This window comes from Burkholderia sp. WP42, from assembly GCF_000745665.1.
In the GTDB taxonomy this organism is placed as follows: domain Bacteria; phylum Pseudomonadota; class Gammaproteobacteria; order Burkholderiales; family Burkholderiaceae; genus Burkholderia; species Burkholderia vietnamiensis.
In genome coordinates this window covers 1-57671 of the sequence record NZ_JQJT01000015.1, presented here as the reverse complement: position 1 = coordinate 57671, position 57671 = coordinate 1, and the positions used below count along the sequence as shown (strand labels likewise).

Genomic DNA, 57671 nt, shown 5'->3' with positions numbered 1-57671 from the left:
CCGCCGCCGCGACCGGCTTCGCGGCCATCGCGCACTAAACACTTCAGCACCCCGACGAAAATCCTTTCAAATACATAACGCACAACATTACCGTGTCGGTATTTTTAAATTGACGCCAAAAACAGCCGTTTAACGTCATTTCGAATCGCAATGCCGCGAAATATACTTCGCGCGCATCCATTCCTCGTGCCAAAGAGAGGATGCCTTTTCGCCCCGGTCACGGTCCCCCTGTGACCGGGGCTTTTTTTGCTCGAGGCCCGCCGACGCGGCCGTCGCAGCGCGCGGGCACGCCGCCCGCCTCACGCATTCTTGACATCGAATCAAGATTATTTCGTGCGCATGCGGCTTTTTTCATCAGAACAATGTGGGCACACTGCAGGCTGTCCGCGACGGCCCGCTGCCGTTGCGCAACGCTGACAGGAAGGCATCGCGTGAACCCCAACTCCACTTCTCCCTCCCGCGCGGCCCACGGCACCGCGCTGCCGCTGCTGGCGCTCGCCGCCGGCGCGTTCGGCATCGGCACGACAGAATTCGCGCCGATGGGCCTGCTGCCGGTGATCGCCGACGGCGTGCACGTGTCGATTCCGCAGGCCGGCATGCTGATCAGCGCGTATGCGATCGGCGTGATGGCCGGCGCACCGCTGATGACGCTGCTGCTCGCGCGCTGGTCGCGCCGGTCGGCGCTGATCGCGCTGATGTCGATCTTCACCGTCGGCAACCTGCTGTCGGCCGTCGCGCCGGGCTATACGACACTGCTGCTCGCGCGGCTCGTCACGAGCCTGAACCACGGCGCGTTCTTCGGACTCGGCTCGGTGGTCGCGGCCAGCCTCGTGCCGCGCGAGCGGCAGGCCAGCGCGGTCGCGACGATGTTCATGGGTCTGACGATCGCCAACGTCGGCGGCGTGCCGGCCGCGACCTGGCTCGGGCAGATGATCGGCTGGCGGATGTCGTTCGCGGCCACCGCGGCGCTCGGCGTGATCGCGATCGCCGGCCTGTTCGCGGCGCTGCCGAAGGGCGACGCCGGCAAGATGCCGGACCTGCGTGCGGAGCTGGCGGTGCTCACGCGTCCCGTCGTGCTCGGTGCGCTCGCGACGACGGTGCTCGGCGCCGGCGCGATGTTCACGCTGTACACGTACGTCGCGCCGACGCTCGCGCACGTGAGCGGCGCAACGCCCGCCTTCGTGACGGCGATGCTGGTGCTGATCGGCGTCGGCTTCTCGATCGGCAACATCGCCGGCGGTCGGCTCGCCGACCGCTCGCTCGACGGCACGTTGATCGGCTTCCTGGTGCTGCTGATCGCGACGATGGCCGCCTTTCCGCTGCTCGCCCGCACGCACGTCGGCGCCGCGCTCACGCTGCTGGTGTGGGGCATCGCGACGTTCGCGGTGGTGCCGCCGCTGCAGATGCGCGTGATGCGCGCGGCCCACGAAGCGCCGGGCCTCGCGTCGGCCGTCAACATCGGCGCGTTCAACCTCGGCAACGCGCTCGGCGCGGCAGCCGGCGGCGCCGCGCTGTCGGCCGGCTTCGGCTACCCGGCCGTGCCGCTCGTCGGCGCGCTGATCGCCGCGGCCGGCCTCGCGCTGGTCGCGCTGCAGCGGGCGCAACGCCGGCGCGCACCGGTTGCCGCGAATTCGTAAACGCCGCGCGATCCGCATTACGCCGGCACGCGGCGCGACAACCGGTTACCGGCGACCGGCAACGGGCGACCGGCCCGCACCGGGATGCCGATGCGCTCTTCATCGTCAGCGGCATGCGCGCGGCGGCCGCGCCCGCGACGCTCAGCGTGCGACGGCGAACCCGCTGAAGAACGCGCGCGCGTTGGCGTCGAGGCTCTCGAGGTGATAGCCGCCTTCCTGCACGATCACCGTCGGTAATGCGAGCGCACCGAGCGCGCCGCCGAGCCGCCCGAACCCGTCGGTCGTGACGGCCACCTGCGACTGCGGGTCGTCCTTGTAGATGTCGAAGCCGAGCGCGAGCACGAGCGCATCGGGCTCGAAACGCGCGAGCGCGCGCAACGCATCGTCGAGCCGCTCGAAGAACGCCGACTCCGGCGCGCCGTGCGGCATCGGCAGGTTCAGGTTGTAGCCGTCGCCGGCCGCCGCGCCCGTCTCGTCCTCGTAACCGGCGACGACCGGGTAGAAGTTGGTCGGGTCGCCGTGGATCGACACGTACAGCACGTCGTCGCGATCGTAGAAGATCTCCTGCACGCCCTGCCCGTGATGCATGTCGGTATCGAGCACCGCCACGCGGCGATGGCGGCCGAGCAGCGCCTGCGCGGCGATCGCCGCGTTGTTCAGGTAGCAGAAGCCGCCGGCCGCGTCGCGCCGTGCATGATGACCGGGCGGACGGCACAGCGCGTACGCGTCGCGCGCGCCGTCGTTGACGTGCGCGGCCGCCGCGAGCGCACTCTGCGCCGACCAGTACGCCGCGCGCCACGTGTGCGCGCCGATCGGGCAACTGCCGTCGGCCAGATAGCGCGCGGCTTTCGCGAGTATCCCGCGCAGCGGGTTCGGGTCGCGCACGAATACGTTCGACATCACTTCGTCGCCCCAGTCGTCGGGCATCCGCTTCCAGTCGCGGTGCGCTTCCTCGAGAAAGCGCAGGTAGTTCATGTCGTGCACGGCCGCGATCGGCGCGGTGCCGCGGTCGGCCGGCTCGCACACGTCGAAGTCGAGCGCGCGCACCGCCGCGACGAGGCGCGCCGCACGCTCGGGCACCTCCTGCGGCTCGCGCATCCTGCCGCGCGACAGGTAGGTGCGCGGATGGTGCAGCAACTGTTCGGGATGGAAGAAGGTTTTCATCGTTGTCCTCGTCGGTTCGTCTCGTCACGCGTCGAACGCGGCGGCCGCCGCGTGCGTCGCGACACCGGCGCGCGCGAGCACCGCGTTGAGCAGCACGTTCGCGCCGCGCGTCACGTCGTCGGGCAGCGCGTCCTCGGCCTCGTTGTGCGACAGCCCGCCGACGCACGGAATGAACACCATCGCGGTCGGCACGCGGCGCGCGAGCACGATCGCGTCATGGCCGGCGACGATCCGCTCCAGCTCCAGCGCGATCTGCGCGCACGCGAAATACGCGTCCCGGCGATACGCCATCGGCGTCGTGCCCGCATGCGCGGCCACGCCCGTCACGCGCACATCGAGCCAGCGGATCGCCTGGCCGCCGGTGACGATGCCGATCGTCGTGCCGTTCGCCTCGAGCACCGGGCCTTGTTCGATATGCGCTTCGAAATACGCATCGACCGCGCCGCCGGGCGCGTGCGTGCCGCGATAGCCGCAGGCGTCGAGCGCGGCGCCGAGCGCGATGCCGTCGGCATCCTGCCGCGCGAGCGCGTCGTCGAGCGGCAGCGCGCCGGTGAACACGGCGGAGCCGAGCATCGCCGGAGCGAAACGCGCACCTTCCTCGTTGGTCCACGACACGATCTCGAGCGGCTTGTCGGTCGCGATGCGCGCGTCGTTCAGCGCACGTACGACTTCGAGCGCCGCGAGCACGCCGTACACGCCGTCGAAGCGCCCGCCCTCGGGCTGCGTGTCGAGATGGCTGCCGATCAGCACCGGCGCGGCCTGCGCATCGGCGCCGTCGCGCCGCGCGAACAGGTTGCCGATCGCATCGACCCGCACCGTCATCCCCGCATCGCGGCACCATTGCGCGAACAGGTCGCGCGCGCGGCGGTCGTCGTCCGTCAGCGCGAGCCGGCGCACGCCGCCGCGCGGCGTCGCGCCGATGCGCGCCATGTCGGCGAGGCTTTGCCACAGGCGATGGCCGTCGACTTCCAGCAAGTCGTTCATGTGCACTCCAATGAATTCGTTCGTCGGGGGTATCGATTTCCGCACGCTGCCGATCCCGCCGCGCACGCCCTGCGACGGTCGCGTACCGGCAGCGTTCGCCCACACGCGGCGCGGCTGATCGAAGCGTCGGGATTCAGCGCGAGCCGAGCGCCTCGGCAGCAGCCGGCCGGGACGCGCGCCGTGCGTCGAGCGCGACGATGCAGAGCAGCGAGATGCCGGCGAGGCCCGTGTAGAACACCGCGAGCGGCCACCACTGGCCGGTGAAGCGATGCGCCAGCCAGGTGCCGACGAGCGGCGTCAGGCCGCCGGCGAGCGCGCCGCACACCTGGTACGCGAGCGAGATCGCCGAATAGCGCACGTGGGCCGGAAACACGTCGCTCACGAAGCCGGCGATCACCGAATAGAAGCCGGCCATGCAGACGACCGCGAGCGCGATGCCGGCGATCAGCGACGCGGACGTGCCGCCCTGCACCAGCATGAACATCGGGTACGGCGACAGCATCGCGAGCAGCGCGGCGATCTTCAGGAACCGCGCGCTGCCGATGCGCTCGGCAAGCCACGCGGCAGCCGGCTGCGCGACGAACTGGATGATCGCGACCGCGAACAGGCTGTCGAGGATCAGCGAGCGCGACACGCCGACGTACTGCGTCGTGTAGGCGATCATGAACGTGTTGGTGAAGTAGACGCCCGCGATCCCGATCGTGTTCGCGCCGATGCAGAGCAGCACGAGCCCGGACGCGGAGCGGAACACTTCGGCGACCGGCAGCTTCACCGTGCGGTTCGCCTCTTTCACGCGCGCGAATTCCGGCGACTCGTTCACGCCCAGCCGGATCAGGATGCCGACCACCAGCAGCACCGCGCTCGCCAGAAACGGCACGCGCCAGCCCCACGCGAGGAAGTCGGCCTTGTCCATCGACGTGACCGCGCGAAACGCGACCAGCGACAGGATCAGCCCGGCCGGGCTGCCGAGCTGCGCGAACGACGCGAAGAACGTGCGGCGGCCCTGCGGCGCATGCTCGCCGGCCATCAGCACCGCGCCGCCCCACTCGCCGCCGACCGCGATCCCCTGCACGACGCGCAGCGCCACCAGCAGCACCGGCGCGAGCACGCCGACCTTCGAATAGTCGGGCAGCAGCCCGACGCATACGGTCGCGACGCCCATCATCATCAAGGTCGTCATCAGCGCCTTCTTGCGGCCGATGCGGTCGCCGAGATGGCCGAACACGATGCCGCCGAGCGGCCGCGCGAAGAAGCCCACGGCAAACGTCGCGAACGACGCCATCGTGCTGACGAACGGGTCGTGCGACGGGAAATAGAGCTGACCGAACACGAGCGCGGCGGCGGTCGCGTAGATGTAGAAGTCGTACCACTCGATCATCGTGCCGATGAACGCCGCGGTCGCGGCACGCGCCGGCTGACGCGCGCTAGGAAGGGACTGGCTCATGCGGGGCTCCTGACGCGCGCCGCGGCACGCGCAATATCGTGATGGCCGGCCGTCTGTCGCGGCCCCGTGCCGCCGGGTGCGGCACGCCTCCTTTATCGGCGGCCACATATCATTAGTCCAATTTCAAATTATTATTTCGCGTATAAATCTGGCTAATACCCCTTTCAACGTTCCGACGTTCCGCCTGGAGCCCCGATGCGCGCCGACCTCGCCCGCTTCGTCAACGACCGCCTCGACTGGAACCTGTTGCGCACGTACCTGGTGATCATGCAGGAGCGCAGCGTGAGCCGCGCGGCCGCGCGCCTGCATGTCACGCAGCCGGCCGTCAGCCAGGCGCTGCGGCGGCTCGAGGACGCGCTCGGCCGCAAGCTGATCGAGCGGCGCGGCGCGCACTTCGCGCCGACCGCGGCGGGCGAAGCCGTGTACCGGATCGCGAGCGACATCTACGGCGGCGTGTCGCGCCTCGACACGGAGCTCGACGACAGCACCGCCGACCTCACCGGGTCGATCCGGCTATTGACGGTGAGCCGCATCGAGTCGCCCGTCTACGACGAATTCCTCGCCGAATTCCATCGCGCGTATCCGCGCATCGACCTGCAGATCGACGTGATGCGTTCGTCGGACATCCTGTCGTCGCTGCTGCAGAAGACGGCCACCGCCGGGCTCGGCCTGTGCCGCACGCCGCACGACAAGCTGCAGATGCGCTGCTTCCTGCGCCAGCGCTATGCGATCTATTGCGGCCGCCATCACCGGCTGTTCGGGCAGACGCAGTTGCGGATGGAAGACCTGCTCGCGGAGAACTTCGTGTCGTTCACCAGCGACCAGATCGGCGACAGCCTGTCGCCGCTCACCGTGTTCCGCGATCAGAAAGGCTTCACCGGACGCATCGTCGCGTCGTCGCCGAGCCTCGATGAAGTGCGGCGGCTGATCTTCGCCGGCTACGGGATCGGCTGCCTGCCCGAGCACATCGTGCGCGACGACGTCGCGCAGCAGCGCCTGTGGCGCCTGCCGCCCGACGACGGGCTGATCGACGTCGACGTATTCCTGCTGTGGCATCGCGAGCGCAGGATGAACGCGGCCGAGCAGGCGTTTCTCGACGCGATGGAGCGCTGCATGCAGCGCCATTCGCTCGCGGAGCGGCTCGGCGCGTAGGCACGCGCGCACCGGGCCGTGGATGCGGCGGCGCGCGATGCGGCGGCGCGAACGCTGCGCGGGGCGCGTGACGTCAGTGCGGAATTCCGCCGTGTTCGAGCGGCAGGATCAGATGCTCCGGGATGCTGCGCCGCGACGCACGCGCGCCGACGTAGTACAGCGCGGCCGGCACGACGAGGCCGAGGATCCACGAGATGTCGGTGCCGCCGAGCGCGTCGACGAGCGGGCCGGTGTAGATGTGCGTCGACATGAACGGCAGCTGCACCAGGATGCCGACCACGTAGATCGTGATCGCCATCGCGTTCCACCGGCCGTAGCGGCCGTCGGGATCGGACAGCGCCGGCACGTCGTAGCGCGAACGCGTGAAGCAGTAATAGTCGACGAGGTTGATCGCGCTCCACGGCGTGAAGAACGCGAGCAGGAACAGGATGAACGCGGTGAATTCCTTCAGGAACGAATGCCGGCCCGCGAGCGCGATCAAGGTCGACACGCAGATCATCCCGAAGATGTACGCGGCGCGGCTGCGCGACGACACCGCGCGCTTGCCGCGAAAGCCGCTGACGATGGTGGCCATCGACATGAAGCTGCCGTATGCGTTGAGCGTCGTGACCGTCACCTTGCCGAACGCGATGCTGAAGTACAGCAACGCGGCGACCGCGCCCGTCGAGCCGAGGCCGACGATGTACGACACCTCGTGATGCGCGAAGCCGCTGCCTGCCAGCGCGGCCGCGAATACGCCGAACACCATCGCGGCCTGTGCGCCGATCACCGAGCCGAGGCCGACCGCGGCGAACGTGGCCGCCGACGACGTCGAGCGCGGCAGATAGCGCGAATAGTCGGCGACGTACGGGCCGAACGCGATCTGCCACGATGCCGACAGCGACATCGACAGCAGGAAGCTCGCGAGCGAAAAGTGCTTGTTGGCGAGCAGCGCGCCGACGTCGTGGCGCGCAAACAACTGCGCGAACATGTAGACGAACGCGACGACGCCCACCACGCTCGCGATCCGGCCGACGAAGTGGATCGCGCGATAGCCGAACACCGTCAGCGCGACGATCACCGCGGCGAACAGCAGGATGCCGGCCGCGTCGTCGACGTGCAGCAACTGCGCGACGGCCTGCCCCGCCAGCACCGAGCCGCTCGCGGAGAAACCGATGTACATCAGGCACACGAGCACGATCGGGATCATCGCGCCGTAGACGCCGAACTGCACGCGGCTCGAGATCATCTGCGGCAGCCCGAGTTGCGGCCCTTGCGCGCCGTGCAGCGCCATCACCGCGCCGCCGACGAGCTGGCCGAGCAGCAGCGCGATCAGCGACCAGAACACGTCGCCGCCGAGCACGACCGCGAGCGCGCCGGTGACGATCGCCGTGATCTGCAGGTTCGCCGACAGCCACAGCGTGAACTGGCTCAGCAGGCCGCCGTGGCGTTCGGCATCGGGAATGAAATCGATCGAGCGCACCTCGATCAGACCGCCGGCTCTTTCGCTGGAATTCGTCGACACGGAAAATCTCCAGAATGCTGAGGATCACGGAGGGTGTCGCCGACACGATCGCCGGGTCGGGCCGCCCTGTTTCAATTTCTCGAAGTGCTTCTGCTTCTCCGGCTTCCGCCCGCCGTTCGAACGACGGCCGCCGACATTGGTCAGCGGATATTGTTGTATATACAACTAGGACGATATAGGTGATTACCCGAGGCGCTCGGTGCGGTCGGGATGGTGCGCGCACGCCGCGCGTATCAGCCTTTCCGGACCGTCAGCGATCCGTATGAAAGATGAAAGATCAAGCGCCGGCGGGCGGCGGCAGAGGCGGTTCCGGCGCGGCGTCCATCTCGTCGGCGGGCAGCAGCGCCAGCATGAGCCGCACGGCTTCGACGTCGCGCGCATGCAGCCATGCGTCGTAGTCGTCGCGGCGCAGGATCACGACGCCGCGCGTGTCGTCGCCGGGCCGATGCATGCGCGCGAACAGCGGATGGCCGTCGGCGTCGACCGTGAGCATCGCCATGCCGATGCGCTCGCGGCCGTCGGCGCTTTCGTAGCGTCGCCAGATGCCGGCGACGCAGTACGCCTGCCAGCCGGCCAGGCCGATCCGGTGCCACACGTTGCGGCCCGTCTCGTAACAGGGTTCGTAGATCCAGCGCACCGGGATCAGACAGCGCTGCCCGTTGCGCCAGGCGTTGCCGTAGAGCCGCGACGAGCCGACCGTCTCCGCACGCGCGTTGACCGTGTCGAGCTTGCGCTTCCTGCGGCCGTTCTCGTCGATGCGTTCAGACTGCATGAACTTCGGCCAGAAGCCGAACACCGCGCTGACGACCGCGAGCCCGTCGCCGTCGGCGCGCGCGATCGGCGCCGCGTAATCGGGATAGACGTCGGGTGCCCACGGCTCGCGGTCGAACAGATCGCCGATGCCGATTCGCAGCTCGCTGATGCCCGGGTCTTCGCCGGGAGCACGGTAGTGGGTGCACATGGTTCGACGGACGACGGATGCGATGCTTCCATCGTAGGTCAGCCTGCATCCCGCGGCTGTGCGATTTCGGCCGGAGCGAGGCGGGCCGTGCGGCTCGAAGCGCGTCGCTCGCTGCACCGGCCGGATGAACGGCGCGTCGCGATGTCGATCCGCGATTCGACGCAGGCGGTCGTGCCGGCACGCACCGAGCGAACCGCCCCGCGCGCTCGTCCAGTCAGGCGGAGCGTTGCGGGTGCGGGCGGCCGCGCGCCGGACGGCTCAGGCCGCCTTGGTCACGCGTCCGGACGCGCGAGATCGAAACGGCTGTCCGGCGTGACGTGCACGTAGGCCGTCGGCCCGCCCGCGCGCAGGATGATGCCCGCGCCGAACGTGTCGAAGATGCCGTCCTTCAGCAGATCGTCGCGAATGTGGACGGCGACGACTTCACCGAGCACCAGCGTGGCCGACGTCTCGCCGCCGCGATGATCGCGCAGCGGGACCACGTCGGTGACCTTGCATTCGAAGTTGACGCCGCTTTCCGCGACGCGCGGCACGTCGACGAGACGCGACGCAATCGCGGTCAGCCCGCCGAGTTCGAATTCGTTCACGCCGTACGGCACCGCGGCGCAGGTCCGGTTCATCCGCTCGGCGAGATCGCGCGTCGCGAGGTTCCAGACGAACTCGCCGGTTTCCCGCACGTTGCGCAGGCTGTCCTTCGCCGTGGTGCTCGAAAAGCCGATGATCGGCGGATGATAGTTGAACGCGTTGAAGAAGCTGTACGGTGCGAGATTGACCGTGCCGTCGCTGCCGCGAGAGGAAATCCAGCCGATCGGGCGCGGGCCCACGATTGCGTTCAGCGGATCGTGCGGCAGGCCGTGGCCTTGCGAGGGTTCGTAATAGTGGTAGGTCGGGTGCGTCATGACGGAGCTCGGGCAGCGGACAAGGTGCGTGGAAGGCGATCGCCCGCTGCGCATGGCCGCGTGAAGCACATGCGAGCGGCGCGGCGGGCGGCGCCCAGTATCACACGAGCCTGCATTCGCTGCACCGGCTGCGGCACCGGAGCCTGGCCGATGCAGCGGGCGGCTGCACGCCGCCCGGCTGTTTACCGGGCGGTGTCCGTGCGTGAGCGGTGGTCAGAAGTGATGCAGCAGCGCGACGCGCACGACGTACTGGTTCGGGCCCGACGAGATGTCGGCTGCGCCCGGAACGTACGCGTAGTCGAAGTCGGTGCCGGTGTGGGCGTTCATCGCATGCTGGTAGACGCCTTCGACGAACACCGACGTGCGCTTCGACATGTCGTAGTTGAGCTTCGTGCTCAGCTGGTGCCACTTCGGATTGAACGAGCCGACCGTCGACGACACGCGCGCCTGCGTGTACGTGTAGGCCGCGCCGAGGTACAGCGCGGGCGTGAAGTGATAGAGGCCGTTCACTTCGAAGTTGTCGAATTTCCACGCGTTCCAGCTGCCGCCGGCCGGCTGCGTCGTGCCGGTGAAGTATGCGTTGGCGGTCGGGTCGTAGACGTCGACGTGCGAGTACGTGAAGCCGATCAGCGCGTTCGCGAACGCATAGTTCACGCCGATGCCGATGTTCTGTTGCGACGACGCGTCGAACGTGTTGTCGCCGGTGATCGCGCCGTTCGAATCGCCGTTGTGTGCGTTGTTGATCTTCAGGTACGACGCGCCGACCGTCAGCCCGCCCTGCTGGTATTGCAGCGCGGCGCCGTACAGACGGTTGTTCGCAAAGCCGGACTGGTTGCTGAACCCGTACATCGCTTCCGCGGTGATGCCGTGCCACACCGGCGACACGTACTTGACGGCGTTGTTCACGCGGAACGAGTAGTCGGTGTTGTCGTTGTCGTACGGGTGCGCGAACAGATAGCCGGTCCAGTTGCCGTTGGCCGTGAGCGGCGAGAAGATGTCGACGCTCGGGTCATACTGGCGGCCGAACGTCAAGGTGCCGTAACGGTCCGACGCGATGCCGACGAACGCCTGGCGGCCGAATTCGCGGCCGCCCTGGCTCATCTTGCCGGTGTTGACGTCGAAGCCGCTCTCGAGCTGGAAGATGGCCTGATAGCCGCCGCCGAGGTCTTCGATGCCCTTGATGCCCCAGCGGCTGCCGTAGTCGTAGCCGCTTTGCAACTGCACGGTCCCGTGGCCGCGTGCGTTGCTCGTGTAGTTGATGCCGTCCTCGATCTTGCCGTACAGCGTAACGCTGCTTTGCGCATGCGCGGCCGTGGCAAGCAATGCGGCGGGCACGATGATCCCCCAACGCTTGTTCATGATGATTTACCCCCCAAGTCATTCGTTTTCCGGTCGCTTTGCTTACGCGCTGCGAATTCGCGTCGCATCGATGCTTCCCCGCGATGCGACGGGCGCAGTGTAATGAGCCGTTTTTCCGCTGTTAGTGACCGGCGTTGCAAAGGTGCTGTGCAGAATCGAGGGTGTTTTGGGGGGAGGGAAATGGGTTAGCGGGGGGGTGGCAGTGCGAATGGGGGGATCGCGGGTGGCGAAGTGAGTGCGTGACGATGCGAAACGACGTGCGCGGTGGGTGGGTGATGCGAGCGGCAGGACGCGCGAACGGCGCATGAGCGGCGGATCGTATGGGGATTGGGATGACGGGGATATCACGGCGGATTGCCGATGCATCCGGCGCGGCGGTATGCGAGTGAACAACTCGCGAGGCGATTGTGCGCGTGGCTCGGCGCTGCGCGGGATCGTTTGAAGGAGACGTGGTGCCGGGGACCGGACTCGAACCGGCAAGCCAATTAAGGCGGCGGATTTTCGTCACACTGCTTCTTTCAAAGCCGGCGCCGCCAAGACGACGCCGTTCGTGCGCTGGACTATGCCTTCGCCATCGCGCGCGGGCGTTTTATCGCTGCCCGTGCGCCTTAGGCGCCCCCCGTCTAGTCTCTACACCTTCCTCGCGGGCGCTGCGCCGCGAGGCTTGGCTCGGTGTTGCCTCGATGCGCGTCGCGCATCAGGGGTTTCGCCGAATTTGAAGGGTTCTGCACCGGCCGTTTCCGACCGGGCACTCAATCGTTTAAGTCCGCTATGTTTACCAATTTCATCACCCCGGCAAAAGGGCGGACGCGATTCTACCATTGCTTCGCGCATCCGTTCCCCGATTCGGGTGCGGCGCATCGCACCGCGCCGCGCGCATGAGCGCCGCCGCCATCGCCACCGATCGTTTCCCGCGCCGCAGCCTCCCGCCGCTACAATCGGAGCGGCCACGCTCGTGCGCAACCGAACGCCCGCATCCCCCGCCACGCGTTCTTGCGAAACCGCCTCGCCGCGCGTCATCGCGAAGTCACAAACGTTTTCGATAATCCACTCGCCGAAAACGTTTACATCGCGTCACGCCATGCCCCAGACCATCAAGGACGTCGCCGCCCTCGCCGGCTTCTCCATCGCCACCGTATCGCGTGCGATCAACGCGCCGCACACCGTCAGCCCCGCGACGCTGGCGGCGATCCGCACCGCGATCGACACGCTGCAGTTCCGCCCGAGCCCGCTCGGCCGTCAATTGCGCGGCGAGCGCACGCGCCTCGTCGGCGTCGTCGTGCCGACGATCGCGAACCCGGTGTTCGCCGACTGCCTGCAAGGCATCGACGAACTGGCGACCGCGGCCGGCTTCAAGCTGATCCTGATGACGACCGAATACGACGCGGCCCGCGAGCGGCACGCGATCGAAACGCTGCGCGAACAACGCGTCGAAGGCCTGATCCTGACCCTCGCCGACGCCGACACGCATCCGCTGCTCGACATGCTCGATCGCGACGGCCCGCACTACGTGCTGATGCACAACGACACGCAGCGCCGCCCGTCGGTGTCGGTCGACAACCGCCGCGCGGCCTACGACGGCGTCCGTCTGCTGACCGCGCGCGGCCATCGCCGCGTGCTGATGCTGGCCGGCTCGCTCGCCGCATCCGACCGCGCACGCCAGCGTCATCTCGGCTACGCGCAGGCACTCGCCGAAGCCGAAGTCGCGACGCTGCCGCCCGTCGAAGTCGACTTCAACGCCGCCGAGCTGCCCGACGCGGTGCTCGCGCATCTCACCGCGCGCGCGACGCGCCCGACCGCGCTGTTCTGCAGCAACGACCTGCTCGCGATGGTCGTGATGCGCGGCCTGCGCCGCGCGGGCTTCTCGGTTCCCGACGACCTGTCGGTGCTCGGCTTCGACGGCATCGCAATCGGCGAGCTGCTCACGCCGCCGCTCGCGAGCGTCGCGACGCCGAACCAGGATATCGGCCGCCATGCGTGGCGCCGCCTCGTCGATTGCATCGGCGGCGCGTCGATCGAACGCACGTCGCTGATCCTGCCGCACACGGTGCGCGACGGCGCGACCGTCGCGCCGCCGGCCGCCGACCTGCAAACCCGCAACGCCTGAACCCCCGAATGCACCCGCCGCGCGCCCGCGCGCGGCACGCGAAGCTACCCCACCCTGCCCGGAGATCCACCGTGTCCTTTCGCCTGACCTCGCTGCTGCGCCTCGTCGCAGCGCCCCTTGCGTGCGCCGCGCTCGTCGCGCTCGCGCCCGCCGCCCACGCCGACGAAACCGCCATCTGCTACAACTGCCCGCCCGAATGGGCCGACTGGGCCGCGCAGATCGCGGCGATCAAGCAGAAGACGGGCATCCGCGTGCCGTTCGACAACAAGAACTCGGGCCAGGCGATCGCGCAACTGATCGCCGAGCAGAAAAGCCCGGTCGCCGACGTCGTCTATCTCGGCGTGTCGTCGGCGTTCCAGGCGAAGGACAAGGGCGTGATCGCGCCGTACCGGCCCGCGCACTGGAACGACATCCCCGCGAACCTGAAGGACCCGCAAGGCTACTGGTTCGCGATCCACTCGGGCACGCTCGGCTTCTTCGTGAACAAGGATGCGCTGGACGGCAAGCCGGTGCCGCGCTCGTGGGCCGATCTGCTGAAGCCGGAATACAAGGGGATGGTCGGCTACCTCGATCCGTCGAGCGCGTTCGTCGGCTACGCGGGCGCGGTCGCGGTGAATCAGGCGCTCGGCGGCAGCCTCGACGACTTCAAGCCGGGCCTCGACTGGTTCCGCAAGCTCAAGGCGAACGCGCCGATCGTGCCGAAGCAGACCGCGTATGCGCGCGTGCTGTCCGGCGAGATTCCGATCCTGCTCGACTACGACTTCGACGCGTATCGCGCGAAGTACAAGGATCACGCGAACGTGGAATTCGTGATTCCGAAGGAAGGCACGATCGCGGTACCGTACGTGATGAGCCTCGTGAAGGGCGCGCCGCACGACGCGAACGCGAAGAAGGTGCTCGACTTCGTGCTGTCCGACGAAGGCCAGAAGCTGTGGGCGAGCGCCTACCTGCGGCCGGTGCGCGCACAGACGCTCGGCGCCGATCTCGCCGCGAAGTTCCTGCCGGCGAGCGAATACGCACGGGCCAAGCCGGTCGACTTCGGCAAGATGGCGACCGGCCAGCAGGCGTTCGGCCAGCAGTATCTGCAGATCATGCAGTGAGCGGCAGGAACGACGCGATGCTCGACCTCACTTTTCCGCTGCGCTGGCGCGTCGCGCTCGTCGCGCCGGCGCTCGCGGTCTTCGCCGCCTTCTGGCTGCTGCCGATGGCCGCGCTCGTGCGGGTGTCCGCCGACGGCGCGTTCTTCGCGCGCTACGCGGCGCTGCTCGGCAACGCGCGCTACATGACGAGCCTCGGCGAAACGGTCGCGCTGTCGGCCGGCGTCACGCTCGCGACGCTCGCGCTGTCGACGATCTCCGGCCTGCTGCTCGCGCGCCGCGACTTCGCGGGCAAGCGCGTGCTGCTCGCGCTGCTGACCTTCCCGCTCGCGTTCCCCGGCGTCGTGGTCGGCTTCATGGTGATCATGCTGGCCGGCAGACAAGGGCTGATCGGGATGCTCTCGTCGAAGCTGACCGGCGACAAGTGGGTGTTCGCGTATTCGGTCGCCGGGCTGTTCGTCGGCTACCTGTACTTCTCGATTCCGCGCGTGATCGTCACCGTGATCGCGGCCGCGTCGAAGCTCGACGCGTCGCTCGAGGAAGCGGCGCGCTCGCTGGGCGCGTCGCCGTGGCGCATCTTCGTCGACATCGTGCTGCCGGCGCTCGCGCCGGGCCTGATCGCCGCCGGCGCGATCTGCTTCGCGACCGCGATGGGCGCGTTCGGCACCGCCTTCACCCTCGCGACCGACCTGAACGTGTTGCCGATGACGATCTACACCGAGTTCACGCTGAACGCGAACATCGCGACGGCGGCCGGCCTGTCGATCGTGCTCGGCATCGTCACGTGGGCCGTGCTCGCGCTCGCCCGCCGGTTCGCCGGCCACACCGCCGCCGCCGCGGCCTGAGGACGCAGTCATGCAATCGCTTTCCGGTTCATCCGCGCCGTCGCCGGCGCCCGCCCCGTCCGACGCGCGCGGCGCCACGCTGCGCGCGCCGCGCGTGAGCGGCGCATGCGCGATCGCCGCGCTGCAATGGAGCGTCACGCTGCTGCTGTGCGCGTTCCTGATCGTGCCCGTCGTGATGTCGGTGCTCGCCGGCGTCACCGTCAACTATTTCCGCGGCCTGTCGAGCGGCCTCACGCTGCGCTGGCTCGAGCAGGTGTGGCAGCAGTATCAAGGCTCGGTCGCGCTGTCGCTCGGCGTCGCGTTCGCGACGCTCGCGATCGTGCTCGTCACCGGCGTGCCGGCCGGCTATGCGCTCGCGCGCAGCAACAGCCGCGTGGCGCGCGCCATCGAAGAAGCGCTCGTGCTGCCCGTCGCGCTGCCGGGCCTCGCCTCTGCCCTCGCGCTGCTGGTCGTGTACGGCGGCTTCACCGCGTTCCGGATGAGCCTGTGGTTCATCGTCGTCGGCCACGTCGTGTTCACGCTGCCGTTCATGGTGCGCGCGGTCGCGGCCGTGGCGGCCGGCGCCGAGCTGCGCACGCTCGAAGAAGGCGCGGCGAGCCTCGGCGCGTCGTTCGTCACGCGCTTCGTGACCATCGTGCTGCCGAACCTGCGCCCCGGCATCGTCGCGGGCGCGCTCGCGGTGCTCACGCTGTCGATCGGCGAATTCAACCTGACGTGGATGCTGCACACGCCCGACACGAAAACGCTGCCGGTCGGGCTCGCCGATACGTATGCGTCGCTGCGCCTCGAAGTCGGCAGCGCATACACGATCATGTTCCTGCTGATGACGCTGCCGCTGCTCGTCGCGATGCAATGGCTCGGCGTCGATCCGTCCGGCACGCGCGCCGCGCGACGCCGCGCGCGCTGATGTCGCGCCACCCCTTACCCTGCCCCATGAAACTCGACTCCACTCCCATCACCCTGACCGGCTGCGCGAAGACCTTCCGCGGCACGCGCGTGCTCGAACCGCTCGACCTGTCGATCGGCGCCGGCGAGACGCTCGTGCTGCTCGGCCCGTCCGGCTGCGGCAAGACGACGACGCTGCGCCTGATCGCCGGCCTCGACACGCCGGACGCCGGCGGCCGCATCCTGTTCGGCGGCGACGACGTGACGCGCCTGCCGATCGAGCGCCGCCAGGTCGGCATGGTGTTCCAGAACTACGCGCTGTTCCCGAACCTGACGGTGCGCGGCAACGTCGGCTACGGGCTGAAGATCCGCAAGACCGCGCCGCGCGCCCTGCGCGAACGCGTCGACGAATTGCTCGCGATGATGCGGCTCGACGCGCATGCGGACAAACCGGTCGATCAGCTGTCCGGCGGCCAGCGCCAGCGCGTCGCGCTGGCGCGCGCGCTCGCGGTGCGGCCGCGCGTGCTGCTGCTCGACGAGCCGCTGACCGCGCTCGACGCGAAGCTGCGCGACGTGCTGCGCCGCGACATGAATGCGCTGCTGCGCGAGCTCGGCGTGACGACCGTCTACGTGACGCACGATCAGGCCGAGGCGATGGAGCTCGGCGACCGGATCGTCGTGATGGGCGCGGGCCGCATCGAGCAGATCGGCACGCCGCGCGACATCTACTACCGGCCGGCGAACCGCACGGTCGCGCAGTTCATCGGCACGCTGAACCGTCTCGCGGGACAATGGCGCGACGGCGCGCTCGCGACGACGGGCGGCTCGATCGTCACGCCGCATGCCGCCGACGAGTGGTTCTTCCGCCCGGAGGACGCGCAGCTGGCCGATCCCGCGAAGGCGCCGCTGCGCGGCGCGATCGGCGCGTGCGCGTTCCTCGGCGAGCGGACGCGGCTCACGATCGAGCACGCGGCGCCCGATGCGCTCGTGATCGACGTGCCGGGCCGCATCGAGCTCGCGCGCGGCACGGCGGTCGGCCTGACGATCGCAGCCGAAGGGCTGATCGCGCTCGCCGCGTGACGCCGCCCCACGATCAACCGACATTCCGGGACCCCACGATGCTGCTTGCTCAAATCAGCGACCTCCACATCAAGCGCCCGGGCCAGCTCGCGTACCGGCGCGTCGACACCGCCGCCGCGCTCGCGCGCTGCATCGCGAAGCTGAACGCGCTGACGCCGCGCCCCGACGCGGTGCTCGTCACCGGCGATCTGACCGACTTCGGCCACGACGACGAATACCGGCATCTGCGGGCGCTGCTCGCGCCGCTCGAGATACCGTACTACCTGATGGTCGGCAATCACGACGACCGCGCGGCGCTGCGTCGCGCGTTCCCCGAGCGCGCCGAGCTGCACGACGGCGCGTTCGTGCAGTACGCGCTCGACATCGGCGCGGTGCGCGTGCTCGCGCTGGATTCGCAGGTGCCGGGCGCGAGCCACGGCGACCTGTGCGATGCACGGCTCGCATGGCTCGCCGCGCAGCTCGACGCCGCACGCGAGCGGCCGGTGATCGTCGCGCTGCATCATCCGCCGTTCGCGTCCGGCATCGGCCACATGGATGCGCTGCGGCTCGCGCCGGCCGCGGCCGCGAAACTCGATGCGCTGCTGCGCGGCCATCCGAACGTCGAGCGCGTGCTGTGCGGCCACGTGCACCGGACGATGTTCACGCGCTTCGGCGGCACGCTCGCGGCGGCCGTGCCGGCGCCCGCGCACCAGGTCGCGTTCGACCTGCGCGCCGATGCGCCGTCCGCGTTCCGGCTCGAACCGCCCGCGTTCGCGGTGCACGCGCATGCGCCCGACACGGGCGTCGTGTCGCATCACGTGTATGTCGACGAAGGCGACGGGCCGTATCCGTTTTATGAACCGAGCGGCGAGCTGGTCGACTGACGGGCGGCATCGGCGCGGGGGATGACGAGGGGCGGCGCCGGGAAGGGGCGCCGGCGTGTGCGTCCGTGTGCAAGGTAAGCGCGTGTGCGTCGGCATACGTGGGCGCACGTCGGTATGGGCGCTGCGCGGCGGTACGCGCCGGCGCGGCTCGGTGCGCGGCTCCCGCTCGATCGGAACACGAACCGGCACGACCCGAGCATGACCGGAGCGCCACCTGAGCCCGATCCGAGCCGCACCTAAGCCCTCCCCGCGCACAACGTCATCGCGGCCCTCGCGCGGCCCGTCTCCCGTCTTCCGCACGGCGCGGCCGCACGCCGGCAGGATTCGCGACGCTCCGGTATGATCGGCACCCTCGACAAGCGTGCGCCGCGCGCGCCGCCGTTCCACTCCGTCCCGTCGCGACCATGTCCTCCGCCGCCCCCGACCGCTCGACCGACGCCGCCTCGCCGCACTATTCGCGCAGCCTGCTGTTGCTGCTCGCGACGATCGCCGGCGTGTCGGTCGCGAACATCTACTACAACCAGCCGCTGCTCGACGCGTTCCGTTCGGCGTTTCCGGACCGCGCGTCGTGGATCGGCGTGGTGCCGACCGCGACCCAGCTCGGCTATGCGGCCGGCATGTTCGTGCTCGCGCCGCTCGGCGACCGTTTCGACCGCCGCGGGCTGATCCTGATGCAGATTGCGGGCCTGTCGATCGCGCTGATCGTCGCCGCGGCCGCCCCGTCGCTGGCGGTGCTGGCAGCCGCGAGCCTTGCGATCGGCGTGCTCGCGACGATCGCGCAGCAGGCCGTGCCGTTCGCGGCGGAGATCGCGCCGCCGGCCGAGCGCGGCCAGGCGGTCGGCACGGTGATGAGCGGGCTGCTGCTCGGCATCCTGCTCGCGCGCACGGCGGCCGGCTTCGTCGCCGAATATTTCGGATGGCGGGCGGTGTTCGGCGCGTCGGTCGCCGCGCTCGTCGTGCTCGCCGCGGTGATCGTGCTGCGCCTGCCGCGCAGCACGCCGACGTCGACGCTGTCGTACGGCAAGCTGCTCGGCTCGATGTGGCATCTGGCGGTCGAACTGCGCGGGCTGCGCGATGCGTCGCTGACGGGCGGCGCGCTGTTCGCCGCGTTCAGCGCGTTCTGGCCGGTGCTCACGCTGTTGCTCGCCGGCGCTCCGTTCCATCTCGGCCCGCAGGTCGCCGGGCTGTTCGGGATCGTCGGCGCGGCCGGCGCGCTGGCCGCGCCGTATGCGGGCCGCTTCGCCGACAAGCGCGGCCCGCGCACGATCATCTCGCTCGCGATTGCGCTGATCGCGGTGTCGTTCGCGATCTTCGCGGTGTCGGGCACGAGCCTCGTCGGGCTCGTGATCGGCGTGATCGTGCTGGATGTCGGCGTGCAGGCCGCGCAGATCTCGAACCAGTCGCGCATCTACGCGCTCAAGCCCGACGCGCGCAGCCGCGTGAACACCGTCTACATGGTGTGCTACTTCATCGGCGGCGCGCTCGGCTCGTCGATCGGCGTCGCCGCATGGCATGCGTTCGGCTGGATCGGGATGTGCACGGCCGGCTTGCTGTTTACCGCGCTCGCCGGATGGTGCCACCACCGCGGCGCACGCCGAAGCTGAGCGGCGCCGCGCGGCGTCGTCACGCGTCGGCGCGCGAGGCGGCCGGCTGGTCGGCGGGCGGCACGGCGAACACCGACGCGGGCTCGACCACCGCGGCCGGATCGACGACGGCGCCCGGCGCCGGCACCCCCAGCGGCACGGCCGACGGCGCGAGGATCGGCGCGGGCTCGGGCATCGACGGCTGATCCGGCGCGGCCGCAGCGCCGGCTTGCAGCTCGACGGCGGCCGGCGACGTGGCCGACGACATGGCCGGCGAAGCGTCGGCCGCCGGCCGGCGCGCCGGATCGAACACGAACGACAGCCCGACGCTGCCGAGAATCGCGACCGTCGCGACGACGGTCGCCGTGGTGACCGGTTCGCCGAGCATCAGCGCGCCGAGCGCGACCGCGACGATCGGATTCACGTACATGCAGCTGCTCGCGATGATCGGGCTCGTATGGCGGATCAGATAGCCGTAGGCGACATACGCGGCCATCGTGCAGAACACCATCAGGTAGATGAACGCGAACACCGGCCCGGCCGACAGCTGCTCGATGCGCTCGCCCATCAGCCAGGCGGCGAGCGTCGACATCAGGCCGCCGAGGCCGATCTGCAGCGACGTCGACAGGAACAGGTCGGACGGCAGCTTCAGCCGTGTCGCGAGATGCGCGCCGCCTGCCCAGAACAGCGCGCCGGCCAGCACGCAGATGGTGCCGAGCGCCGAGTTGGCGGCGCCGCCGCCGCCCGAGTTCAGCACGACGATGCCGACCATCCCGAGCGCGACGGCCGCCCACTCGCCTCGCGCGACCGGGCGCCCGGCGACCGCCGCGATCACGGTGGCAAAGAGCGGCACCGTCGCGACCATCACCGCGGCCGAGCCGCTGCTGACGGTGCGCATCCCCAGCGCGATCGTGCCGGACGACAGCGCGACCAGCATCGTGCCGACGATCGCCGAGTTGCGGACTTCGACGAGCGTCGGCCGCGCGGGCTTGCGGCGCAGCGCGAACACGAACAGCCCGATGCCGCCGAGCAGGTTGCGCAGGCCCGACAGCAGCAGCGGCGGGAACGACTGCAGCGCGAAATGCAGGCCGCTGTAGGTCGAGCCCCAGACGAAGTAGATGAAAACCAGCGCCAGTGCGACGCGGCCGCCGCGGCTTTGCGGCAGGCGGATGCGCAATGGCAGTCGGGGCAGCCCGGCGAGGAAATCCAGCAGACGGTCGAGTGGCGTCATCGTTCAGCCCGCCCGCACAGCAGTGGCGCGCTCCGCTGCAAGACGCCGGAGCAACCGGCAAGCGGCCCAGACGGGACCGGGGAAGCGGGGACGAGCGTGCGGAACGACATGACAGTGCGAACGGCGACGAATAGGAACCGGCAAGCGGCGGCAGAGGGTCTGACAAGATGTGCGCGCACGGCATCGTGCGCGCATGCCCGGCATTATGGCATCAAGGATTCGAAAGGATCGCCCGGCCCGATCGAAAGGATGTCGACTGACGTTTCGGCGCGACATTTGCGGGCCGCGGCGCAGGTAGGGTGCGACGGTGCCGGTAGGTCGGGCGTGTGTCGACGGTTGGCTGGGGCGGCCGCTGCGCGACGCCGCCCACCATCACGCACCATCACGCACCATCGCCCACCATCGCGCGCGGTGCGCAGCCGTGACGCAGCGCGCCCCGCACCGCACCGCCGCTCACGATCCGCCGAACCAGTTGTAGCCCTGGTCGACCCAGTAGCCGCCCGGATAGGTGTCGGTCACGAAGATCTCCATGATGTGCTTCGGATTCTTGTAGCCGAGCTTGGTCGGCATCCGCAGCTTCATCGGGAAACCGAATTCCGGCGGCAGGCGGCGGCCGTCGTAGTCGAACGCGAGCAGCGTCTGCGGGTGCAGCGCGGTCGGCATGTCGATGCTCTCGTAGTAGTCGTCCGCACATTTGAAGCCGACGTACTTCGCGTGCGTATCGGCGCCCGCGCGCGCGAGGAACGCGCCGAACGGCGTGCCGCCCCAGCGGCCGATCGCGCTCCATCCTTCGACGCAGATGTGCCGCGTGATCTGCTCCGCATGCGGCAGCGCGCGCAGCTCGTCGAGCGTCCATACGCGCTTGCCGGTCACGCGACCGGACAGCACGAGCCGGTAGGTCGACGCGTCGACGTGCGGCACCTCGTCGATGCCGTAGTACGCATTGAACGGGAACGGCCGCGTGATGTCGGCCTCGGTATAGGTCGGCGCGAGTCGCTCGCCGCTGAACAGCCACGCCTGCACGCGATCGTTGATGCGCGACACCTGCTCGAGAAACGTGTTCACCGACGCATCGTCGTGCAGCGTGCAGCCGCTCAGCATCGTCAGGCCGCCGAGCGTCAGGATGCGCCGGTTGAACAGGCGCCGGGAGGGCATTTCGAGCTCGCGCCGCACGTCGAGCGCGAGCGACTGGCGGTCGAGCGTCCACGGCCGGCGCTCGCCGGGGGATTCGGATTCGGACATGATGAGTTCCTCGATCGTGAGCAGACGAATCAGCGACCGCGCAGCATCGCGAGCAGCGAGCGCGGCACGCGCAACGCCATCGCGACGTGCACGACGACGAACGCGACGAGCAGCGTCATCGCCCAGAAATGCACGATGCGTGCGTTGTCGTAGCCGCCGAACGATGCGCGCAGCAGCGGAAACTGCACCGACTTCCAGATCGTCAGCCCGGACAGCACGAGCAAAATCAGATCGGCGATCGCGAACAGGTAGGCCGCACGCTGCACCGCGTTGTAGACGCTCGGGTCGTCGTGCGCGAGCCGGCCGCGCAACGCGGCGCCCAGGTCGCGCCACACCGCGCGCGGCGTGACGGGCAGCATCTTGCGCGCGACGCGTCCGGTCGAGATCGACATCGTCAGGTAGAACAGCCCGTTGCCGACGAGCAGCCACATCGCCGCGAAATGCCATTGCAGCGCGCCGCCGAGCCAGCCACCCAGCGTGATGCCGTGCGCGAACACGAACGGCGGATAGATCGGCGACGCATCGTAGATGCGCCAGCCGGACAGCACCATCAGGATCGCCGCGAGCGCATTGAGCCAGTGGCTCACGCGCACCCACAGCGGATGAATCGGGCGCGCGGGGCGCGGGGCCGCCGCGTGGCCAATGGCGGGAAGGGTTGGCATGATGAACACTCCGGATAGCGTCCGCGTCGATGCGGACGGGCACGACGCGGCACGATGCGCCACGCCACGACACGCGCAGCGCAGCGCGACGCGCAACCGGCCGGCGTGCTGCGCACGCGGCGGCCACGCGCCCGTACGGCTGCGTCAGTTCGACGGCGCCATCTTGTCGCCCGACGCCTTGCCCATCGCATCGTGCGACATCGCATCCGGCTTCATCGCGTCGTGCTTTTTCATCGCGTCCTTCTTCATGCCGTCCTTCTTCATCGCATCGTGGCCCATCGCGTCCTTCGACATCGACGACGCGCCCTGCGACATCGCGTCGTTCTGCGCGTAAGCGCTCGTTGCAAGCGCGGCGAAAGCGGCGACACAGGCGGCGATCAGTACGTTTTTCATCAGATTTCTCCACAACATGGGTTCGAGGAGCCGAATAGACGAACGACGCGGCCGGAAATGACAGCCGCCGCGAAATTTTTTTGGGGCCGCGCAAGCGCGCGCGATGTTGCACCGCTTCGCACCCGTGCGCGACGCGCGAACGCGCTGCGGCGGCGCGGTGTGCTGCCGGCCGCGCGGGCGCTCGCGGCGGCGGCCATGCTGCGGCGCACCGCGGCGGCGTCCGGCTGCCGGTTGAAACCGCCGCGAAGCCGGTGTATCTTGTGCGCTGCTAACGCGGGGGTCCTGCAATGCGCCCGGTCAAACAACCGGCATTGCGGGTGAGAAATACCCTTTGAACCTGATCTGGATAATGCCAGCGCAGGGAAGCGTACGGATTTCGCCGCCATCCTCCTGACGAAATCCGCCGCCTCACCAAGCGTCGTCTCCTGCTTAGCTCGAGCCCCACATTCGTCAAGGGCTCCGGGCCTGCGCAGAAGCGCCTGCCCGGCGCTCACACAGGAGATTGCATGAACGCCAATCCGAAGTTTCTGTCCGCCGACGCCCACGTCGACGCCGCTGCCGTCGCCCCGCTGCCGAATTCGCGCAAGGTTTACGTAACCGGCTCGCAGCCCGACATCCGCGTGCCGATGCGTGAAATCACGCAGGCCGACACCCCGACCGGCTTCGGCGGCGAAAAGAATCCGCCGATCTACGTGTACGACACGTCGGGCCCGTACACCGACCCCGACGCGAAGATCGACATCCGCGCGGGCCTGCCCGCGCTGCGCCAGCGCTGGATCGAAGCGCGCGGCGACACCGAAGTGCTCGACGGCCTGTCGAGCGGCTACGGCCGCGAGCGCGCGGCCGACCCGGCCACCGCCGACCTGCGCTTCCCCGGCCTGCACCGCAATCCGCGCCGCGCGCAGGCGGGCAAGAACGTCACGCAGATGCACTACGCGCGTAAGGGCATCATCACGCCGGAAATGGAATACATCGCGATCCGCGAGAACCAGCGCCGCGCCGAGTACCTCGAGAATCTGAAGGCGAGCGGCCCGAACGGCGCGAAGCTCGCCGCGATGATGGGCCGCCAGCACCCGGGCCAGGCGTTCGGCGCCGCGGCCTTCGGCGCGAACGCGCTCGCCGAGATCACGCCCGAGTTCGTGCGCGACGAAGTCGCACGCGGCCGCGCGATCATTCCGGCGAACATCAACCACCCGGAATCGGAGCCGATGATCATCGGCCGCAACTTCCTCGTGAAGATCAACGCGAACATCGGCAACTCGGCCGTCACGTCGTCGATCGGCGAGGAAGTCGACAAGATGACGTGGGCGATCCGCTGGGGCGGCGACACGGTGATGGACCTGTCGACCGGCAAGCACATCCATGAAACGCGCGAGTGGATCATCCGCAACAGCCCGGTGCCGATCGGCACGGTGCCGATCTACCAGGCGCTGGAGAAGGTCAACGGCAAGGCCGAGGACCTCACGTGGGAAATCTTCCGCGACACGCTGATCGAGCAGGCCGAGCAAGGCGTCGACTACTTCACGATCCATGCGGGCGTGCGGCTGCAGTACGTGCCGCTCACCGCGAACCGGATGACGGGCATCGTGTCGCGCGGCGGCTCGATCATGGCGAAGTGGTGCCTCGCGCACCACAAGGAAAGCTTCCTGTACGAACACTTCGAAGAGATCTGCGAGATCATGAAGGCGTACGACGTGAGCTTCTCGCTCGGCGACGGCCTGCGCCCCGGCTCGATCTACGACGCGAACGACGAAGCGCAGCTCGGCGAGCTGAAGACGCTCGGCGAGCTCACGCAGATCGCGTGGAAGCACGACGTGCAGGTGATGATCGAAGGCCCCGGCCACGTGCCGATGCAGCTGATCAAGGAGAACATGGACCTGCAGCTCGACTGGTGCAAGGAAGCGCCGTTCTACACGCTCGGGCCGCTGACCACCGACATCGCGCCGGGCTACGACCACATCACGTCGGGCATCGGCGCCGCGATGATCGGCTGGTTCGGCACCGCGATGCTGTGCTACGTGACGCCGAAGGAGCACCTCGGGCTGCCGAACAAGGACGACGTGAAGGAAGGAATCATCACGTACAAGCTCGCCGCGCACGCCGCCGACCTCGCCAAGGGTCACCCGGGCGCGCAGGTGCGCGACAACGCGCTGTCGAAGGCGCGCTTCGAGTTCCGCTGGGAAGACCAGTTCAACATCGGCCTCGATCCGGACAAGGCGCGCGAATTCCACGACGAAACGCTGCCGAAGGATTCGGCGAAGGTCGCGCATTTCTGCTCGATGTGCGGGCCGCACTTCTGCTCGATGAAGATCACGCAGGACGTGCGCGAGTTCGCCGCGCAACAGGGCGTGTCGGAAACCGAGGCGCTGCAGAAGGGCATGGAAGTCAAGGCAGTCGAGTTCGTGAAGACCGGCGCGGAGATCTATCACCGCCAGTAAGCGGACATGCGGAGGCCGCGGCTCGCACGGGCCGCGGCCCCGCACACGTCTGCCGACGCCTGCACGAGCCCGCTTTCGAGCGGGCTTTGTTTTGCGCGTTCGTCGCATCGCGCATGCCTGCCCGCGGGCGAGAAACAATTCATTACGAAAGCGCCCGAGCCTTAACAAGTCCTTACAGCAGCATGACGGGACGGCGGGTAGATTGGCCATATGCACAGCCTCGATACGGTCGTGCGACCTCCCTCCACTACCACAAGGACAACGATCATGCGTAACTCGATTCGGCGTTTTGGGGTATGCGCGCTCCTCGTCGCGACGGTGGCGAGCCTGTCGGCCTGCGATTCGATGACGCGCCGTCAGCGCGATACGGCGATTGGCGCAGGCGTCGGCGGTGTGGCCGGCGCGGCGATCGGCGGCAACGCGCTGTCGACGCTCGGCGGCGCGGCAGCTGGCGGCCTGATCGGCAACCAGGTCGGCAAGTAAGCGTACGCTCAGGCTCATTCCAGGTCGCCGCCGCGCGCGGCGGCTTGGGCGAAACGGCGTTTCCGCGGTGCGGAAACGCCGTTTCGCATTGGCGGGCACGCATTGGCACATTGCGCGGCGATGCCCCCGGAAACGCGCCGTTACCCTTTTGCTCGCCGATGCGTCGCCGTGCGGGCTAAGCTGAAGCATCGGCTCCCGCCGGAGAAACATCATGACCAGGACCCTCGTCGCCACGGCGCTCGCATGCGCAGCCCTCGCCGGTTGCTACTACCCTTACGGCTACTATTCGTCCGGTTATTACGCGGCCGCGCCGGTGCAGCCGGCGCCCGTGTATGTCGCGCCCAACCCCGCGTACTACTATCCGGCGCCCGTCTACGGGCCGGCGTGGGGCGGTTACTGGGGGCCGGCCGTGTCGCTGAACTTCGGCTTCGGCGGCCGCGGCGGCTGGCGCCACCATTGATGCACCGCGGCGCGGCCGGGCGGGCGCGCGCGCCGAGGTCCCGTTTCTTGTCGTTTCATCCGATCGTGAAACGAACGCGCGATCCTGCGGTGTAACATCCACCGCATTCCTCCTCTCGCCGGCCGCCCGATGTCGCCCAAGAACGCCCTTCTGCTGACCGTCCTCGCTGCCCTGTGGGGTGCGTCGTTCCTCTTCATCCGGATCGGCGTCGCCGAATTCGGCGTCGCGCCGCTGATGGCGTTGCGCGTGGGCATCGGAGCGCTGTTCCTCACGGGACTCGCGCTCACGCGCTTCAAGCCCGCCGATCTCGGCGCGCGGTTGCGCCGGCATGCGTGGCCGTTGTTCGTCGTCGGCGTGCTGAACTCGGGCGCGCCGTTCTGCCTGTTCGCGTTTGCGGAATTGACACTGTCGGCCGGCGTGACGTCGGTGATCAACGCGACGACGCCGCTGTGGGGCGCGCTCGTCGCGTACCTGTGGCTGAAGGACAAACTGTCATTGCCGCGCGCGCTCGGCCTCGTGATCGGTTTTGCCGGCGTGCTGACGCTCGTGTGGGATCAGGTCGCCAGCGCGCGCGGCGCGACCGGCGCCACCGCCACCGTGCTGGCCGCGGCAGCCGCGCTCGGCGCGACGCTGCTGTACGGCATCGCGGCCAACTACACGAAGCGCAAGCTCAGCGGCGTCGATCCGCTCGTCAACGCGACCGGCAGCATGATCGGCTCGACGGTGCTGCTGGTGCCGTTCGCGATCGCGACGTGGCCTGCCGCGGCGATCGGCGTCCATGCGTGGGGCGCGGTGCTCGCGCTCGGCATCGCCTGCACCGGCGTCGCGTATTTCATCTTCTTTTACCTGATCGCGCACATCGGTCCGGCCCGTGCGATCACGGTGACGTTCGTGATCCCCGTCTTCGGCCTGCTGTGGGGTGCGCTGTTCCTCGGCGAACGCGTGTCGATCGTGATGATCGAGGGCTGCGCGATCGTGCTCGTCGGCACCGCGCTCGCGACCGGCGTGATCAGACGGATTCCGGGCTTCGGCCCGCGCGGCGGCGAGGCGGCCTGAGCGGCGTGCGGCTGACGCCTGCGCCGCGCGCCGGTGTAGCGTTTGCGTCTGGAGTTTCCCTTATACGCACGTCGCGCGCTTGCCGTTACACTCGCAGCACTCATCCGCACAAGGCGGTTACGATGCACCGCGTTCTTTTGCGTCCACCCGCGCGTGCGACGGTTTCGGCGCGGCGCGCACGAGACCGTCTCGCCGATCGCCGCAGGGCGTCTTCGCCATGAAGCCTGCCCGCGACCTCCCCCGCGAACTCTCGCTCGACTCCCTGCTCGAACGCCTGACGCCGACGCCCGGCGGCTGGGTGGCAACCTACCGCGACACGACGCTGCGCAGCGTGTTCCAGCCGGTGCTGTCGATCACGCACAAGCGCGTGGTCGGCTACGAAGCGCTGCTGCGCGTCGTCGACGAAAACGGCGCGCTGAAGTCGCCGGCGGCGCTGTTCGACCGCACGCGCGCGGCGGCCGACGTGCTGCTGCTCGACCGGCTCGCGCGCTGCCTGCATACGGCCAACTTCGTCGCGCAACGCATCGGCGACGGCTGGCTGTTTCTGAACGTGACGCCGCGCGTGCTCGATTCGGGCCTCGTGCAGCGCGGTTTCGTCGATGCGCTGTGCCGGCATTTCGGATTGCCACCGAACCGCATCGTGCTCGAAGTCGTCGAGAAGCGGGCGCGCGACGAAGCGGCGCTCGCCCGCACGATCGACATGATTCACCACCGCGACTTCCTGATCGCGATCGACGATTTCGGCACCGGGTTCTCGAATTTCGACCGCGTGTGGCGCGCGCGGCCCGATATCGTGAAGCTCGACCGCTCGCTGGTCGAGCGCGCGAATTCGTCGGCCGACGACCGGCGCATCATGTATCACCTGGTGTCGATGCTGCATCAGGCCGGCGCGATGGTGCTCGCCGAAGGCGTCGAAAGCGACGACGCGCTGCAGACGCTGATGGAAGCCGACATCGATTTCGTGCAGGGCTTCTGGTTCGGCCAGCCGGATGCGTCGATCGCGCAAGCGAGCGCGGCGGCGCCCGCGCTGCTCGACGCCGCATGGCGGCGTTTCATCGCGCAGCGGCATCGGCCCGCCAGCGACGGGCAGCCCGGCTTCGATGCGATCGAGCGGCTGGTGCTCACCGGGGCGGCGACGTTCGCGGCGAGCGGCAGCCTGGAGGAAGCCGCGCAGCGCGTGTTCACGGTGCCGGCGGCGCGGCGCGTGTTCGTCACGGACGAGATCGGCGAACAGTTTCTGCCGTCGATCGGCGCGCGCGTCGACGCCGGTCAGGCTGTCGGCACGCGGCTGTCGCCGCTGTTCCCGGAAACGCACAGCAACTGGTCGCGGCGCCCGTACTTCCAGCGCGCGATCGCCGCGCCGGGCCGCGTTGCGCTGATGGGCCCGCATTTCTCGCTGACCGAAGGCCGCGACTGCTATACGGCAGCCGTCGCGATTCGCGCGGAAGGCCGTCTCGTGGTGTTCTGCGTCGATTTCGTGCTCGACCGCGCGGGCACGGTGATGCGGTAGGGGGCGCTGTGGCGCTGCATTTCATCAGTCGATCACCTTCCCTCTTCCCGATTTCACGACGCTGCGGCGCGACTTGTGTTCGAGGCGCCGCTCCTTCGATGCGCGCGTCGGCCGCGTCGCGACCCGCGCGCGCGGCGTGAACGCGACGCTGCCGATCAGCGCGTCGAGCCGTGCGAGCGCCGCCTCGCGGTTTTTCTCCTGGGTGCGGTACTCCTGCGACTTGATCACGACGATGCCGTCGCGCGTGATGCGCTGGTCGGACAGCGCGAGCAGCCGCTCCTTGAGCACCGGCGGCAGCGACGACGCGCGGATATCGAAACGCAGGTGTATCGCGCTCGACACCTTGTTCACGTTCTGGCCGCCTGCGCCCTGCGCGCGCACGGCCGTCCATTCGACGTCGGCCGGATCGAGCGTGTAGCGGATCATCATCGTGACGTCTCCGTGCGGCGGCGCGCGAGCGCCTCGTCGACGCGGGCCGCCAGCCCCGAGTCGCGCTGCGTGCGCGTTGCAACCGCCTGCGCCAGCACGCGCCGCGGGCCGATCACCTGCACGCGCGTCCGTGCGCGCGTGACGGCCGTATAGACGAGCTCGCGCGTCAGCACGCGGCCGAACGACGCCGGCAGCACCAGTGCGGCCTCGTCGAATTCCGAACCCTGCGACTTGTGGACCGTCAGCGCGAATGCCGTTTCGTGCGGCGGCAGCGCGGCCGGCGACACCGCGCGCGCGGTGCCGTCCGCGCGCCGGAACCATACGCGCAGCACGCCCTGCGCGTCGGGCAACGCGATGCCGATGTCGCCGTTGAACAGCCCGAGCGCGTAATCGTTGCGCGTCACCATGATCGGCCGCCCGGTGAACCAGTGTGCGCCGACCGCGAGCGGCACGCGCGCCGCCTGCCGCACATGCGCGGCCACCAGCGCGTTGACGTGCTCGGCGCCACGCGCGCCCGTGCGCGTCGCGCACAGGATCCGGAAACGGTTGAGCGCATCGAACAGCGGCAGCGGATCGGGCACCGTCTCGGACAACGCGGTGCGCAACGCAGCGAGGTACGCGCCGAACCGGCGTGCAAGCCGCTCGACGGTGGACGGCGCGAGCGTGTCGCCGGCGTCGTCATGAAACGACGCGGCGGCCGCATCGTCGGCGGGCAACGCATCGAGCGCGGCCTGCACGTCGCCGCGACGGATCGCGAGCGACAGCCGTCCGATCGGCGAATCGAGGCCGAAGCGGTAGTTGCGTTCGAGCCACACGACGCAGTCGGCCAGCGGCGCGGGGGCGAGCGCGGGCGGCACGGCGTCGGCACCGACCGCGAGCGATGCGGCGGCCGATGCGAGCGCCGCCGTTTCAGCGTCACCCGGTTCGAATGGCGCAAGCTCCACCGCGTCGAGCCACGCGAGCTCGTCGGCCTCGATCCATGCGGGATCGCCGATCGGGCGTTCGGTGGCAGTTGGCCCGCCAGGCGGTGCGGACGCCGCAGACGGGACGGCCGGATCAGGCACATCCGCTTCGGCCTGCGGCGCGTCGTCGAACAACGACGCCTGTCGCGGATCGGCGCTGCGCCGCGCCGACGGCTTGCGTGCGGTACCCGCGGGAGCATGCGGAACGGTTCGGTCTGGAGCGGGAGCGGGAGCTGAAGTCGAAACCGGAGCCACAGCAGCAACCGCATTCGCCGCATCGCCGTCCGGCACCGGCAATGCCGCAGCAAACGCGCCTTCGGCGATGCCGAGCGCCGCCGCGATGCGCGTGCGCGCAGCGGCACTGAAGGTCGGCCGCGCGCTGAGCTCCGCGAATACGGCGCCGGCCTCGACGGCCGCGAGCTGGTCCTTGTCGCCGAGCAGCACGAGCCGCGCGCCCGGTGCGAGCGCGTCGAGCAGATGCGCGGCGAGCGCGACGTCGATCATCGACGCCTCGTCGACCACGATCAGGTCGTACGGCAACGGATTGTCGCGATGATGCCGGAAGCCCGTCGACCCGCCGCCGCCCAGCAGGCGATGCAGCGTATACGACGTCTCGGGCAGGCGCGCCGCCAGCTCCGGCGGGAGATCGCCCGAGCGCGCGTGCAGCGCTTCCTGCATCCGCTGCGCGGCCTTGCCGGTAGGCGCGGCCAGCGCGATGCGAAGCCCCGGCTGCGCATCGAGCAGACAAGCGAGCACGCCGACCACGGTCGTCGTCTTGCCGGTGCCCGGCCCGCCGCTGACGATCGTCACGCGTCCGGTGAGCGCGACGATCGCCGCGACGCGCTGCCAGTCGACCTCGCCGGTCGCCGGTCCGAAGTAACGCGCGAGGCTCGCACGCAAGCGCTCGGAAGACAGCGCGTCGTCCGGTGCGGCCGCGTCGGCCTGGGCCACCAGCGCCTCGGCGAGACGCCGCTCGTAATCGAAATAGCGCGACAGATACAGCCGGTCGTGCCGGTCGACGATCAGCGGCCGCTCGTCACCGCGCGCGAGCGTGCCATAGGCAACCAGCCCGCTCGCTGCCAGCGCCGCGCGCACGTCGTCGACGGGCTCATCGTAGCGATGCGCGAGCGCGCCGAGCGCGACGCACACATGGCCGCCCGCCGTCGCGCGGCTCGCCGCGAACGCGGCGCGCGCGGCCCAGCGCGCAGCCGCGGCCGGCGCGCCCGCGCGACGCGACAACTCGCCGATGCGGCGCGCGAAACCCTCGGCCAGCGCTATGCCGAAATCCGCCGGCTCGGGCAGGCGCGCAACCAGGCCACCGGTGAATTCGAGCGTGTCGTCGGACGCGTTCATGCGCGGCCCCCTTCCATCATCCGGTCGAGCGCGTCGACGAGTTCGCGGGTCGGCCGGCCCGCATGGACGCCGGCCGGCATGCCGGCGCTGCGCCAGCCGGGCCGCACGCCGCGCACGAACAGATACAGGTAGCCGGCCATATGCGTGTCGTAGTCGTAATCGGGCAAGCGCGCGCGCAGGTAACGATGCAGCGCGACCGTATAGAGCAGCGCCTGCAGGTGATACGCGTGATCGGCCATCGAAGCGTCGAGCGCGCGCGGGCCGTACGCGTCGGGCGTATTGCCGAGATGGTTCGACTTCCAGTCGACGATCCAGAAGCGCCCGTCGTGTTCGACGATCATGTCGATGAAACCCTTGATGAAGCCCGCGAGCGCCCCGGCCTCCAGCGCGACGTCCGGATAGCCGTGCGCGACCAGCAGCCGGCGCAAGGCGCCAAGCTCGAGCGACGGCGCCGGAAACAGGAAGCCCATTTCGTCGAGCCGCCTCGCCGGATCGAGATCCGCGAGCCGCATGCCCGGCACGAGTTCCGTGTGCACGACGTCGTCGACGAGCCGCACCATCATCGCCGGCAGCCGCACCGCGAGATCGGGCTCGGCCACGACCGGCCGGTCGTGCAACGCGCCGAGCGCGGCCTGGCGCCACGAATCGGGCTCGGTGAAGCGACTCAGTTCGAACAAGCGGTGCAGGCACTCGCCCGCCGCAGCGCCGCGCGGAAACGTCAGGATGTCGTCGTCGGGCGGCGCCGACACGGCCGTGTCGGCACCGACGAGCGCGAGGTCCACACTCACCGCGGCAAGTGCATCGTGATCGGGGCGCAACTCGTCGTCCGGCACGCTCGCGACGCCCGCTTCCTCGCGCGCCATCGACGCGGTCAGCGAACTGAAACTCGCGATGCGCCACGCGTCGCGCAACATGCGCGTCGCGCGGCGCGCCGCCAGCGCTTGCGAGTCGTCATGGCCGGCCGCCACGCGTTCGCGGCGCGCGGGCACCGGCAACGGCGCCACGCTGAGCGGCCCGCCCGCGAGCGCCTGCCATGCTGCGCCGAGTTCCGCCTCGTCGGGCGGCTCGTCGAGCCACGCGTCGAACGAGCGGCCCGCGCCGGCCACGAGCCAGTTGAGCACGCTGCGGCGCGCCTCGCGCGTCGAGCGCGACGACAGATACGGCCCGGCGACCAGATAGCAGCGATAGACGGCGCGCGTGAGCGCCACGTAGACGAGCCGCGCGCGCTCCGCCGCCTGCTCGCGCAAAACCTGCCGCGCCGCGTGCGCGGCGGCTTCGTCGTCGCATCCGTAATGCAGCACCGCATCGCCTGCGTCGTCGTGATACTCGCGTGCGTCGGGCAGCGCCGACGTCGGCGGCTCGCGTAGCCCGCCGTCGTTCAGGAACGGACAGAACACGACCGCGTATTCGAGGCCCTTCGATTTGTGGACGGTGACGATCTGCACGAGGTTGCGGTCGGATTCGAGACGCAGCTGCGCCTCCTCGCCGCCGCCGTCGAGCCGCTGCGCGGCGAGCCAGCGCAGCGTCGGCGCGATGCCCGGCTGCGCGGACGCGCGCGCCTGCGTCAGTTCGGCAAGATGGTTGATGTCGGTCACGCGGCGCTCGCCGTCCGCGCCAGCCATCAGCCGCTCGGCGATCCGCAGCTCGCGCGTGAACGTGCGCCACATCACCGCGAAGCCGCGCTCGCGCCACAGCAGCCGGTAACGCGAGAAGCGCTCGACCCAGCTCATCGCATCCGCGCCGTCCGCCGCATCGCGCGATGCGTCGCCATCGCCCTGCTCCATGCGCCACAGCGCATCGGCATCGAGGCCGAACCAGTCGGCGGCGAGCGCGGCACGCAAGCGCCGCAGGTCGCCCGGCGCGTCGATCGCCGCGAGCACGCGCTCGAGCTGCTCCGCGTCACCCGTCGAGAATACCGATGCCTGCGCAAGCTCGACGCTGCCGATGCCCCAGGTGGCGAGCACGCGCTTCACGAGGCTGCCCTGTCGGTGCGTCTGCACCAGCACCGCGATGTCGCCCGGCGACAGCGGCGTATCGCCGAGCCGCGCGTGCCCGTCGCGCGCGCCGCGCATCAGCCGCGCAATCTCGGCCGCGCACGCCTGCGCGGCCTGTGCCTGCGCCTCGCGCTTGTGCAGTGTGCCGTCGCCGCCCGGCAACGCCCAGATCCGGAAATCGCCGGCCGGACCCGGATCTGTCTCGTCGATGAACGGCGCCCGCACGCGCGTGCCGGCACGCACCGCGTAATAGTCGAGCCCGTCGAGCACGAACGCGTGCGGATTCGACATGAAGAAGCGGTTGCACGCGTCGACGATCGCCGGCGTCGAACGCTGGTTGACCGCGAGCGTGTAGCACGCGCTCGCGCGTGCGCGCGCGGCGAGATAAGTGTGCAGATCGGCCGCGCGGAAGCTGTAGATCGCCTGCTTCGGATCGCCGACGAGAAACAGCGGACCGCGCGGCGCGAAGATCCGGTCGAAGATCGCGAACTGCAGCGGGTCGGTATCCTGGAATTCGTCGATCAGCGCGGCCGGATAGCGCGCACGCAGCGTCTCGCCGAGCCACGGGTGCGCCTGCAGCGCCTGATACAGGTTCGCGAGCAGATCGTCGAACGACACGACCCGGCGCGTGCGCTTGCGTTCGGCCAACTCGGCCGGTGCGCTGTCGAGCCAGTCGGCGACCAGCGCGAGCCAGCGGGCGCGCTGCGCGGCGTCGGCTGCCGCGACCGCTGCTTCGAGCGCATCGGCCACGTCGAAGAACGCGTGTTCGGGCGTCGCGCCGCCTTTTTTGGTCGCCTTCACGAGCGCCGTGCGCGTGAGCCTGAGCGCGGCCTTCGGCAGCGCGGCCGCGGCATTGCGCTGCGCGAAGTGCGCAGACCACGCGCCGAACGCATCGGCGATCGCCTCGGGCTTGTGCGAGCGCTGGTTGAGCGCCGGCTGCGCGGCGCGCAGCAGCGCATCGATCGCATCGCGCTCGTCGGCCCACATTTGTGCGGCCTGCTCGAAGCAGGCGGCGGCCGCGGCCTCCGCCGACTCGTCGGGCTCGGCGACGCCGTCCCAGCGCAGCGCGGCCAGCGGCTTCTTCAGCCGACGCGCCAGTTGCGCGTCGAGCGCGGCCGGGCCCGCGCCCGAATCGACGAGCCACGTCGCGAAGCGCGGCCAGCGGGCGGCCATCGGTTCGACGCGCGTGCGCCAGAAGTCGGCGGCCAGTTCGAAGCGCAGCGCCGCATCGTCAGCCTGCATGTCGAACGCAAACGGCATCGCGGCGGCGAAAGGCGCCTCCTGGAGCGCGCGCTGGCAGAACGCGTGGATCGTGTGGATGGCCGCCTGATCGAACGCGCGAAGCGCGCGCCTGATCCGCTTCGCCGCCGTGTCGGGATCGAGCGCACCGCCTTCGCCGAGCGTCGTCTCCAGCAGTCGTGCGACGAACGGGTCGCCGCCGTCGTCGCCCGTATCGAGCGCATGCGCGAGTTGCGCCAGCCGGCCGCGAATGCGCTCGTGCAGTTCGGCGGTCGCGGCCTTCGTGAACGTCACCACGAGGATTTCGTCCGCGCCGAGATCCTTTTCGAGCAGCAGCCGCACGTAGAGCGCGCAGATGTTCCACGTCTTGCCGGTACCGGCCGACGCCTCGATCTGGTTGACGCCGTCGAGCGGGCATGCGAACACGTCGAGTTCGAGCGCCGCCGGCGATCTGGATGCGGCGTTCATTCGAGCTCCTTCAGATGTTCGAGCATCGGCTCGAATACGAGCCGCGCGAGCGTTCCGAACGGCTCGTCGAGAGACGGGTGCGCACCGCGCCACGCGATCGCGATGGCCGGATCGTCCGCCTCGCTCGCCACACGTTCGTTGATCCACACGCTCGCGGCCTTCGCGTCGCCGTCGGACACGCACGCCCATGCGCTGCGCGGAAAGAAGCGCAGCGGCATGCGCCGGCCCGCGCGAAACAGCGCGGCGAGCGGCGCGAGCCGCTCGAGCGGCGCCGCGACCGGCGTGAGCTCGAATGCCCCGCCGCTGCCGAACCACAGCGAGCGGCGCGGCCCGTCGGGCTCCACCGCGCAGTAGACGAGGTGCGCCAGCCACGCCGACAAGTAATCCCGCGCGCTCGGGCGTGCGTAGCGATAGATCACCTGACCGGCCGGCGTGAGCCGGTTCAGCGTGCCGTGCAACTCGAGCGGCGCGCTCACCGCATCGGCCGACAGCATCGCGTCGTGCACGCCGAACAGTTCATCGGCGGTTTCGGGCCATGCAGGCGCGATCGTGAGCGTGAACGGCCGCCGCGCGACGCCTTCGGCGAGCGCACGACGCACGTTCGACGCGAGCTGCGTCATCGAGCCGAGCGCCTGGTCGCGCCACACGGCGCCCGTCGCGCCGCCCGGCAGTTCGGGGCTCGCGTCGGCGATGCGCAACGCGTGATCGTGCACGTCGCGCTCGTCGGATTCGATCAGCAGCGGCAGCAGGCGCTCGGCGAGCGCGTCGCTGCCGGCGAAGTCGAGCGCGAACGGCTCGGTGTCGAGCAGTTCCGCCTGCGCGTCGGACAACACGATGCCGAGCCGCGCGCGCAACAACGCGCGAGCCGGATGACGCCAGAACCGTTCGAATTCGCCGAATGCGACCGGCTCGACCGGCTCGGCCGCCAGCGGCTGCGCGAAGAACGGCTGCTCCCGCGACGCATCGCGTGCGGCTTCGGCCGCGAGCAGCGACGCCAGCGTCGCGCGCTCGGCGTCGTAAGATGCGAGTTCGCTGCCGGGCCGGAAATACTCGGCCGCGAACGGCTGCAGCGGATGTTCGACGACGAACGCACGGCGCGCGGCGTCGACCGCATCCGGCGCGGCGTCCGCGCCGGCCGTGACGAGCGCGAGGTGATCGAGCAGTTCGTCGACGAGCGCCGCGGGCGGCAACGGCGCGTTGTCGCGGATGCTGCGGCCGGTGTACGCGATCAGCAGCCGGTCGCGCGCGGCGAGCAGCAGGTCGAGGAACAGATTGCGCTCGTCGTCGCGGCGCTGCCGGTCGCCGAGCTTCGGCAGCACGGCCATCAGGTCGAACTCGTCGGCGCGCGCGAGGCTCGGCAGCACGCCGTCGTCCATCCCGAGCAGACATATCACGCGGTACGGCAGCCCGCGCAAGCTCGTCAGCGACGAGAACGTCACGCCGCCCCACGGCACCCCGCCACGCGCCGGATCGTCGAGCGCGGCGGCCAGCCCGGCCCGTACGACCGCAGCGGGCAGCGCCTCGTCCGGCGCACCTTCGGTCATCGCGGCCAGCATCGCGTCGAGCGCGTCGCGCACGCCGGCAAGCGCATCGGCATACGCGGCGCCCGAATCGAAGAAGCGCGCGAGCGTATCGGCGAACAGCTCGCTCCATGCGCGCGGCGTGAGCGCACCGGCAAGCCGCTGCGCGAACCCGTCGAGATCGTCGGTGAAGCGGGCCAGCCGGCCGAGCAGCTCGGCCTCGCTGCCCGTGGCCGCCTCGATCGGCAGCCATGCGCCGATCGGCGCGGCGCCTTCGGGCATCGCATAGCCGAGGAACAGGCGCGCGAGCGCATCGGCGAACGTATGGCGCGGTGCGGGCACCGCCGCATCGTCGCTGACCGCCGGCGACAGCCCGCGTCGCGCGCCCGCGGCCGCGAGCCAGGTCTGCACCGTCTCCAGCGCGGCCGCGTCGATGCCGTAACGGGCTGCGACTGCGTCGACGCGCAACCATTCGACCAGCTCGGGCGCGCCGACCTGCCGGTCCGGCAACGCGAGCCATTCGAGCAGCACGCGCGCGACCGGGTTCGCCTGCGACGGCGGCAGCCCGGTGATCCGGTACGGCACGCGTGCCGCCCCGGCGCCCGCCGTGCCGAACACGGCGTCGATCAGCGGCCCGGCCGCCGCGAGATCGGCAACCGCCACCAGCACGTCGGACGGCTGCAGTGTCGCGTCGGCGTCGAACCATGCCAGCAGGCGATCGTGCAACACCTCGAGCTGGCGCGCGAGGCTGTGGCACACGTGCACCTCGATCCCGCGCTCGGCCGGCGCGTCGCCGAGCTCGGCCTCGGGCTGCAGCCCGAGAATCGCGTTCTGCACGCGCGCGAGCCAGCTGGGCGCCGCGTTCTCGACGAAGCGCGACGCATCGCCCGACGCGGCGCTTTCGGTCAGCTCGTGCAGCATGTGCAGCTGCGCCTGCGTCTGACGGCCCCACTCCGCAAGCAGCGGATGGCCGACCTCCTGATAGTCGAGCCGCCCGGCCGCATCGAGCGCCTCCGCATGCGCGGCCGTGACGATGTCGAACCAGAATTCTCGACAAGGATTGAGCGCGTAAATGCGCACGTCGATCCAGCGCGACAGCTCGCGCAGCAGCGCGACGTGCAGCGGCGGCATCGTGGGCAGCGCGAACACGCAGACCGATTCCGGCCACTCGGCGCGTTCGACCGTCTCGGCATCGAGATTGCGCGCCTCCACGAGAAAGCGATGCGCCGGCGGCGTGCCGCTGTCGCTCAACTCGGCGAGCAGCGCGCGCCACAGCGCCGCCTGCCAGCGCTCGTCGTCGCGCGCCGCGTCGCTGATGCCGCGCGGTGCGGCATCGCCCGCGAGCACCGATTCGCCGGCCTGCCACGCCGCCAGCCATTCCGGCCGATAGGTCAGGTAGTGGTCGAGCACGGTCGCGACACGCTGCGCCAGCTCATAGCGCATCGCGTCGTCCGACGCGCTCAGGTACGCCGCGAGCCGCGGCGACGCGAACCACGGCGCACCGTCCGCAGCCTGCGCAAACAGCCGGTAGCAGCGCCACACGAGCCGATCGGGCGCGAACGGCGAGCGCGCGGGCACGGTCAACACGCGACCGATCTGCGCCCACAGCCATTGCGCGAGATACGTGAACTCGACGTTCGCGCAGACGCCGTGGCGCGCGGCGATGTCGAGCTCGAGACGGCGGCGCAACGCCGCGTTCGGCACGATCACTTGTTGCGACGCCCACGGGCCGTTGTGGGCCGGGAACGCGGCCAGATCCTCGAGCAGGGCATCGGCCAGCGTTTCGTGACGGTTCGAGTAGAAAAGATGGAGCATGAAGCGGGTGTCGGAGCGTCGCGTCGGCCACGCCGTGCGAACAGGAGCGACAAGGATAGCAAAAGGGGCGGCGCGGCGAAGTTCGGCCGAACGGCCAGGTTTTGCGGGCCGCGAAATACGATAGACTCGTCGCCAGTCAATACGCTGTCCCGGGCGTCTTCGTCTGCCATTACGTTCATCGATGCGCTATTCGGTCGAAATCAGAAAGTTTCTCTACAGCCAGTACTTCTTCGGTGGGCTGAGAATCGCGTTCGGCGTGTCGCTGCCCGCGGTGCTGTGCCTGATCGTGTTTCACAACCGGGAGCTCGGCTTCACGATCTCGACCGGTGCGCTCGGCGCGTGCGTCGTCGACATGCCGGGCCCGCTGAAGTACAAGCACAACGAAATGCTTGCGTGCAGCGTGATCGGCTTTCTGGCCGCGCTCGCGACGGGCCTCGCCACGCCGCACATCTTCGCGCTGTGGCTGACGATCGTCCCGCTCACGTTCGTGCTGTCGCTGATCGTCGTGTACGGCAACCGCTGGCCGCAAATCAGCTTCGCGACGCTGTTCATGATGGTGATGACGCTGGAGGAGAACTTCACGCCGCTGCAGGCGTTCGTCAATGCCGGCTGGATTCTCGCGGGCGGCCTCTGGTACACGTACTGGGCGACCATCGTGTCGCAATGGCAGGCGCGCCGGATCGAGCAGCAGGCGCTCGCGGAGAGCCTGTTCGCGTGCGCGGACTACCTGCAGGCGCGCGCGCAGTTCTACGACCTCGACGCGGATCTCGACGAGTGCTACCGCAATCTCGTCGCCAAGCAGATCACGGCGGTCGAAACGCAGGAAACCGCCCGCGACATCGTGCTGCGCAACCTGCCGAAGCTGCGCCGCGGCAAGCTCGATCCCGGCCGCACGACGATGTACAACCTGTTCATCAACAGCGTCGACCTGCACGAGCTGTTCGTCGGCGCGCATACCGACTATCCGCTCGTGCGCAACACGTTCGGCGGCTCGGACCTGATCATTTTCTATCGCGACCTGATCGGCAAGGCGGCGGCCGATCTCGAGGAAATCGGCCTCGCGGTGCTCGAGAACCGCGCGCCGCATTCGCGCATCAGCGTGAAGGCCGAACTGCGCGCGATCGAGTACGAGATCGAGCTGATGCGCAAGAAGAACTTCGCGGCGGCCAATGCCGAGGCGTACGCGGCCGTGCTCGCGACGTTCCGGCGGATCTGGAGCGCGACGCGGCTGATCGACCGGATGCGCCGCAACCTGTCGGGCCGCGCCGATCCGCAGCAGACCGAACTGAAGATCGACAAGGCGCTCGTGCGGTTCCTGCAGCGGCGCCGGATGTCGCCGCTGCTGATCTTCTCGAACCTGAACATGCGCTCGCCGAGCTTTCGCCACGCGCTGCGCGTGACGATCGCCGTCGCGGTCGGCTTCTGGCTCGGCAGGCTGCTGCCGCTCACGAATGCCTACTGGATCGTGATGACGACCATCATCATCCTGAAGCCGGGCTACTCGCTGACCAAGCAGCGCAACGCGCAACGTATCGTCGGAACGCTGATCGGCTGCGCGGCGAGCATCGCGCTGATCTATTCGGTGAAGGAGCCGCACGTGCTCATCGCGATCATGTTCGGATCGATGGTGATGAGCTACAGCCTGCTGCTGTTCAACTATGCGGCAAGCGTCGTGTTCACTTCGTCGTACGTGCTGCTGATGTTCCACCTGCTCGCGCCGGGCAGCATGCGCATCATCGGCGAGCGCGCGATCGACACCGTGGTCGGCTGCATGATCGCGATCGCCGCGAGCCGGCTCTTCCCGTACTGGGAATACCGGCTGATGGGCAAGCTCGTGACCGACATGCTGAGCTCGACCCGCAAGTATTTCGAGGCGGCGTGGCGCGCCGGGCGCGGCGCCTCGGCGCCTGCCGTGCCGGTCGCGGACGGCGCGGCTGCCGTGCCGGTCGTTGCCGCGGCGATCGAAGCGCCGTCCACCGCGCTCGACGACGACTATCGCTACCGCCTCGCGCGCAAGGACGTGCACATCGCATTCGCGAACCTCGGGCAGGCGTTCCAGCGCATGATGATCGAGCCGAAGGCGCACCAGCGCTTCGTCGCCGAACTCAACGACCTGCTGGTGCAGGCCCACGTGCTCGGCGCGCAGATCACCGCCGCCGCGCCGCTGATTCGCAGCACATGCGCGGCAGACGGGCAGCGCGTTCACGATGACGCGCTGCATCGCGGCCTGTCCGCCGTGCTCGACAACCTCGAAAAGGCGGAAGCCGGCGAGCCGCCGCAGGCCGACCATCTCGATACGACCAGACAGATCACGCGCGCGCTCGACGAAATGGTCGTGTCGGCGGAAAAATCGGACGCCGTGGGCGCCGACCTCACGCACGACCTGAAGGTTCTCGCGCACCAGTGCAAGCAGATGCTGGTGTCATCGCTGCTGATCCGCAAGGACGCGAGCGTCATCCGGCTGCCGGCGTGACTAAGCGGGTGCGCAATGGTTCGACCGGCCGATCTTCCCGGCCGCGCGTGCCTCGTGACGCATGATTCCGCGCGCGATCAACACGGTGCGTGAGCGCATTCTGCTGTTCCACGTGTTGCCGATGCCGTGCTGATGTCGATCCGGCCGGTGGACCGGCGTGGGCAGCGACGGCAGCCTTCGGAGGCGAGCGCAGGCTTCGGCGGCCGCGTCGGTCCCGACGCAACAGAGCGCGTCGTCACGCCTCACGCCTCACGCCTCTTAGGCGCACATCGCGCCCGCCCCGTAGAGCACGCGCCTGCGGCTGCGCGCCCGCGCCGACGTCAGTGCGACGCGGCGCTCGCGGCCTCGGCCGGGTGGGCTTCGTCGTACGCGTGCTTCTGCGAGATCGCGTTGTACATGATCGTCCCGATCACCAGGAGTACGGCCACGACGATCAGGATGCTCACGTTGCGGACTGGGTTCTTCTTGCGCTGATCGTTCATGGCCGGTACGGCTCCGTCGAATTCGTCGAAGCGGGCATTCTACGCGCTTGCGCCCGTTACGACGCGCCGGGTTGGGCCGTCGCACTGCGCCCCTGGTTTTCCGTCGAACATCGTTTCCGTGCGCGGGCGCGCGCCGCTGACGGGCAGGCAACACGCCGCACAGCGCCGACCGATGTGCGCGCGCACCGCGTTACGCCAGCTCGGACACGTCGCGCACCGGCAGCGCGGTCGAATACTTGATCTGCTCCATGGCGAACGACGAGCTCACGTCGAACAGCGGCACCATGCGGATCAGCTGCTTGTACACGCGGTCGTAATCGTCGATGCCCGCCACCACGACACGCAGCAGATAGTCGGTTTCGCCGCTCATCCGATAGACCTCGACGACTTCCGGCATGTCGCGCACGACTTGCGTAAAGCGCTGGGCCCACTCCTCGGTGTGCTGGTTCGTGCGGATCGCGACGAACACGGTGGTGCCGACGCCGAGCTTGCGCGGGTCGCACAGCGCGACCTGCGCACGGATCGCGCCGGTTTCCTTCAGTCGCTGCACGCGCTTCCAGCACGGCGTCTGCGACAGGTTCACGCGCTGCGCGAGTTCGGCGATCGGCAATGTGGCGTCCGCCTGCAACAGCTCCAGCAGCTTGCGATCGATGGCATCCATTTATCTGGTCCCTCGTAGATAGAAATTTTTTCTATGCATCCAGCATAACGGGGAACAATATGGAAAGCACTCGCTGCCGTCGACCGGGATAAATACCAATCCGCGCGCATCCGACACCGCCTCACCCCCGGTTCGGGCGCGGGCGGCGCCGAGTTACGCCGCCCGTCAAACGAAACAGGCGACTTCACCCGTTCGGGTGAAATCGCCTGAAGTCACGACAACGGCGGCCGCCGCGCATGGACGGCGCGGCGGCGCGGCAGCGGTCAATACGCGACGGTCGCGATCTCGCGCACGAAGCTGTGCTGCTCGAGCGCATCGACGAACGCGACGGCGTAATCCTCCGCCGAGATCCGGCTGTCGCCGTGCGCGTCGGCGATCAGCGTGCCCGCGCCGGTGCGGAACGTGCCGGTGCGCTCGCCGGGCGCGATCAGTGCGGCGGGCGCGAAGAACGTCCAGTCGAGATCGCCGACCGTTTTCAGATAGTCGAGCGCTTCGCGATGCGCCAGCGCGACCGCCTTGTACGCCTGCGGGAAGCCGTCGGTGTCGACCAGTTGCCGGCCGGGCGCGACTTCGAGCGAACCCGCGCCGCCGACCACGACGAGCCGCTTCAGCCCGGCCTGCCGTGCGCCCGCCACGAGCGCCCGCGCGGCCGCGACGACCTTCGCGGCATCGTCCTCCTGCGGGCCGTATGCGCTCGCGACCACGTCGTGACCCGGCAGCACGGCCGCAATGCTGGCCGGCTCGAACAGGTCGGCCGCCTGCGCGACGATGCCGTCGCCGGCCGCGCCCGGTCGGCGCGACAACGCGGTCACGCGATGGCCGCGGCGGGCCGCTTCAGCGGCGATGCGCGAGCCGATCATCCCGGTGGCGCCGAACAGCGCGATGTTCAACGGATGGTGCGTCATGTCGATTCTCCAGAAATAAAGGTAACTGCAGTGATTACATATAAGGCCGAAAAAAAACGGAGCGAACTCCGTTGCGCGAGCCACCGCGCGGTCCACCAGGCGCCGCCCCAGCGCCTTCAGCAGTCGGCGCCCTACCCCGCGCCGCTGCGTTGCTCCGATGCGAGCACGTCCGCCGTGACGTCGGCGAGCGTGCGCGTGGCGAGCGATGCTTCCATCGCGCGCTGCGCATCGCCGATATAGTCGATCAGCACGCCCTGGATGTGCCGCCCGACCATGCACGCCGGATTCGGCGCCTCGCGATGCAGCGCGAACAATTGCGCATCGTCGACCGCGCGATACACGTCGAGCAGCGAGATGTCGCCCGGCTCGCGCGCGAGCAGCGCCCCGCCGCCCGCGCCGAGCTGCGACGTGGTCAGCCCGGCCGCCGCCAGCATCGACAGCAGGCGCCGGATCAGCGCCGGGTTCGTGTTCACGCTGCCCGCGATGATCTCGGACGACAACGGCACGCCGTCCTGCATCGACAGCAAGGCAAGCACGTGCACGGCAAACGCGAACCGGCTGCTGGTATTCATTCGTCACTCGCTCAACGACGCCGGCCCGAACCGCGACCGGCGACAATGTGTAACCACTATAATTACATTTGACGACTTGCGCAAGCGCACCGTCACTGGCCGCTGGCAGGCTTTGCGCCGGCCGCGTTCTGCTGGCTCCACTGCTGGAGCTTCTTGCCGGCCTCGGCCATCTTCGCGCCGGCTTCGGACGCCGCATGCGCGACGACCGCCGACGCGGCCGCATCGAACTGCGCCTGCGCGGCCGATGCCAGCCCGCTCGCGGAAAGCGGCGGCACCGCAGACGCAGCCGACGCGATGCCGGCCTTCGCGGCATTGAGCTGCTGGCTCACGGTGCTCGCTACCTGGTCGAGCGCCTGGGCCGCGTGGTTCGCGGCATCGGCGGCCGCGCTCGCAGCCGTATCGGGTTGGTTCGCCGGCGCACCGGACTTCTCGCAGCCCGCGAGCAACAGCACCGTAGCAGCGGCCGCAGCCGCCAGCATCGCGCCGGGCGCGCGTCGCGCCGGCCATGTCTTCATCTTCATCAGCAATCTCCGGCCATGCAGGTACGGCCTGGTTGGTTGGACCGGTGTCGATGATACCGCCTGTGTCACCGCGGCCATGAAGCGTCGCGATCGAACACGCGGTGCAATTTCGAATTCGTCTGATTCAAGCGCCCGCGCAACGCTACTAAAGTCGGCAGGCCTACAACCGTTTCGCTCGCTTCCCGCTCCCCATGGCTTTTCTCATCGACTGGTTCATCGCGCTGGCCGCGGCACTCGCCACCAGCCTGTTCGTGTGTCTTCGCGCGCCAGCCGCGCGGCGCTTTCGCGACGACGGCCGCCCGCGCCGCGTCGCATCCGCGCGCCTGCTCGCCCAGGCAGTGATCGGCTTCTGGACGGCGGCGCTGATCGTCGTGCAGGGCATTCTCGGCCCCGACGGCCACGGACAATCGGTCACCGGCTTCGCCTCGCTGGCAATCGCCGCGCTCGGGCTCGCCGCCGTCGCCACCTATTGGACCGCCTGCGCGCTGCGGCTGCGCCGCCCGCGCCGCATGTTCACGCGCCACTGACGCACCAGACCGGCGCATCCGCCCGCACCACCACGCGCCACACGCGCCATCACGCGCACCAGTTACGCACACTCCGCACCGCACACGTGCCTTTGCTATCGAAACGGCGCCGTCGGCAGCCCGCCCCGTTTTCGTGCAACCCTCATTGGAAAGCCGCGCCGTACGGCACTTCGCACCAACTACACGCAATCACTCACCAACTTGGCTCGAAATTTGCATTCCTTGCCCATTTTTTGCGCAAGGATGTAACGGCATGGATGGTCTGAAATCCGGCGTCGACACACTGTTCCTGTTGATCGGCGCCGTCATGGTGCTCGCGATGCACGCGGGCTTCGCTTTCCTCGAACTCGGCACGGTCCGCAAGAAGAACCAGGTCAACGCGCTGGTGAAGATCCTGGTCGACTTCTCGGTGTCGACGCTCGCGTACTTCTTCATCGGCTACACGATCGCGTACGGCGTCGAATTCTTCGACGACATCGGCTCGCTGTCGCAGCACAACGGCTACGCGCTGGTGCGCTTCTTCTTCCTGCTGACGTTCGCCGCGGCCATCCCGGCAATCGTGTCCGGCGGCATCGCGGAACGCGCGAAATTCAATCCGCAGCTCGTCGCCACGATGATCATCGTCGGCTTCATCTATCCGTTCTTCGAAGGGATCGCATGGAACGAGCGCTTCGGCGTGCAGGCGTGGCTCACGCACGCCTTCGGCGCGCCGTTCCACGATTTCGCGGGCTCGGTGGTCGTCCATGCCTTCGGCGGCTGGGTCGCGCTGCCGGCCGTGCTGCTGCTCGGCGCACGCCACGGCCGCTATGCGAAGGACGGCCGCATTGCCGCGCATCCGCCGTCGAACATTCCGTTCCTCGCGCTCGGCGCGTGGGTGCTGGCGGTCGGCTGGTTCGGCTTCAACGTGATGAGCGCGCAGACGCTCGACAAGATCAGCGGCCTCGTCGCCGTGAACTCGCTGATGGCGATGGTCGGCGGCACGCTCGCCGCGTGGATGGCCGGCCGCAACGACCCGGGCTTCACCTACAACGGCCCGCTCGCCGGCCTCGTCGCGGTGTGCGCGGGCTCCGACGTGATGCACCCGATCGGGGCGCTCATCACCGGCGCCGCGGCCGGCGCGCTGTTCGTCGCGATGTTCACCTGCGTGCAGAACAAGTGGCGCATCGACGACGTGCTCGGCGTGTGGCCGCTGCACGGCATGTGCGGCGCGCTCGGCGGCCTCGCGGCCGGCGTGTTCGGGATGCCCGCGCTCGGCGGCCTCGGCGGCGTGTCGTTCATGTCGCAGCTGATCGGCACGCTGGGCGGCATCGCCATCGCCACCGCGGGCGGCACGCTGGTGTACGGCGCGCTGAAGGCGACCGTCGGCCTGCGGCTCGATCGCGAAGCCGAGTTCGACGGCGCGGATCTGTCGATCCACCGCATCTCGGCGACGCCGGAGCGCGACTGAGCGTCGTCGGCGCGTGAGGCGGGCGTCGGGCCGCCCGCCTCACGCCGGCCCGCCTCATCATTACGTTTTCAATTCAAAAAACTTTCATCTAGCGTCCCTACACTTCCGTCCAGTTTTCAACTTGCCTTCGTCTTGCTTTCCGCTCGCCTGCACGACGAAAGCCATTCTTCCAACATCTGAAACTGGACTCCACATGCCCGCGTTGCCCAATGCTTCCCGTCGTCAGGCCCTGAAGATCCTCGCCGGGGCGCCGATGCTGCCCCTTTCCGGCCTCGCGCTGCCGGCCCTGTTGACCGGCTGCGGCGGCGACGACAATCCGACGGCCACGCCGGCCGCCGCCTATGCGTCGGCCGCGTTCGCGGCGATGGCTGCGCCGACGCTCGACAATCCGGGCGCGATGGCCGCCACGACGGTGGGCTCGACGCTGGCGGTGTCGTTCTCGGACGGCTCGTCGCGCAACTTCAAGCTCGCGTACCGGCCGTTCTTCGTGACGGGCGACATGGTGCCGGACGGCAAAGGCGGCACGATCCTCGCGGGCGGCTACTACGACATCAACAACCAGCCGATCATCGACCGCTCGGTGGCCGGCAAGGAGCGCCAGTTCTATTCGGACTGTCCGGACGGCAGCTCGCTGCTCACGCTGAAGAACGCGAACGTGGCGGGCGTGAAAGGCAACACGGTGTTCGCCGTCGTGCAGTTCGAATACACGACGCGCGACCAGGCGAGCGCGTCGCAGTACGGCCAGCTGCCGTCGCCGATCGCGGTCATCACGCTCGACCAGGATCCTGCCACCGGCGCGCTGAAGGTCGTCAAGTATCACAACGTCGACACGTCGAAGGCGCACGGGCTGTGGATCACCTGCGGCGCGAGCCTGTCGCCGTGGGGCACGCACCTGTCGAGCGAGGAATACGAGCCGGACGCGACGAAGGCCGCGACCGACGCGCAGTTCAAGGCGTTCAGCCGCAACACGTTCGGCGACGAGACGAAGGCGAACCCCTACCACTACGGCCATCTACCCGAGATCACGGTGAATCCGGACGGCACCGGCACGGTGAAGAAGCACTACTGTCTCGGCCGCATCTCGCACGAGCTGATCCAGGTGATGCCGGACCAGCGCACCGTGATGATGGGCGACGACGCGACCAACGGCGGGCTGTTCATGTTCGTCGCCGACAAGGCGGCCGACCTGTCGGCCGGCACGCTGTACGTCGCGAAATGGACGCAGACGACCTCGGCCGGCGCCGGCAGCGCGACGCTCACGTGGATCAGGATCGGCCATGCGACGAGCAGCGAGATCGAGACGCTCGCGAACACGCTGAAGGCGTCGGACATCATGGACGTCGCCACGGTCGATCCGGCCGACGCGAGCTATACGAAGATCCACTTCGGCGGCAAGTTCAACTGGATTCGCGTGAAGCCGGGGATGGAAAAGGCCGCCGCGTTCCTGGAGACGCACCGCTACGCGGCGCTGATCGGCGGCAGCATGGCGTTCACGAAGCTCGAGGGCACGACGGTCAACGCGCGCGACAAGATCGTCTACTCGGCGATGTCGCGGATCGAGACGTCGATGATCAAGGGCAACGCGGTGTCGCGCGACGTCGCGCTCGACAAGAAGATCGCCGCGGGCGCCGTCTACGCGCTGAACCTGAAGGGCAGCCAGCGCGACACGACGGGCGCCGCGATCGACAGCGACTGGGTGCCGGTCGACATGAGCGCGCCGGCCGCGCTGGTCGGTGAGGACCTGGCCGCCGCCGACGCGCTCGGCAACCTTGCGAACCCGGACAAGATCGCGAACCCCGACAACCTGAAGTTCTCGGAGAAGCTGCGCACGCTCTTCATCGGCGAAGATTCAGGCATGCACGTGAACAACTTCCTGTGGGCGTACAACGTCGACACGAAAGCCCTCACGCGCGTGCTGTCGTGCCCGGCGGGCGCCGAATCGACGGGCCTGCACGCGGTGGACGAGATCAACGGCTGGACCTACATCATGAGCAACTTCCAGCACGCGGGCGACTGGGAAACGCCGCTGCACGACAAGGTCAAGCCGACGCTCGATCCGCTCGTGCGCGCGAACTTCAAGGACCGCTTCGGCGCAAGCATCGGCTATCTGACGGCCGAGCCGACCAGCATCAAGCTCGCGAAGGCCTGAGCGTCAACCGGGGCGCGCGGCGCCCCGCTTCATCGTCACGTTTCATTCGTCGGCGCTCCACGCCGTCTTCTGCGCGATGCCCATTGCGGGCGTCGCGCTTTTTTTTGCACGGCGATGAAGGCGGTGCGAACGACGACGCGGCCGGGCGATAGACTCGCGGTTGACGCGGTAGACTGCGCTGTCGGGGAAACTGCGGCGTTCGGCCGCAGGTGTCGGCGTTGCGTCGGCGGCGGGCAAAAAAAAGCGCCACGGAGACCGTGGCGCTAAAAAAGTTCTAGCCATTCCGAGGGCCGTGCTAGAACCTGAGAGACTGCGCGAAACACCGTAGCGGGTTAAACTCCTGAAACGATGTTTCGAAAACGTGAGACATTCTTTCCGTTTCCGGCCGCCAAGTCAAGCGGTATTTGCACCGGCCTCTTCACTTTCCGGCAATAGTGAGTTGGCGGTTTCCCCAGTAAACCCAAGGGTGAACCCGTAAAATGTCATACGATGAACGATTCACCCATGGAACATGCATGTTTTGACAATCATCGTACAATTCTAACAAAATTGAAATCGAGTTTCGGAAATAGAGAGAACCGCACGTGTCGACATCTGTAACGCCTCCTGCGCCCCGAGATCGCGAATCGTCGCCGGACGAGATCACCGCCCTCGCGCGCGGTCTCGCCGTGCTGCGCCGCATCGCTGCGGCCGACGCCCCGGTAAGCAATCGCGAGCTGACCGAATTGACCGGTATCCCGAAGCCGACGGTATCGCGCATCACCGCGACGCTCGTCAGCGCCGGCTTCCTGTTCCAGCTGCCCGACAGCGAACGCTTCGTGCTGACGGCGTCCGTCCTCGAGCTGAGCCACGGCTTCCTGCGCAACTTCGACATTCGCGCACGCTCGCGGCCGTTCATGATCGAACTGGCCGAACGCACGTCGCTGTCGGTGCACCTCGCGGTGCGCGACCGGCTCGACATGGTCGCGATCGACGTGATCCGGCCGCGCTCGGCGGTGCTGGTCACGCGTCTGGAAATCGGCTCGCGGATGGACATCGCGCGCACGGCGGTCGGCCGCGCGTATCTCGCGGCGCTCGAGGACGACGAGCGCGACACGCTGCTCGACGCGCTGCGCGCGACGGCCGGCGACGACTGGCCACTCGTGTCGGCGCGCCTGAAATCCGGCCTCGACGAAGCGCTCCGCGACGGCCATGCGCTCGCGGTCGGCGAGTGGCGCGAAGGGCTGAACGCCGTGGCGGCCGGGTTCGTCGGGCCGTCGGGCCAGCGCTATTCGGTGAACTGCGGCGGCGCGTCGAGCCAGTGCTCGCCCGAATGGCTGCAGGAACACGTGGTGCCCGCGCTGCACGAATGCATCGCGAAGATCACGCGCGAGATCGGCGGCTCGCCGGCGCGGCGCAGCATCGTGTAATCGATTCGTCATCGTCGCGTCGCGTTCTTCGTGTGCTGTAACGGCCGTAACCCGTTGAAAGATGGGCCACTGGACTGTAGCGGGGACGGCACGTAGGATCATGCCCATCGTCGCGCCGCAGCCGCGGCGCACAATGCGCTCTTTCCCGCGCGGGTCCGACGGGCCGGACCGAGCCGGCCCCGCCGGCGCTGCGTGCGCACGCGCGATCGGCGCATTTGCCGCGTTTACCGCGTGTACGGCGCCTACCGGCACGCCGCGCCGCCTTCCCGACAGAACACGATGGACAACCAACCCAAGCCCACGCCCCCTTCGAAGGACCCTGCCCCCACTGCCGCACGGCGCCCGCGCCGCACGCTCGCGATCGGCACGCTCGCGGTCGTCATCGTCGGCGGCCTGCTGTGGTGGCATCCGTGGCGGCGCACGCCCGCCGACGCCCCCGGCGCCGCCGGCCCGGCGTCCGGCGCGATGGCCGGCGGCGGCCATCGCGGCCGCGGCGGCCCCGCTGCGATGGCGAACGTGCCGCAGCCCGTGTCGGTCGCAACCGCGACGCAAGGCGAGATGCCGATCGTGCTGTCCGCGCTCGGCACCGTGACGCCGCTCGCGAACGTCACCGTCAAGAGCCAGCTGTCGGGCTACCTGCAGTCGGTCGCGTTCCAGGAAGGCCAGATCGTGAAGAAAGGCGACCTGCTCGCGCAGATCGATCCGCGCCCGTACCAGGTCTCGCTCGAGAACGCCGAAGGCACGCATGCGCGCGACACGGCGCTGCTCGCGACCGCGCGTCTCGATCTGAAACGCTATCAGACGCTGCTGTCGCAGGACTCGATCGCATCGCAGACGGTCGACACGCAGGCGTCGCTCGTCAAGCAATATGAAGGCACGGTGAAAACCGACCAGGCCGCGATCGACTCCGCGAAGCTCAATCTCACGTACGCGCGCATCACCGCGCCGGTCGCGGGCCGCGTCGGCCTGCGTCAGGTCGACGCCGGCAACTACGTGACGCCGGGCGACACGAATGGAATCGTCGTCATCACGCAGCTGCAGCCGATCAGCGTGATCTTCACGACCTCGGAAGACAACCTGCCGGCGATCCTCGAGCAGGTGAACGCGGGCCGCAAGCTGTCGGTCACCGCCTACAACCGCAACAACACGGTGCCGCTCGAGACGGGCTCGCTCGAGACGCTCGACAACCAGATCGACACGAGCACCGGCACGGTGAAGCTGCGCGCCACGTTCGCGAACGCCACGGGGCGGCTGTTCCCGAATCAGTTCGTCAACACGCGGCTGCTCATCGACGTGATCCGCAATGCGACGATCGTGCCGACCTCGGCGGTGCTGACCGGCTCGATCGGCCAGTTCGTGTACGTCGTCAAGCCCGACAACACGGTGACGGTGCGCAAGGTCAAGACCGGCCCGGTCGACGGCGAACGCACGAGCATCGTCAGCGGCGTCGCGCTCGGCGAGCGCGTGGTCACCGACGGCTCCGATCGCCTGCGCGAAGGCTCGAAGATCTCGATCCCCGCCGACAAGCCGAACGGCGCGTCGGGCGCACATGGGGCCGGCGCGGCAGCGGGTGCGTCGGGGGCTTCAGGCACAACCAGTGCATCGGACGCATCGCGCACGGGCGCCCATCGCGGCGGCCACCGCACCGGCGCGTCGCACGCAGCGGCCGCGTCGGCCCCGTAACGCACGGGCCGCTCGATGAATCCATCCCGCCTGTTCATTCTCCGGCCGGTCGGCACCGCGCTGCTGATGGCTGCGATCATGCTGGCCGGCCTCGTCGCGTTGCGCTTCCTGCCGCTCGCCGCGCTGCCCGAAGTCGACTATCCGACGATCCAGGTCCAGACCTTCTATCCGGGCGCGAGCCCGGAGGTGATGACGTCGTCGGTCACCGCGCCGCTCGAGCGGCAGTTCGGGCAGATGCCGTCGCTGAACCAGATGTCGTCGCAGAGCTCGGCCGGCGCATCGGTGATCACGCTGCAGTTCTCGCTCGACCTGCCGCTCGACATCGCCGAGCAGGAAGTGCAGGCCGCGATCAACGCGGCCGGCAACCTGCTGCCGTCCGATCTCCCTGCCCCGCCGATCTATGCGAAGGTGAACCCGGCCGACGCGCCGGTGATCACGCTCGCGATCACGTCGAAGACGCTGCCGCTCACGCAGGTGCAGGACCTGACCGACACGCGCCTCGCGATGAAGATCTCGCAGATCGCGGGCGTCGGCCTGGTGAGCCTGTCGGGCGGCAACCGGCCGGCCGTGCGGATCCAGGCGAACCCGACCGCGCTCGCGAAGTACGGGATGAACCTCGACGATCTGCGCACGACGATCTCGAACCTGAACGTCAACACGCCGAAGGGCAATTTCGACGGCCCGACGCGCGCCTACACGATCAACGCGAACGACCAGCTCACGAGCGCCGACCAGTACAACGACGCGGTGGTCGCATACAAGAACGGCCGCCCGGTGATGCTCACCGACGTCGCGCAGATCGTCGCCGGCTCGGAGAACACCAAGCTCGGCGCCTGGGTGAATGCGGAGCCGGCGATCATCCTGAACGTGCAGCGCCAGCCGGGCGCGAACGTGATCGCGACCGTCGACGCGATCAAGGCGCAGTTGCCGAAGCTCCAGGAGACGCTGCCCGCCGCGCTCGACGTGCAGATCGTCACCGACCGCACGACGATGATCCGCGCCGCCGTGCGCGACGTGCAGTTCGAGCTGCTGCTCGCGGTCGCGCTGGTCGTGCTGGTGATGTACCTGTTCCTCGCGAACGTGTACGCGACGCTCATCCCGAGCCTGTCGGTGCCGCTGTCGCTGATCGGTACGCTGGCGGTGATGTACATGGCCGGCTTCTCGCTGAACAACCTGTCGCTGATGGCGCTCACCATCGCGACCGGCTTCGTCGTCGACGATGCGATCGTGATGATCGAGAACATCGCGCGCTACGTCGAGGAAGGCGACTCCGGGCTCGAGGCCGCGCTGAAGGGTTCGAAGCAGATCGGCTTCACGATCATCTCGCTGACGGTGTCGCTGATCGCCGTGCTGATCCCGCTGCTGTTCATGGGCGACGTGGTCGGACGCCTGTTCCACGAATTCGCGATCACGCTCGCGGTGACGATCGTGATCTCGGCGATCGTGTCGCTCACGCTCGTGCCGATGATGTGCGCGACGCTGCTGCGCCATTCGCCGCCGCATGAAAGCCATCGCTTCGAAGCGCGCGTGCACCGCGCGATCGACTGGGTGATCGCCCGCTACGCGGTCGCGCTCGAATGGGTGCTGAACCGCCAGCGCTCGACGCTGGTGGTCGCGCTGCTCACGCTCGCGCTGACCGCGCTGCTCTACGTGTACGTGCCGAAGGGCTTCTTTCCCGCGCAGGACACCGGCGTGATCCAGGCGATCACGCAGGCGCCGCAGTCGATCTCGTACGGCGCGATGGCCGAGCGCCAGCAGGCGCTCGCCGCCGAGATCCTGAAGGATCCGAACGTCGAGAGCCTCACGTCGTTCATCGGCGTCGACGGCACCAACATCACGCTGAACAGCGGCCGCATGCTGATCAACCTGAAGGCGCGCGACGCGCGCAGCGAGTCGGCCGCGCAGATCATTCGCGACCTGCAGCGGCGCGTCGCGAACGTGACCGGCATCTCGCTGTTCATGCAGGCCGTGCAGGATCTGACGATCGACTCGACCGTGAGCCCGACGCAATACCAGTTCATGCTGACGAGCCCGAACCCCGAAGAGTTCGCGACCTGGGTGCCGAAGCTCGTCGCGCGGCTGCAGCAGGAGCCGTCGCTCGCCGACGTCGCGACCGATCTGCAGAGCAACGGGCAGTCGGTCTACGTCGAGATCGACCGCGCGAGCGCCGCGCGTTTCGGCATCACGCCGGCGACCGTCGACAACGCGCTGTACGACGCGTTCGGCCAGCGCATCGTGTCGACCATCTTCACGCAGTCGAACCAGTACCGCGTGATTCTCGAATCGGAGCCGCGCGAGCAGCATTACGCGCAGTCGCTGAACGACATCTATCTGCCGTCGGCCGGCGGCGGCCAGGTGCCGCTCGCGTCGATCGCGACGTTCCACGAACGGCCGTCGCCGCTGCTGGTCGCGCACCTGTCGCAGTTCCCGTCGACCACGATCTCGTTCAACCTCGCGCCGGGCGCGTCGCTCGGCGAGGCCGTGAAGGCGATCGGCGCGGCCGAGCACGACATCGGCCTGCCCGGCTCGTTCCAGACGCGCTTCCAGGGCGCGGCGCTCGCGTTCCAGGCGTCGCTGTCGAACCAGCTGTTCCTGATCCTGGCGGCGATCGTCACGATGTACATCGTGCTCGGCGTGCTGTACGAGAGCTACATCCATCCGATCACGATCCTGTCGACGCTGCCGTCGGCCGGCGTCGGCGCGCTGCTCGCGCTGATGATCACCGGCCACGACCTCGACATCATCGGCATCATCGGCATCGTGCTGCTGATCGGCATCGTCAAGAAGAACGCGATCATGATGATCGACTTCGCGCTCGAAGCCGAGCGCGTCGAAGGCAAGCCGCCGCGCGAGGCGATCTACCAGGCGTGCCTGCTGCGCTTCCGGCCGATCCTGATGACGACGCTCGCCGCGCTGCTCGGCGCGGTGCCGCTGATCGTCGGCGCCGGCGCGGGCTCCGAGCTGCGCCAGCCGCTCGGCATCGCGATCGCGGGCGGCCTGATCGTGTCGCAGGTGCTGACGCTGTTCACGACGCCGGTGATCTATCTCGGCTTCGACAGCCTCGCGCGCCGGACGCGCGGCTGGTTCGAGCGGCACGGCCCCGGCGCCGGCAAGCGGACCGGTGCGTAAGCGATGAACCTGTCGCGCCCGTTCATCACCCGCCCCGTCGCGACGACGCTGCTCGCGCTCGGCGTCGCGCTCGCGGGGCTGTTCGCGTTCATCCGGCTGCCGGTGTCGCCGCTGCCGCAGGTCGACTTCCCGACCATCCTGGTGCAGGCATCGCTGCCGGGCGCGAGCCCCGAAACCGTCGCGACCAGCGTGACGAGCCCGCTCGAGCGGCATCTCGGCTCGATCGCCGACGTCAGCGAGATGACCTCGACCAGCACCGTCGGCAACGCGCGGATCGTGCTGCAGTTCGGGCTGAACCGCGACATCGACGGCGCCGCGCGCGACGTGCAGGCCGCGATCAACGCGGCGCGCGCCGATCTGCCCACGTCGCTCAAGAGCAATCCGACCTACCGCAAGGTCAACCCGGCCGACTCGCCGATCATGGTCGTGGCGCTGACGTCGGAGACGTCGTCGCCGGCGAAGCTGTACGACGCCGCCTCGACGGTGCTGCAGCAGTCGCTGTCGCAGATCGACGGGGTCGGCCAGGTGGCGATCAGCGGCTCCGCGAATCCGGCCGTGCGCGTCGAGCTCGAGCCGCAGGCGCTGTTCCACTACGGGATCGGCCTCGAGGACGTGCGGGCCGCGCTCGCGTCCGCGAACGCGAACAGCCCGAAGGGGGCGATCGAGTTCGGCCCGACGCACTACCAGCTCTATACCAACGACCAGGCGTCGCGCGCGTCGCAGTACAGCGATCTGGTGGTCGCGTACCGCAACGGCGCGGCCGTGCGGCTGTCCGACCTGTCCGACGTCGTCGATTCGGTCGAGGATTTGCGCAACCTCGGGCTGTCGAACGGCAAGCGCGCGGTGCTCGTGATTCTGTACCGCTCGCCCGGCGCGAACATCATCGAGACGATCGACCGCGTGAACGCGGCGCTGCCGCAGCTCACCGCCTCGCTGCCGGCCGACATCACGGTCACGCCGGTGCTCGACCGTTCGACCACGATCCGCGCGTCGCTGAAGGACACCGAGCGCACGCTGCTGATCGCGATCAGCCTGGTCGTGATGGTCGTGTTCCTGTTCCTGCGCAACTGGCGCGCGACGCTGATTCCGAGCGTCGCGGTGCCGATCTCGATCGTCGGCACGTTCGGCGCGATGTACCTGCTCGGCTTCTCGATCGACAACCTGTCGCTGATGGCGCTGATCGTCGCGACCGGCTTCGTCGTCGACGACGCGATCGTCGTGCTCGAGAACATCACGCGCCACATCGAGAACGGCAAGCCGCGCTTGCAGGCGGCGTTCGACGGCGCGCGCGAGGTCGGCTTCACGGTGCTGTCGATGAGCCTGTCGCTGGTCGCGGTGTTCCTGCCGATCCTGCTGATGGGCGGCATCGTCGGGCGGCTGTTCCGCGAATTCGCGCTGACGCTGTCGCTCGCGATCGGCGTGTCGCTCGCGGTGTCGCTCACCGTCACGCCGATGATGTGCGCGCGGCTGCTGCGCGAAGCGCACGACGTGCATGAGGAAGGCCGCATCGGCCGGTTCCTCGAGCGCTGCTTTGCGCGGATGCAGCGCGGCTACGAGCGCACGCTGTCGTGGGCGCTGCGCCGCCCGCTGCTGGTGCTGCTGATCCTGTTCGCGACGGTCGGGCTGAACGTGTATCTGTACATCGTCGTGCCGAAGGGCTTCTTCCCGCAGCAGGACACCGGGCTGATGATCGGCGGCATCCAGGCCGACCAGTCGACGTCGTTCCAGGCGATGAAGCTGAAATTCTCGGAGATGATGCGCATCGTGCAGGGCAACCCGAACGTGAAGAGCGTCGCGGGCTTCACCGGCGGCTCGCAGACCAATTCGGGCTTCATGTTCGTCACGCTGAAGGACCGCACGGAGCGCAAGCTGTCGGCCGATCAGGTGATCCAGCAACTGCGTCAGCCGCTGTCGCAGGTCGCGGGCGCGCGCACGTTCCTGCAGGCCGCGCAGGACATTCGCGTGGGCGGCCGGCAGAGCAACGCGCAGTACCAGTTCACGCTGCTCGGCGATTCGAGCGCCGAGCTGTACAAATGGGGGCCGCTGCTGACCGAAGCGCTGCAAAAGCGCCCCGAGCTCACCGACGTGAACTCCGATCAGCAGCAAGGCGGCCTCGAGGCGATGGTGACGATCGACCGGGCGACGGCCGCGCGGCTCGGCATCAAGCCCTCGCAGATCGACAACACGCTGTACGACGCCTTCGGCCAGCGCCAGGTGTCGACGATCTACAACCCGCTGAACCAGTACCACGTCGTGATGGAAGTGGCGCCGAAGTACTGGCAGAGCCCGGAGATGCTCAAGCAGGTGTGGATCAGCACGTCGGGCGGCAGCGCCAACGGTTCGCAGACGACCAACGCGACGGCCGGCACCTTCGTCGCGACGGCGGCCGGCACGTCGAGCGCCGGCACGGCCGCGACCAGCGCCGCCGCGATCGCGGCCGATTCGGCGCGCAACCTGGCGCTGAACGCGATCGCGTCGAGCGGCAAGTCGAGCGCGTCGTCGGGCGCCGCGGTGTCGACGTCCAAGTCGACGATGATCCCGCTGTCGGCGATCGCGACGTTCGGCCCGAGCACGACGCCGCTGTCGGTCAACCATCAGGGCCTGTTCGTCGCGACGACGATTTCGTTCAACCTGCCGCCCGGCGTGTCGCTGTCGCAGGCGACCCAGGCGATCTACGAGACGATGGCGCAGATCGGCGTGCCGCCGACGATCGTCGGCAGCTTCCAGGGCACCGCGCAGGCATTCCAGCAATCGACGAACAACCAGCCGATCCTGATCCTCGCGGCGCTGCTGGCCGTCTACATCGTGCTCGGCGTGCTGTACGAGAGCTACATCCATCCGATCACGATCCTGTCGACGCTGCCGTCGGCCGGCGTCGGCGCGCTGCTCGCGCT

The 57671-nt window shown here is 69.0% G+C and carries 42 protein-coding genes and 1 riboswitch; of the genes, 22 read left to right on the top strand and 20 right to left on the bottom strand.

From position 1 onward, the window contains the following. Positions 1 to 431: 431 nt before the first annotated feature. Complete coding sequence (locus tag EX20_RS08185) at positions 432 to 1637, top strand: MFS transporter (protein WP_034193228.1); 1206 nt, start codon at positions 432 to 434, stop codon at positions 1635 to 1637. A 141-nt stretch (positions 1638 to 1778) separates the two neighbouring features. On the opposite strand, the gene EX20_RS08180 is transcribed toward EX20_RS08185, so the two are convergent. From EX20_RS08180 to EX20_RS08170, 3 genes are all read right to left on the bottom strand, one after another. After that, positions 1779 to 2801, bottom strand: a complete 1023-nt coding sequence (locus EX20_RS08180; protein WP_014722792.1) for a histone deacetylase family protein — start codon at positions 2799 to 2801, stop codon at positions 1779 to 1781. A 24-nt stretch (positions 2802 to 2825) separates the two neighbouring features. Then, on the bottom strand, positions 2826 to 3785 hold the full coding sequence (locus tag EX20_RS08175; protein ID WP_034193227.1) for a Zn-dependent hydrolase: 960 nt from the start codon (positions 3783 to 3785) through the stop codon (positions 2826 to 2828). Positions 3786 to 3918: 133 nt separating this feature from the next. Then, positions 3919 to 5229 carry an MFS transporter gene (locus EX20_RS08170; RefSeq protein ID WP_014722791.1) on the bottom strand — a complete coding sequence of 437 codons (1311 nt, stop codon included), beginning with the start codon at positions 5227 to 5229 and terminating at the stop codon, positions 3919 to 3921. A 195-nt stretch (positions 5230 to 5424) separates the two neighbouring features. Here EX20_RS08170 and EX20_RS08165 point away from each other — a divergent pair, with 195 nt between their 5' ends. After that, positions 5425 to 6381, top strand: a complete 957-nt coding sequence (locus tag EX20_RS08165) for a LysR family transcriptional regulator (RefSeq protein ID WP_011884220.1) — start codon at positions 5425 to 5427, stop codon at positions 6379 to 6381. Between the two features lie 73 nt (positions 6382 to 6454). Here EX20_RS08165 and EX20_RS08160 read toward each other — a convergent pair whose 3' ends face one another. The 4 genes from EX20_RS08160 to EX20_RS08145 all read right to left on the bottom strand — a co-directional run bounded on the left by EX20_RS08160 (position 6455) and on the right by EX20_RS08145 (position 11104). Then, entirely contained in the window at positions 6455 to 7885 is a 1431-nt protein-coding gene (locus EX20_RS08160; protein WP_034193226.1) for a purine-cytosine permease family protein, read from the bottom strand. A gap of 277 nt (positions 7886 to 8162) precedes the next feature. Beyond that, positions 8163 to 8846, bottom strand: coding sequence for an SOS response-associated peptidase family protein (locus EX20_RS08155; protein WP_034193225.1), 684 nt, complete (start codon positions 8844 to 8846; stop codon positions 8163 to 8165). A 272-nt stretch (positions 8847 to 9118) separates the two neighbouring features. Then, positions 9119 to 9745: a flavin reductase family protein gene (locus EX20_RS08150; protein WP_014722788.1), complete on the bottom strand. Its 627-nt coding sequence runs from the start codon at positions 9743 to 9745 to the stop codon at positions 9119 to 9121. Between the two features lie 213 nt (positions 9746 to 9958). After that, entirely contained in the window at positions 9959 to 11104 is a 1146-nt protein-coding gene (locus tag EX20_RS08145) for a porin (protein ID WP_034193224.1), read from the bottom strand. Positions 11105 to 12185: 1081 nt separating this feature from the next. On the opposite strand from EX20_RS08145, the gene EX20_RS08140 reads away from it, so the two are divergent. The 7 genes from EX20_RS08140 to EX20_RS08110 all read left to right on the top strand — a co-directional run bounded on the left by EX20_RS08140 (position 12186) and on the right by EX20_RS08110 (position 19585). Next, positions 12186 to 13211, top strand: coding sequence for a LacI family DNA-binding transcriptional regulator (locus tag EX20_RS08140; protein ID WP_034193223.1), 1026 nt, complete (start codon positions 12186 to 12188; stop codon positions 13209 to 13211). Between the two features lie 71 nt (positions 13212 to 13282). Beyond that, the gene (locus tag EX20_RS08135) at positions 13283 to 14311 is read left to right on the top strand and encodes an ABC transporter substrate-binding protein (protein ID WP_011884108.1); all 1029 of its coding nucleotides are present in this window, start codon (positions 13283 to 13285) and stop codon (positions 14309 to 14311) included. A 17-nt stretch (positions 14312 to 14328) separates the two neighbouring features. After that, positions 14329 to 15153 carry an ABC transporter permease gene (locus EX20_RS08130; RefSeq protein ID WP_014722781.1) on the top strand — a complete coding sequence of 275 codons (825 nt, stop codon included), beginning with the start codon at positions 14329 to 14331 and terminating at the stop codon, positions 15151 to 15153. Between the two features lie 10 nt (positions 15154 to 15163). Then, positions 15164 to 16060, top strand: a complete 897-nt coding sequence (locus EX20_RS08125; protein WP_034193222.1) for an ABC transporter permease — start codon at positions 15164 to 15166, stop codon at positions 16058 to 16060. Positions 16061 to 16086: 26 nt separating this feature from the next. Next, positions 16087 to 17118 carry an ABC transporter ATP-binding protein gene (locus tag EX20_RS08120; protein ID WP_034193221.1) on the top strand — a complete coding sequence of 344 codons (1032 nt, stop codon included), beginning with the start codon at positions 16087 to 16089 and terminating at the stop codon, positions 17116 to 17118. A 38-nt stretch (positions 17119 to 17156) separates the two neighbouring features. Further along, the gene (locus tag EX20_RS08115) at positions 17157 to 17981 is read left to right on the top strand and encodes a phosphodiesterase (RefSeq protein WP_014722779.1); all 825 of its coding nucleotides are present in this window, start codon (positions 17157 to 17159) and stop codon (positions 17979 to 17981) included. 404 nt (positions 17982 to 18385) lie between these two features. Then, the gene (locus tag EX20_RS08110; RefSeq protein ID WP_011884099.1) at positions 18386 to 19585 is read left to right on the top strand and encodes an MFS transporter; all 1200 of its coding nucleotides are present in this window, start codon (positions 18386 to 18388) and stop codon (positions 19583 to 19585) included. 19 nt (positions 19586 to 19604) lie between these two features. On the opposite strand, the gene EX20_RS08105 is transcribed toward EX20_RS08110, so the two are convergent. The 4 genes from EX20_RS08105 to EX20_RS08090 form a co-directional block, all read right to left on the bottom strand. Then, the gene (locus tag EX20_RS08105; RefSeq protein WP_034193220.1) at positions 19605 to 20795 is read right to left on the bottom strand and encodes an EamA family transporter; all 1191 of its coding nucleotides are present in this window, start codon (positions 20793 to 20795) and stop codon (positions 19605 to 19607) included. Positions 20796 to 21248: 453 nt separating this feature from the next. Further along, positions 21249 to 22037 (bottom strand): molybdopterin-dependent oxidoreductase, encoded by a 789-nt coding sequence (locus tag EX20_RS08100; RefSeq protein ID WP_011884095.1) that lies wholly within the window; start codon positions 22035 to 22037, stop codon positions 21249 to 21251. Positions 22038 to 22066: 29 nt separating this feature from the next. After that, complete coding sequence (locus EX20_RS08095; RefSeq protein ID WP_034193327.1) at positions 22067 to 22699, bottom strand: cytochrome b/b6 domain-containing protein; 633 nt, start codon at positions 22697 to 22699, stop codon at positions 22067 to 22069. Between the two features lie 144 nt (positions 22700 to 22843). Beyond that, positions 22844 to 23092: a pentapeptide MXKDX repeat protein gene (locus tag EX20_RS08090; protein ID WP_034193219.1), complete on the bottom strand. Its 249-nt coding sequence runs from the start codon at positions 23090 to 23092 to the stop codon at positions 22844 to 22846. Between the two features lie 265 nt (positions 23093 to 23357). Then, a riboswitch (TPP riboswitch) is annotated at positions 23358 to 23474 on the top strand. Positions 23475 to 23598: 124 nt separating this feature from the next. On the opposite strand from EX20_RS08090, the gene thiC reads away from it, so the two are divergent. From thiC to EX20_RS08060, 5 genes are all read left to right on the top strand, one after another. Continuing rightward, entirely contained in the window at positions 23599 to 25530 is a 1932-nt protein-coding gene (thiC, locus tag EX20_RS08080) for a phosphomethylpyrimidine synthase ThiC (RefSeq protein ID WP_034193217.1), read from the top strand. 267 nt (positions 25531 to 25797) lie between these two features. Continuing rightward, the gene (locus EX20_RS08075) at positions 25798 to 26013 is read left to right on the top strand and encodes a glycine zipper 2TM domain-containing protein (RefSeq protein ID WP_034193216.1); all 216 of its coding nucleotides are present in this window, start codon (positions 25798 to 25800) and stop codon (positions 26011 to 26013) included. 211 nt (positions 26014 to 26224) lie between these two features. Further along, positions 26225 to 26473 (top strand): hypothetical protein, encoded by a 249-nt coding sequence (locus tag EX20_RS08070; RefSeq protein WP_011884086.1) that lies wholly within the window; start codon positions 26225 to 26227, stop codon positions 26471 to 26473. Between the two features lie 129 nt (positions 26474 to 26602). Beyond that, complete coding sequence (locus EX20_RS08065) at positions 26603 to 27529, top strand: DMT family transporter (RefSeq protein WP_034193215.1); 927 nt, start codon at positions 26603 to 26605, stop codon at positions 27527 to 27529. Positions 27530 to 27746: 217 nt separating this feature from the next. Then, a complete protein-coding gene (locus EX20_RS08060) occupies positions 27747 to 29039 on the top strand; it encodes a sensor domain-containing phosphodiesterase (RefSeq protein ID WP_034193214.1) in 1293 nt (430 codons plus the stop codon). 24 nt (positions 29040 to 29063) lie between these two features. Here the strand turns inward: EX20_RS08060 and arfB are convergent, their stop codons facing one another. Genes arfB through recC form a run of 4 tightly spaced genes read right to left on the bottom strand, consistent with a single transcriptional unit; the run spans position 29064 to position 38819 of the window. Further along, positions 29064 to 29468: an alternative ribosome rescue aminoacyl-tRNA hydrolase ArfB gene (gene arfB / locus EX20_RS08055; RefSeq protein ID WP_011884080.1), complete on the bottom strand. Its 405-nt coding sequence runs from the start codon at positions 29466 to 29468 to the stop codon at positions 29064 to 29066. Then, complete coding sequence (locus tag EX20_RS08050; RefSeq protein WP_034193213.1) at positions 29465 to 31783, bottom strand: AAA family ATPase; 2319 nt, start codon at positions 31781 to 31783, stop codon at positions 29465 to 29467. The genes arfB and EX20_RS08050 overlap by 4 nt, the downstream gene beginning before the upstream one ends. Beyond that, positions 31780 to 35484 carry an exodeoxyribonuclease V subunit beta gene (recB, locus tag EX20_RS08045; protein WP_034193212.1) on the bottom strand — a complete coding sequence of 1235 codons (3705 nt, stop codon included), beginning with the start codon at positions 35482 to 35484 and terminating at the stop codon, positions 31780 to 31782. Before recB ends, EX20_RS08050 begins: the two co-directional genes overlap by 4 nt. Further along, positions 35481 to 38819, bottom strand: coding sequence for an exodeoxyribonuclease V subunit gamma (gene recC, locus EX20_RS08040; RefSeq protein WP_034193211.1), 3339 nt, complete (start codon positions 38817 to 38819; stop codon positions 35481 to 35483). Before recC ends, recB begins: the two co-directional genes overlap by 4 nt. Positions 38820 to 39000: 181 nt before the next feature. On the opposite strand from recC, the gene EX20_RS08035 reads away from it, so the two are divergent. Further along, a complete protein-coding gene (locus EX20_RS08035) occupies positions 39001 to 41292 on the top strand; it encodes an FUSC family protein (protein WP_034193210.1) in 2292 nt (763 codons plus the stop codon). Positions 41293 to 41612: 320 nt separating this feature from the next. Here the strand turns inward: EX20_RS08035 and EX20_RS31785 are convergent, their stop codons facing one another. From EX20_RS31785 to EX20_RS08015, 5 genes are all read right to left on the bottom strand, one after another. Further along, positions 41613 to 41774, bottom strand: a complete 162-nt coding sequence (locus EX20_RS31785; protein WP_011884072.1) for a hypothetical protein — start codon at positions 41772 to 41774, stop codon at positions 41613 to 41615. 190 nt (positions 41775 to 41964) lie between these two features. Beyond that, a complete protein-coding gene (locus EX20_RS08030; protein ID WP_014722767.1) occupies positions 41965 to 42435 on the bottom strand; it encodes an Lrp/AsnC family transcriptional regulator in 471 nt (156 codons plus the stop codon). Between the two features lie 263 nt (positions 42436 to 42698). Next, a complete protein-coding gene (locus tag EX20_RS08025; protein WP_034193209.1) occupies positions 42699 to 43340 on the bottom strand; it encodes an NAD(P)-dependent oxidoreductase in 642 nt (213 codons plus the stop codon). 131 nt (positions 43341 to 43471) lie between these two features. Next, on the bottom strand, positions 43472 to 43912 hold the full coding sequence (locus EX20_RS08020) for an Rrf2 family transcriptional regulator (RefSeq protein WP_011884064.1): 441 nt from the start codon (positions 43910 to 43912) through the stop codon (positions 43472 to 43474). 92 nt (positions 43913 to 44004) lie between these two features. Then, complete coding sequence (locus EX20_RS08015) at positions 44005 to 44433, bottom strand: hypothetical protein (RefSeq protein ID WP_011884063.1); 429 nt, start codon at positions 44431 to 44433, stop codon at positions 44005 to 44007. 191 nt (positions 44434 to 44624) lie between these two features. On the opposite strand from EX20_RS08015, the gene EX20_RS08010 reads away from it, so the two are divergent. The 7 genes from EX20_RS08010 to EX20_RS07980 all read left to right on the top strand — a co-directional run. After that, positions 44625 to 44960 carry a hypothetical protein gene (locus tag EX20_RS08010; protein ID WP_034193208.1) on the top strand — a complete coding sequence of 112 codons (336 nt, stop codon included), beginning with the start codon at positions 44625 to 44627 and terminating at the stop codon, positions 44958 to 44960. A gap of 253 nt (positions 44961 to 45213) precedes the next feature. After that, the gene (locus EX20_RS08005; protein ID WP_034193207.1) at positions 45214 to 46407 is read left to right on the top strand and encodes an ammonium transporter; all 1194 of its coding nucleotides are present in this window, start codon (positions 45214 to 45216) and stop codon (positions 46405 to 46407) included. Positions 46408 to 46600: 193 nt separating this feature from the next. Continuing rightward, complete coding sequence (locus tag EX20_RS08000) at positions 46601 to 48556, top strand: PhoX family protein (RefSeq protein ID WP_034193206.1); 1956 nt, start codon at positions 46601 to 46603, stop codon at positions 48554 to 48556. A 584-nt stretch (positions 48557 to 49140) separates the two neighbouring features. Next, positions 49141 to 49965: an IclR family transcriptional regulator gene (locus EX20_RS07995; RefSeq protein ID WP_034193205.1), complete on the top strand. Its 825-nt coding sequence runs from the start codon at positions 49141 to 49143 to the stop codon at positions 49963 to 49965. 279 nt (positions 49966 to 50244) lie between these two features. Then, positions 50245 to 51648 (top strand): MdtA/MuxA family multidrug efflux RND transporter periplasmic adaptor subunit, encoded by a 1404-nt coding sequence (locus EX20_RS07990; RefSeq protein WP_034193204.1) that lies wholly within the window; start codon positions 50245 to 50247, stop codon positions 51646 to 51648. Positions 51649 to 51663: 15 nt separating this feature from the next. Then, positions 51664 to 54777: an MdtB/MuxB family multidrug efflux RND transporter permease subunit gene (locus EX20_RS07985; RefSeq protein ID WP_011884049.1), complete on the top strand. Its 3114-nt coding sequence runs from the start codon at positions 51664 to 51666 to the stop codon at positions 54775 to 54777. A gap of 3 nt (positions 54778 to 54780) precedes the next feature. Continuing rightward, a partial coding sequence (locus tag EX20_RS07980; protein ID WP_034193203.1) for an efflux RND transporter permease subunit occupies positions 54781 to 57671 on the top strand: 2891 nt, incomplete at its 3' end.

Coding starts and splice junctions, on each gene's coding strand:
- EX20_RS08020 (WP_011884064.1), bottom strand. CDS start 43,912: ATGAATACCAGCAGCCGGTTCGCGTTTGCCGTGCACGTGCTTGCCTTG.
- EX20_RS08120 (WP_034193221.1), top strand. CDS start 16,087: ATGAAACTCGACTCCACTCCCATCACCCTGACCGGCTGCGCGAAGACC.
- EX20_RS08005 (WP_034193207.1), top strand. CDS start 45,214: ATGGATGGTCTGAAATCCGGCGTCGACACACTGTTCCTGTTGATCGGC.
- EX20_RS08125 (WP_034193222.1), top strand. CDS start 15,164: ATGCAATCGCTTTCCGGTTCATCCGCGCCGTCGCCGGCGCCCGCCCCG.
- EX20_RS08075 (WP_034193216.1), top strand. CDS start 25,798: ATGCGTAACTCGATTCGGCGTTTTGGGGTATGCGCGCTCCTCGTCGCG.
- thiC (WP_034193217.1), top strand. CDS start 23,599: ATGAACGCCAATCCGAAGTTTCTGTCCGCCGACGCCCACGTCGACGCC.
- EX20_RS08015 (WP_011884063.1), bottom strand. CDS start 44,433: ATGAAGATGAAGACATGGCCGGCGCGACGCGCGCCCGGCGCGATGCTG.
- EX20_RS08140 (WP_034193223.1), top strand. CDS start 12,186: ATGCCCCAGACCATCAAGGACGTCGCCGCCCTCGCCGGCTTCTCCATC.
- EX20_RS08025 (WP_034193209.1), bottom strand. CDS start 43,340: ATGACGCACCATCCGTTGAACATCGCGCTGTTCGGCGCCACCGGGATG.
- EX20_RS08165 (WP_011884220.1), top strand. CDS start 5,425: ATGCGCGCCGACCTCGCCCGCTTCGTCAACGACCGCCTCGACTGGAAC.
- EX20_RS08035 (WP_034193210.1), top strand. CDS start 39,001: ATGCGCTATTCGGTCGAAATCAGAAAGTTTCTCTACAGCCAGTACTTC.
- EX20_RS08060 (WP_034193214.1), top strand. CDS start 27,747: ATGAAGCCTGCCCGCGACCTCCCCCGCGAACTCTCGCTCGACTCCCTG.
- EX20_RS08175 (WP_034193227.1), bottom strand. CDS start 3,785: ATGAACGACTTGCTGGAAGTCGACGGCCATCGCCTGTGGCAAAGCCTC.
- EX20_RS08115 (WP_014722779.1), top strand. CDS start 17,157: ATGCTGCTTGCTCAAATCAGCGACCTCCACATCAAGCGCCCGGGCCAG.
- EX20_RS08145 (WP_034193224.1), bottom strand. CDS start 11,104: ATGAACAAGCGTTGGGGGATCATCGTGCCCGCCGCATTGCTTGCCACG.
- EX20_RS08100 (WP_011884095.1), bottom strand. CDS start 22,037: ATGTCCGAATCCGAATCCCCCGGCGAGCGCCGGCCGTGGACGCTCGAC.
- EX20_RS08150 (WP_014722788.1), bottom strand. CDS start 9,745: ATGACGCACCCGACCTACCACTATTACGAACCCTCGCAAGGCCACGGC.
- EX20_RS07990 (WP_034193204.1), top strand. CDS start 50,245: ATGGACAACCAACCCAAGCCCACGCCCCCTTCGAAGGACCCTGCCCCC.
- EX20_RS08010 (WP_034193208.1), top strand. CDS start 44,625: ATGGCTTTTCTCATCGACTGGTTCATCGCGCTGGCCGCGGCACTCGCC.
- EX20_RS08155 (WP_034193225.1), bottom strand. CDS start 8,846: ATGTGCACCCACTACCGTGCTCCCGGCGAAGACCCGGGCATCAGCGAG.
- EX20_RS07985 (WP_011884049.1), top strand. CDS start 51,664: ATGAATCCATCCCGCCTGTTCATTCTCCGGCCGGTCGGCACCGCGCTG.
- EX20_RS08170 (WP_014722791.1), bottom strand. CDS start 5,229: ATGAGCCAGTCCCTTCCTAGCGCGCGTCAGCCGGCGCGTGCCGCGACC.
- EX20_RS31785 (WP_011884072.1), bottom strand. CDS start 41,774: ATGAACGATCAGCGCAAGAAGAACCCAGTCCGCAACGTGAGCATCCTG.
- EX20_RS08095 (WP_034193327.1), bottom strand. CDS start 22,699: ATGCCAACCCTTCCCGCCATTGGCCACGCGGCGGCCCCGCGCCCCGCG.
- EX20_RS08130 (WP_014722781.1), top strand. CDS start 14,329: ATGCTCGACCTCACTTTTCCGCTGCGCTGGCGCGTCGCGCTCGTCGCG.
- EX20_RS08105 (WP_034193220.1), bottom strand. CDS start 20,795: ATGACGCCACTCGACCGTCTGCTGGATTTCCTCGCCGGGCTGCCCCGA.
- arfB (WP_011884080.1), bottom strand. CDS start 29,468: ATGATGATCCGCTACACGCTCGATCCGGCCGACGTCGAATGGACGGCC.
- EX20_RS08180 (WP_014722792.1), bottom strand. CDS start 2,801: ATGAAAACCTTCTTCCATCCCGAACAGTTGCTGCACCATCCGCGCACC.
- EX20_RS08090 (WP_034193219.1), bottom strand. CDS start 23,092: ATGAAAAACGTACTGATCGCCGCCTGTGTCGCCGCTTTCGCCGCGCTT.
- EX20_RS08000 (WP_034193206.1), top strand. CDS start 46,601: ATGCCCGCGTTGCCCAATGCTTCCCGTCGTCAGGCCCTGAAGATCCTC.
- recB (WP_034193212.1), bottom strand. CDS start 35,484: ATGAACGCCGCATCCAGATCGCCGGCGGCGCTCGAACTCGACGTGTTC.
- recC (WP_034193211.1), bottom strand. CDS start 38,819: ATGCTCCATCTTTTCTACTCGAACCGTCACGAAACGCTGGCCGATGCC.
- EX20_RS08070 (WP_011884086.1), top strand. CDS start 26,225: ATGACCAGGACCCTCGTCGCCACGGCGCTCGCATGCGCAGCCCTCGCC.
- EX20_RS08050 (WP_034193213.1), bottom strand. CDS start 31,783: ATGAACGCGTCCGACGACACGCTCGAATTCACCGGTGGCCTGGTTGCG.
- EX20_RS08065 (WP_034193215.1), top strand. CDS start 26,603: ATGTCGCCCAAGAACGCCCTTCTGCTGACCGTCCTCGCTGCCCTGTGG.
- EX20_RS08110 (WP_011884099.1), top strand. CDS start 18,386: ATGTCCTCCGCCGCCCCCGACCGCTCGACCGACGCCGCCTCGCCGCAC.
- EX20_RS08030 (WP_014722767.1), bottom strand. CDS start 42,435: ATGGATGCCATCGATCGCAAGCTGCTGGAGCTGTTGCAGGCGGACGCC.